General features: G+C 61.5%; 53 protein-coding genes, 1 tRNA gene and 2 riboswitches (1 of these 56 only partly in view). Of the genes, 24 read left to right on the top strand and 30 right to left on the bottom strand.

Annotation, left to right across the window (positions count from 1 at the left end):
- From AT959_RS01650 to AT959_RS01640, 3 genes are all read right to left on the bottom strand, one after another.
- The coding region (locus tag AT959_RS01650) for a response regulator (protein ID WP_157651188.1) at positions 1-598 on the bottom strand (598 nt) is incomplete at its 3' end.
- Complete coding sequence (locus AT959_RS01645; protein WP_066879937.1) at positions 585-3,971, bottom strand: hybrid sensor histidine kinase/response regulator; 3,387 nt, start codon at positions 3,969-3,971, stop codon at positions 585-587. The genes AT959_RS01645 and AT959_RS01650, both read right to left, overlap by 14 nt.
- Positions 3,972-4,022: 51 nt before the next feature.
- Positions 4,023-4,919, bottom strand: coding sequence for an NAD(+)--dinitrogen-reductase ADP-D-ribosyltransferase (locus tag AT959_RS01640; protein ID WP_083518142.1), 897 nt, complete (start codon positions 4,917-4,919; stop codon positions 4,023-4,025).
- Positions 4,920-5,035: 116 nt separating this feature from the next.
- Here AT959_RS01640 and nifH point away from each other — a divergent pair, with 116 nt between their 5' ends.
- The 9 genes from nifH (at position 5,036) to AT959_RS01595 (ending at position 12,461) form a co-directional block, all read left to right on the top strand.
- A complete protein-coding gene (gene nifH / locus AT959_RS01635; protein ID WP_066879936.1) occupies positions 5,036-5,917 on the top strand; it encodes a nitrogenase iron protein in 882 nt (293 codons plus the stop codon).
- A 93-nt stretch (positions 5,918-6,010) separates the two neighbouring features.
- Positions 6,011-7,483 (top strand): nitrogenase molybdenum-iron protein alpha chain, encoded by a 1,473-nt coding sequence (gene nifD, locus AT959_RS01630; RefSeq protein WP_066879934.1) that lies wholly within the window; start codon positions 6,011-6,013, stop codon positions 7,481-7,483.
- Positions 7,484-7,551: 68 nt separating this feature from the next.
- Entirely contained in the window at positions 7,552-9,120 is a 1,569-nt protein-coding gene (gene nifK / locus AT959_RS01625) for a nitrogenase molybdenum-iron protein subunit beta (RefSeq protein ID WP_066879933.1), read from the top strand.
- A gap of 53 nt (positions 9,121-9,173) precedes the next feature.
- The gene (gene nifT, locus AT959_RS01620; protein ID WP_066879932.1) at positions 9,174-9,401 is read left to right on the top strand and encodes a putative nitrogen fixation protein NifT; all 228 of its coding nucleotides are present in this window, start codon (positions 9,174-9,176) and stop codon (positions 9,399-9,401) included.
- 67 nt (positions 9,402-9,468) lie between these two features.
- Positions 9,469-9,660: a 4Fe-4S binding protein gene (locus AT959_RS01615; protein WP_066879924.1), complete on the top strand. Its 192-nt coding sequence runs from the start codon at positions 9,469-9,471 to the stop codon at positions 9,658-9,660.
- Positions 9,661-9,737: 77 nt separating this feature from the next.
- Entirely contained in the window at positions 9,738-10,469 is a 732-nt protein-coding gene (locus AT959_RS01610) for a dinitrogenase iron-molybdenum cofactor biosynthesis protein (RefSeq protein ID WP_066879921.1), read from the top strand.
- Positions 10,466-10,729 (top strand): DUF6129 family protein, encoded by a 264-nt coding sequence (locus AT959_RS01605; protein ID WP_066879914.1) that lies wholly within the window; start codon positions 10,466-10,468, stop codon positions 10,727-10,729. The genes AT959_RS01610 and AT959_RS01605 overlap by 4 nt, the downstream gene beginning before the upstream one ends.
- Positions 10,719-11,477, top strand: coding sequence for a 4Fe4S-binding leucine-rich repeat protein (locus AT959_RS01600; RefSeq protein WP_066879911.1), 759 nt, complete (start codon positions 10,719-10,721; stop codon positions 11,475-11,477). The genes AT959_RS01605 and AT959_RS01600 overlap by 11 nt, the downstream gene beginning before the upstream one ends.
- Positions 11,478-11,492: 15 nt before the next feature.
- A complete protein-coding gene (locus tag AT959_RS01595; RefSeq protein WP_066879902.1) occupies positions 11,493-12,461 on the top strand; it encodes a hypothetical protein in 969 nt (322 codons plus the stop codon).
- A 156-nt stretch (positions 12,462-12,617) separates the two neighbouring features.
- On the opposite strand, the gene AT959_RS01590 is transcribed toward AT959_RS01595, so the two are convergent.
- Positions 12,618-13,886 carry a putative Na+/H+ antiporter gene (locus AT959_RS01590; RefSeq protein ID WP_066879899.1) on the bottom strand — a complete coding sequence of 423 codons (1,269 nt, stop codon included), beginning with the start codon at positions 13,884-13,886 and terminating at the stop codon, positions 12,618-12,620.
- 87 nt (positions 13,887-13,973) lie between these two features.
- Positions 13,974-14,648 carry a thiopurine S-methyltransferase gene (locus AT959_RS01585; protein WP_066879896.1) on the bottom strand — a complete coding sequence of 225 codons (675 nt, stop codon included), beginning with the start codon at positions 14,646-14,648 and terminating at the stop codon, positions 13,974-13,976.
- A gap of 296 nt (positions 14,649-14,944) precedes the next feature.
- Here AT959_RS01585 and nifV point away from each other — a divergent pair, with 296 nt between their 5' ends.
- Genes nifV through nifM form a run of 6 tightly spaced genes read left to right on the top strand, consistent with a single transcriptional unit; the run spans position 14,945 to position 19,038 of the window.
- Positions 14,945-16,081, top strand: a complete 1,137-nt coding sequence (nifV, locus tag AT959_RS01580) for a homocitrate synthase (RefSeq protein ID WP_066879891.1) — start codon at positions 14,945-14,947, stop codon at positions 16,079-16,081.
- Entirely contained in the window at positions 16,074-16,850 is a 777-nt protein-coding gene (cysE, locus tag AT959_RS01575) for a serine O-acetyltransferase (RefSeq protein WP_205629806.1), read from the top strand. Before nifV ends, cysE begins: the two co-directional genes overlap by 8 nt.
- A 19-nt stretch (positions 16,851-16,869) precedes the next feature.
- Positions 16,870-17,412, top strand: a complete 543-nt coding sequence (locus AT959_RS01570) for a hypothetical protein (protein ID WP_066879889.1) — start codon at positions 16,870-16,872, stop codon at positions 17,410-17,412.
- 10 nt (positions 17,413-17,422) lie between these two features.
- Complete coding sequence (gene nifW / locus AT959_RS01565; RefSeq protein ID WP_066879887.1) at positions 17,423-17,764, top strand: nitrogenase-stabilizing/protective protein NifW; 342 nt, start codon at positions 17,423-17,425, stop codon at positions 17,762-17,764.
- Positions 17,761-18,219 (top strand): nitrogen fixation protein NifZ, encoded by a 459-nt coding sequence (locus AT959_RS01560; RefSeq protein WP_240481659.1) that lies wholly within the window; start codon positions 17,761-17,763, stop codon positions 18,217-18,219. Before nifW ends, AT959_RS01560 begins: the two co-directional genes overlap by 4 nt.
- 3 nt (positions 18,220-18,222) lie before the next feature.
- Positions 18,223-19,038 carry a nitrogen fixation protein NifM gene (gene nifM, locus AT959_RS01555; protein ID WP_066879883.1) on the top strand — a complete coding sequence of 272 codons (816 nt, stop codon included), beginning with the start codon at positions 18,223-18,225 and terminating at the stop codon, positions 19,036-19,038.
- Between the two features lie 168 nt (positions 19,039-19,206).
- Here the strand turns inward: nifM and AT959_RS01550 are convergent.
- Positions 19,207-19,283, bottom strand: a tRNA-Pro gene (locus tag AT959_RS01550).
- A gap of 138 nt (positions 19,284-19,421) precedes the next feature.
- Between AT959_RS01550 and dksA the strand changes: the two genes are divergently transcribed.
- Positions 19,422-19,847 (top strand): RNA polymerase-binding protein DksA, encoded by a 426-nt coding sequence (gene dksA / locus AT959_RS01545; RefSeq protein ID WP_066880248.1) that lies wholly within the window; start codon positions 19,422-19,424, stop codon positions 19,845-19,847.
- A gap of 126 nt (positions 19,848-19,973) precedes the next feature.
- On the opposite strand, the gene pnp is transcribed toward dksA, so the two are convergent.
- The 15 genes from pnp to AT959_RS01470 form a co-directional block, all read right to left on the bottom strand.
- A complete protein-coding gene (gene pnp / locus AT959_RS01540) occupies positions 19,974-22,124 on the bottom strand; it encodes a polyribonucleotide nucleotidyltransferase (protein WP_066879881.1) in 2,151 nt (716 codons plus the stop codon).
- Positions 22,125-22,257: 133 nt separating this feature from the next.
- Positions 22,258-22,527 carry a 30S ribosomal protein S15 gene (gene rpsO / locus AT959_RS01535; RefSeq protein WP_066879878.1) on the bottom strand — a complete coding sequence of 90 codons (270 nt, stop codon included), beginning with the start codon at positions 22,525-22,527 and terminating at the stop codon, positions 22,258-22,260.
- A gap of 102 nt (positions 22,528-22,629) precedes the next feature.
- Entirely contained in the window at positions 22,630-23,529 is a 900-nt protein-coding gene (gene truB / locus AT959_RS01530; RefSeq protein ID WP_066879875.1) for a tRNA pseudouridine(55) synthase TruB, read from the bottom strand.
- A gap of 8 nt (positions 23,530-23,537) precedes the next feature.
- A complete protein-coding gene (gene rbfA, locus AT959_RS01525) occupies positions 23,538-23,909 on the bottom strand; it encodes a 30S ribosome-binding factor RbfA (RefSeq protein ID WP_066879872.1) in 372 nt (123 codons plus the stop codon).
- Complete coding sequence (infB, locus tag AT959_RS01520; protein ID WP_066879870.1) at positions 23,909-26,638, bottom strand: translation initiation factor IF-2; 2,730 nt, start codon at positions 26,636-26,638, stop codon at positions 23,909-23,911. The genes rbfA and infB overlap by 1 nt, the downstream gene beginning before the upstream one ends.
- A gap of 16 nt (positions 26,639-26,654) precedes the next feature.
- Positions 26,655-28,127 (bottom strand): transcription termination factor NusA, encoded by a 1,473-nt coding sequence (nusA, locus tag AT959_RS01515; protein ID WP_066879868.1) that lies wholly within the window; start codon positions 28,125-28,127, stop codon positions 26,655-26,657.
- 21 nt (positions 28,128-28,148) lie between these two features.
- Positions 28,149-28,589 (bottom strand): ribosome maturation factor RimP, encoded by a 441-nt coding sequence (rimP, locus tag AT959_RS01510; RefSeq protein ID WP_066879866.1) that lies wholly within the window; start codon positions 28,587-28,589, stop codon positions 28,149-28,151.
- 127 nt (positions 28,590-28,716) lie between these two features.
- Positions 28,717-29,733, bottom strand: a complete 1,017-nt coding sequence (rluB, locus tag AT959_RS01505) for a 23S rRNA pseudouridine(2605) synthase RluB (RefSeq protein WP_066879864.1) — start codon at positions 29,731-29,733, stop codon at positions 28,717-28,719.
- Positions 29,723-30,205, bottom strand: a complete 483-nt coding sequence (gene scpB / locus AT959_RS01500) for an SMC-Scp complex subunit ScpB (protein WP_240481679.1) — start codon at positions 30,203-30,205, stop codon at positions 29,723-29,725. The genes rluB and scpB overlap by 11 nt, the downstream gene beginning before the upstream one ends.
- Before the next feature lie 28 nt (positions 30,206-30,233).
- Entirely contained in the window at positions 30,234-31,073 is an 840-nt protein-coding gene (locus AT959_RS01495) for a segregation and condensation protein A (protein WP_066879859.1), read from the bottom strand.
- A 1-nt stretch (position 31,074) separates the two neighbouring features.
- On the bottom strand, positions 31,075-31,365 hold the full coding sequence (locus AT959_RS01490; protein ID WP_066879857.1) for a lipid-A-disaccharide synthase N-terminal domain-containing protein: 291 nt from the start codon (positions 31,363-31,365) through the stop codon (positions 31,075-31,077).
- Positions 31,365-32,567, bottom strand: a complete 1,203-nt coding sequence (locus AT959_RS01485) for a tryptophan--tRNA ligase (RefSeq protein ID WP_066879855.1) — start codon at positions 32,565-32,567, stop codon at positions 31,365-31,367. Before AT959_RS01485 ends, AT959_RS01490 begins: the two co-directional genes overlap by 1 nt.
- A 6-nt stretch (positions 32,568-32,573) precedes the next feature.
- Positions 32,574-33,227 carry a site-2 protease family protein gene (locus tag AT959_RS01480; protein ID WP_066879853.1) on the bottom strand — a complete coding sequence of 218 codons (654 nt, stop codon included), beginning with the start codon at positions 33,225-33,227 and terminating at the stop codon, positions 32,574-32,576.
- A gap of 4 nt (positions 33,228-33,231) precedes the next feature.
- Complete coding sequence (locus tag AT959_RS01475) at positions 33,232-33,858, bottom strand: L-threonylcarbamoyladenylate synthase (RefSeq protein WP_066879850.1); 627 nt, start codon at positions 33,856-33,858, stop codon at positions 33,232-33,234.
- Between the two features lie 4 nt (positions 33,859-33,862).
- Positions 33,863-34,702: a 3',5'-nucleoside bisphosphate phosphatase gene (locus AT959_RS01470; protein ID WP_066879847.1), complete on the bottom strand. Its 840-nt coding sequence runs from the start codon at positions 34,700-34,702 to the stop codon at positions 33,863-33,865.
- Between the two features lie 109 nt (positions 34,703-34,811).
- Positions 34,812-34,901, top strand: a riboswitch (glycine riboswitch).
- A gap of 16 nt (positions 34,902-34,917) precedes the next feature.
- Positions 34,918-34,997: riboswitch (glycine riboswitch) on the top strand.
- Positions 34,998-35,073: 76 nt separating this feature from the next.
- Between AT959_RS01470 and gcvT the strand changes: the two genes are divergently transcribed.
- The 5 genes from gcvT (at position 35,074) to AT959_RS01445 (ending at position 40,603) form a co-directional block, all read left to right on the top strand.
- Positions 35,074-36,165: a glycine cleavage system aminomethyltransferase GcvT gene (gene gcvT, locus AT959_RS01465; protein WP_066879844.1), complete on the top strand. Its 1,092-nt coding sequence runs from the start codon at positions 35,074-35,076 to the stop codon at positions 36,163-36,165.
- Positions 36,166-36,188: 23 nt separating this feature from the next.
- Positions 36,189-36,575 carry a glycine cleavage system protein GcvH gene (gene gcvH, locus AT959_RS01460; RefSeq protein WP_066879841.1) on the top strand — a complete coding sequence of 129 codons (387 nt, stop codon included), beginning with the start codon at positions 36,189-36,191 and terminating at the stop codon, positions 36,573-36,575.
- A gap of 134 nt (positions 36,576-36,709) precedes the next feature.
- Positions 36,710-39,628, top strand: coding sequence for an aminomethyl-transferring glycine dehydrogenase (gene gcvP, locus AT959_RS01455; protein ID WP_066879838.1), 2,919 nt, complete (start codon positions 36,710-36,712; stop codon positions 39,626-39,628).
- Positions 39,628-40,170 carry a DUF2946 family protein gene (locus tag AT959_RS01450; RefSeq protein ID WP_066879835.1) on the top strand — a complete coding sequence of 181 codons (543 nt, stop codon included), beginning with the start codon at positions 39,628-39,630 and terminating at the stop codon, positions 40,168-40,170. Before gcvP ends, AT959_RS01450 begins: the two co-directional genes overlap by 1 nt.
- 61 nt (positions 40,171-40,231) lie before the next feature.
- Positions 40,232-40,603 carry a hypothetical protein gene (locus tag AT959_RS01445; RefSeq protein ID WP_066879833.1) on the top strand — a complete coding sequence of 124 codons (372 nt, stop codon included), beginning with the start codon at positions 40,232-40,234 and terminating at the stop codon, positions 40,601-40,603.
- A 29-nt stretch (positions 40,604-40,632) separates the two neighbouring features.
- On the opposite strand, the gene AT959_RS01440 is transcribed toward AT959_RS01445, so the two are convergent.
- From AT959_RS01440 to AT959_RS01425, 4 genes are all read right to left on the bottom strand, one after another.
- Positions 40,633-41,106 carry a GlcG/HbpS family heme-binding protein gene (locus AT959_RS01440; protein ID WP_083518141.1) on the bottom strand — a complete coding sequence of 158 codons (474 nt, stop codon included), beginning with the start codon at positions 41,104-41,106 and terminating at the stop codon, positions 40,633-40,635.
- 177 nt (positions 41,107-41,283) lie between these two features.
- Entirely contained in the window at positions 41,284-42,300 is a 1,017-nt protein-coding gene (locus AT959_RS01435) for a DnaJ C-terminal domain-containing protein (RefSeq protein WP_066879829.1), read from the bottom strand.
- An 89-nt stretch (positions 42,301-42,389) separates the two neighbouring features.
- Positions 42,390-43,025, bottom strand: a complete 636-nt coding sequence (locus tag AT959_RS01430; RefSeq protein ID WP_066879826.1) for a YceH family protein — start codon at positions 43,023-43,025, stop codon at positions 42,390-42,392.
- A gap of 44 nt (positions 43,026-43,069) precedes the next feature.
- Positions 43,070-43,765 carry a 3'-5' exonuclease gene (locus AT959_RS01425; RefSeq protein ID WP_240481658.1) on the bottom strand — a complete coding sequence of 232 codons (696 nt, stop codon included), beginning with the start codon at positions 43,763-43,765 and terminating at the stop codon, positions 43,070-43,072.
- A 32-nt stretch (positions 43,766-43,797) separates the two neighbouring features.
- Between AT959_RS01425 and AT959_RS01420 the strand changes: the two genes are divergently transcribed.
- Both AT959_RS01420 and AT959_RS01415 read left to right on the top strand, forming a co-directional pair.
- Positions 43,798-44,052 carry a hypothetical protein gene (locus tag AT959_RS01420; RefSeq protein WP_205629805.1) on the top strand — a complete coding sequence of 85 codons (255 nt, stop codon included), beginning with the start codon at positions 43,798-43,800 and terminating at the stop codon, positions 44,050-44,052.
- Complete coding sequence (locus tag AT959_RS01415) at positions 44,045-44,323, top strand: GIY-YIG nuclease family protein (RefSeq protein ID WP_066879824.1); 279 nt, start codon at positions 44,045-44,047, stop codon at positions 44,321-44,323. Before AT959_RS01420 ends, AT959_RS01415 begins: the two co-directional genes overlap by 8 nt.
- Before the next feature lie 93 nt (positions 44,324-44,416).
- Here the strand turns inward: AT959_RS01415 and AT959_RS20825 are convergent, their stop codons facing one another.
- Both AT959_RS20825 and AT959_RS01410 read right to left on the bottom strand, forming a co-directional pair.
- Positions 44,417-44,722, bottom strand: coding sequence for a hypothetical protein (locus AT959_RS20825; RefSeq protein WP_157651171.1), 306 nt, complete (start codon positions 44,720-44,722; stop codon positions 44,417-44,419).
- A 407-nt stretch (positions 44,723-45,129) separates the two neighbouring features.
- The gene (locus AT959_RS01410) at positions 45,130-45,399 is read right to left on the bottom strand and encodes a hypothetical protein (RefSeq protein ID WP_066879822.1); all 270 of its coding nucleotides are present in this window, start codon (positions 45,397-45,399) and stop codon (positions 45,130-45,132) included.
- A 139-nt stretch (positions 45,400-45,538) separates the two neighbouring features.
- On the opposite strand from AT959_RS01410, the gene AT959_RS01405 reads away from it, so the two are divergent.
- Positions 45,539-46,174: a GNAT family N-acetyltransferase gene (locus AT959_RS01405; RefSeq protein ID WP_157651170.1), complete on the top strand. Its 636-nt coding sequence runs from the start codon at positions 45,539-45,541 to the stop codon at positions 46,172-46,174.
- A gap of 49 nt (positions 46,175-46,223) precedes the next feature.
- Here AT959_RS01405 and AT959_RS01400 read toward each other — a convergent pair whose 3' ends face one another.
- From AT959_RS01400 to AT959_RS01390, 3 genes are all read right to left on the bottom strand, one after another.
- Complete coding sequence (locus AT959_RS01400; protein WP_066879819.1) at positions 46,224-47,165, bottom strand: phosphate acetyltransferase; 942 nt, start codon at positions 47,163-47,165, stop codon at positions 46,224-46,226.
- A 29-nt stretch (positions 47,166-47,194) separates the two neighbouring features.
- The gene (locus tag AT959_RS01395; RefSeq protein WP_066879816.1) at positions 47,195-49,372 is read right to left on the bottom strand and encodes a DUF3141 domain-containing protein; all 2,178 of its coding nucleotides are present in this window, start codon (positions 49,370-49,372) and stop codon (positions 47,195-47,197) included.
- Positions 49,373-49,548: 176 nt separating this feature from the next.
- Positions 49,549-49,823, bottom strand: partial view of a hypothetical protein gene (locus AT959_RS01390; protein ID WP_157651169.1) — the 3' portion only. It continues 406 nt past the right edge of the window; 275 of the gene's 681 nt are visible here — the last part of the coding sequence; its start codon lies off the right edge, out of view — the gene reads right to left on this strand; the stop codon is at positions 49,549-49,551.

The following is a 49,823-nucleotide window of genomic DNA, read 5'->3' as shown; positions in this document are numbered from 1 at the left end:
TGGCGCCGGCAATCCATTGCAGCAGTTCTTCCGGCGCCACTTCCTCCGGGTTGGCGAAGTAAGCCTTGAGCAGCTTCCTGGCCAGCGGTGTCTGCCAGACCAGCTTGCCGTCGGCGGCCCGTACCGCCACCGTGGCCTGGCCGAAGGCATCGAGCGCCGAGCGGGCCTGCTTCATCTGGCGGGCGTTCTGCATGTGGGCGGCGATGCGGGCCAGCACTTCCGGCGGGCGGATCGGCTTGGTGACGTAATCGGCGCCGCCGGCCGCGAAGGCGGCGACGACGTGCTCGGTTTCGGTCAGCCCGGTCATGAAGACGATGGGAATGTGCTGGGTCGCGAAATCGGCCTTCAGCCGGCGCGCCACCTCGAAGCCATCCATGCCCGGCATCAGCGCGTCGAGCAGGATGACGTCGGGCAGGCTCTGCCGGGCGCGCTGCAGCGCCGATTCGCCGTTGGTGGCGACGAGCACGGTATGGCCGGCTTCATCGAGCGCATCGTGCAGCAGCGAGAGGTTTTCCGGAATGTCATCGACGATCAGGACGATGTCCGAAATGCTGTGGCCGAGCGGCATCGGCGGTTGGCTGCGGTCAACGGGGGGCATGGCTCATTTTCCTGAGAATTTCCTTCATGGCATCGAACTGGAATTGTCGCGCCAGATCGCGCAGGACGCGGACAAATTCGCCATGTTTCGGATCGAGGCGCTCGATTTCGGCCAGCTTGGTCAGCATGCCGCGCAAATAGCCGAGGCCGATCAGCTCGTCGAGCGCGGCCAGGTGTTCGCTGCCCGGCGCCACCAGCGGCGGCGGCTCGGCCGGGGCCAGCGGCGGCACCGGTGCATCGGCCGCCACCCATTGCAGGCCGAGCTTGCGGCCGATCCAGTCGAGCAGTTCATGGACGCGCAGCGGCTTGACGATGAAATCCTCGGCGGCGACGCCGGCGTCGTTCTCCAGCCCCTTGTCGAAGGCATTGGCCGAAAGCACGGCGATGTGGGCTGCGCTCAACTGCTGCCGGCGAATGCGGCGGATCGTTTCCCAGCCGTCGATGCCGGGCATGCCGAGATCCATGAAGACCAGGTGCGGCGCGAAGCGCGGGATGACCTGCAGCGCCTCGTAACCGCTGGCCGCCTGTTCGACGATGAAGCCGAGCGGCTCGAGCACGCTTTGCAGCATGTCGCGGTCGACCTTTTCGTTATCGACGACCAGGATGCGCTGGCGCACGCCGACGTAGCCGACCCGGTTGAGTTTCGGCAGTTCGCGCGCCGCCTGCGCCGAATGGACCTGCGGCAGGAAAAGCCGGATGCGGAACAGCGTGCCCTCGCCCGGCGTGCTGGTGACCTGCATTTCGCCGCCCATCAGGTCGGTCAGCATGCGGGCAATGGTCAGGCCGACGCCGCTGCCGCCCGCTTGAACCGTGCTGCCGCGGACAAAGGGCTCGAAGATGCGCTCAAGGTCGGCGGCCGGGATGCCGGGGCCGCTGTCGCGGATTTCGAAGACCGCCATTTCCCGCCGGCACTCGACCTTGAAGCCGACACCGCCGCGCACGGTGAATTTGACGGCGTTACCCAGCACGTTGATCAGGATCTGGCGCAGCCGTTTTTCGTCGGCCCGCACCACGGCCGGCAGTTCGCCGGCCGGCTGGTAGTCGAAGGACAGCCCCTTGTTGCGCGCCTGCAGTTCGAACATGCCGACGATCTGCTGCATGAAATCGGGGAAATCGAGCGCCTTGACGTCCAGCGTCAGCTTGCCGCCCTCGATGCGGGCGATGTCGAGGGTGCCTTCGATGACCGACAGCAGGTGGTCGCCCGATTTGCGGATGACGCTGACCGCCTGCTTGCGATGCGGCGGCACATTTTCGTCGGCATCTAGAATCTGCGCGTAGCCGAGGATGCTGTTCAGTGGCGTCCGCAGCTCGTGGCTGATCGCCGTGATGTAGCGGCTCTTCGCCTGGTTGGCCTGCTCGGCGACCAGCTTGGCCTTTTGCAGCGCTTCGTCGGTGCGCTGGTGTGATTCGATTTCCTGCATCAGCAACTGCGTCTGGCGGTTTGACTCTTCCTGCGCCACCTGCCGGCTCTGCTGAGTCAGCACCATCCACCAGGCGGCGACGCCGGACAACAGCAGCAAGGCGGCAAAAGCCTTGATGAAGCTGTCCTGCAGCGCAGTGATCAGCAGCGTCTGTTCGGCGCCGAGAGCGAGCAGTTCGTGCGTGTACAGCACGCCGAGGACCAGGGCGAGCACCGGCACGATACCGGTCATCAGCATCAGATAGTGGCCGAGCCCGGTTTCCAGATAGGGCAGCACCGGCGCCGGCAGCAGGCGACGGAGGACGGCATTCCATTGCGCCGTCAGGTTGGCTTCCGGCTTGCATAGATCGTGGCAGCGCGCATCGAGCGAACAGCACAGCGAACAGATGGCGCCCTGGTAGGCCGGGCAATGTGCCATGTCCTCGCCTTCGTAGTCACGTTCGCAAATCACGCATTTTTGGGCGTTGACCGCCGGAGTCGCCGCCGGCCGGGCCAGGTAATAACGGCCGCCGGTCGCCCAGGCGATCAGCGGCGAAATCAGCAAGGCCGAGAAGAGCGCGACGAAGGAAGCGTAAGGCTGGATGCCGGCGCCGAACAGGCCGACGAAAGCGCCGATCGACAGTAGCGAGGCGATGCCCATGGCGCCGACGCCGACCGGGTTGATGTCATAGAGGTTGCTGCGCTTGAACTCGATGCCCGGCGGCGACAGGCCGAGCGGCTTGTTGATGACGAGATCGGCGACCACCGCCGCCATCCACGAAATGGCGATATTGGAATAGAGACCGAGGACCTGGCCGAGCGCCTTGAAGACGTCGAGCTCCATCAGCAGCAAGGCGATCAGCGTATTGAAGACGACCCAGACGACGCGCCCCGGGTGGCTGTGCGTCAGCCGGGCGAAGAAGTTGGACCAGGCCAGCGAGCCGGCGTAGGCGTTGGTGACATTGATCTTCAGCTGCGAAACGATGACGAAGAGCACGGTGGCGGCGATGGCCAGCGTCGTGTTGTCGAAGACGTGCGAAAAGCCGATCAGGTACATCTGGTTCGGATCGACCGCCTTGTCGGCCGGCACCGCGTTGCGCAGCGCCAGCCAGGCGAGCAGCGCGCCGCCGAGCATTTTCAGGATGCCGGGCACGATCCAGCCCGGCCCGCCGACGACAACGCCGAACCACCAGCGGCGACGGTTGGCGGCGGTCTTTTCCGGCATGAAGCGCAGGTAATCGACCTGCTCGCCCATTTGCGTGACCAGCGCGATGCCGACGGTCAGTGCCGCACCAAACAGGTGCGGATTGAAGCGGCCGCCCTCCCCGTTCTGGCCGGCGTATTGCCACAGGCCGGCCAGCGCCTGCGGCTCCTCGACGAAGACAAAGGCGTAGGGCAGCACCAGCAGGCCGAGCCAGAGCGGCTGCGTCCACGCCTGCAGGCGACTGATCGCGGTGACGCCGTGGGTGACGAGCGGAATGACGACCAGGGCGCAGATCAGGTAACCCCAGGCCGGCGGAATGCGGAAGGCGAGTTCGAGCGCGTAGGCCATGATGGCCGCTTCGAGCGCGAAGAAGATGAAGGTGAAACTGGCGTAGATCAGCGAGGTGATGGTCGAACCGATGTAGCCGAAACCGGCGCCGCGCGTCAGCAGATCCATGTCCAGCCCGTGTTTGGCGGCAGTCTGGCTGATCGGCAGGCCGATCAGGAAGATGATCAGGCCGGTCGCCAGAATGGCCCAGAAAGCATTGATGAAACCGGCGTTGACCAGCATGGTGGCGCCGACCGCTTCCAGCACCAGAAAGGAGGCGGCGCCGAAGGCGGTATTGGCGACGCGCATTTCCGACCACTTGCGGAAGCTGCGTGGGGTGAAGCGCAGGGCGTAATCCTCCAGCGTTTCGCTGGCGACCCAGGTGTTGTAGTCGCGCCGGATCTTGACGACGCGCTGGACGGGATTGCTGATTTCAGAAGGCATGCCGGAAATTATGCATGATTCGCACCAGTCGGCGCCCGACCCCGGCCGTCGTCAGATTGTCGACAATGTGACATCGACGACGCCGCCGATGACCAGGAACTCGTCCTCCCCCTGCAGCACGCCGGGCAGCAGGCCGCAGTAGAAGAAAATCTTGCTCAGCGGCACGTTGACCGCAAGGATGTAGTCGCCGAACTCGCAGGCCCGCTCGCGGCTGCAGGTAAAGGAGCTGAGGTTGTTGAGCAGGATGACGTAACGGCCGCCCTCGCCTTTCTCCAATACCTCGTGATCGGCCATCCGGTTGACGCCGCGATACAGCGTGACGTGCCGGGCACCCGGATGGCGCAGCGCCAGGTCGAGCTGGCAGTAGGCGTAGACCAGGTCGAACTGCGCTTCCAGCGCATTGGTGCCATACAGCCCCTGCGAGCGCATTTCGAGATAGCGCCGGTAGGCATCGCCCGATGGATCGCGCAGCGACTGGCCGTGGTAGCGCGGCATCAGGCCGAAGCGCGACTCGACCCAGCCCTTGAGCACCGCCCCCTCGCGGCTGTCGGAATCGAAGCTCCAGCCGCGGATCATCCGTACATAGTTGGCCTTGGCCCGGCTCTGCCGCTGCCCGCGCCGTTCGCCGCTCAGCCCCATTTCCTCCGGCCGCTCCAGCCGGAAATGCACGGTCAGGTAATCGCGGAAGACCTCGGCCCTGGCCTCGGCCGGTACCGCGTTCAGGCGGCGGAAAAGATCGGCGTGCAGTTCGGCGACGCCGTCGATCAGCAAGGGGCTGGGGTGTTGCTGGTAAGTCAGGCCGCCGAGGACGACGGCCGGCAGATTGCAGCGATTGATCGGCAGGCGGGCGTCGCGCGGCAGCGTCGCATTGTCGTTAGCCCTACAAAGCAGAGGGGAATTGTCGGATGTCCGCACGCTGGCCAGCGCCGCTACATTTTCATTTTTCATCTAATAATCAATCGATTACGGTCTGCCAGTCGACCTGGCACGCAACATGCAGAAGGTGAGGTGCGACTCTCAATGATTCCTTCGCAAATCGACTGACAGACTAAGGAGATTACACCATGGCAAAACTGCGTCAATGCGCCATCTACGGCAAAGGCGGGATCGGCAAGTCCACCACCACCCAGAATCTGGTGGCGGCACTCGCTGAATCCGGCAAGAAAGTTATGATTGTTGGCTGCGATCCGAAAGCCGACTCCACCCGCCTGATCCTGCATAGCAAGGCTCAGACCACCGTGATGCACCTGGCTGCAGAAGCCGGCTCCGTGGAAGATCTCGAACTGGAAGACGTCCTCTCCGTCGGTTTCGGCGGCATCAAGTGCGTTGAATCCGGTGGCCCGGAACCCGGCGTCGGCTGTGCCGGTCGTGGTGTGATCACCGCCATCAACTTCCTGGAAGAAGAAGGCGCCTACGACGAAGACCTCGACTTCGTGTTCTACGACGTGCTGGGTGACGTGGTCTGCGGTGGCTTCGCCATGCCGATCCGCGAAAACAAGGCGCAGGAAATCTACATCGTCTGCTCCGGCGAAATGATGGCCATGTACGCTGCCAACAACATCTCCAAGGGGATCGTGAAGTACGCGAACTCCGGCGGTGTCCGTCTGGCCGGCCTGATCTGCAACTCCCGCAACACCGACCGCGAAGACGAACTGATCATGGCCCTGGCTTCCCGCCTCGGCACCACGATGATCCACTTCGTGCCGCGTGACAACGCCGTGCAGCACGCCGAGATCCGCCGCATGACGATGGTCGAATACGATCCGAAGCACAAGCAGGCCGACGAATATCGCCAGCTCGCCAACAAGATCGTCAATAACACCAACTTTGTCATCCCGACCCCGATCGAGATGGAAGAGCTGGAAGACCTGCTGATGGAATTCGGGATCATGGAAGCGGAAGACGAGTCCATCGTCGGCAAGACCGCCGCCGACCTGGCTGCCTAAGCACCACCCCGCAAGCTCCGGCGGGGGCGTTGCTCCCCGCCACTTTCAACCAGTACGTCGGCCACAGATTGGTGGCGACGTCAGGAGGAAAAAATGACGACTCTGTCTCGCGAAGAAACCGAAGCCCTCATTGCCGAGGTGCTTGAGGTTTATCCGGAAAAAGCCAAGAAGGACCGCGCCAAGCATCTCGCGGCCAACGATGTTTCCGTTGAACAATCCAAGAAGTGCATCACTTCCAACCGCAAGTCCCTGCCCGGCGTGATGACCATTCGTGGTTGCGCCTACGCCGGCTCGAAGGGCGTGGTCTGGGGTCCGATCAAGGACATGATCCACATCTCGCACGGCCCGGTCGGCTGCGGTCAGTATTCCCGCGCCGGTCGCCGCAACTACTACGTCGGCACCACCGGCGTCGATACCTTCGGCACGATGAACTTCACCTCCGATTTCCAGGAGAAGGACATTGTGTTCGGCGGCGACAAGAAGCTGGCCAAGCTGATCGACGAAGTCGAACAGCTCTTCCCGCTGCACAAGGGGATCTCGGTTCAGTCCGAGTGCCCGATCGGCCTGATCGGCGACGACATCGAGTCGGTCTCCAAGAAGGGCTCCGCCAGCATCGGCAAGCCGGTCGTCCCGGTGCGCTGCGAAGGCTTCCGCGGCGTTTCGCAGTCGCTCGGCCACCACATCGCAAACGACGCGATCCGCGACTGGGTCCTCGACAAGCGTGACGGCCAGCCCTACGAATCCACCCCGTACGACGTTGCCATCATCGGCGACTACAACATCGGTGGCGATGCCTGGGCAACCCGCATTCTTCTCGAAGAGATGGGTCTGCGGGTCGTGGCTCAGTGGTCCGGCGACGGCACCATTGCCGAAATGATGAACACGCCGAAAGTGAAGCTGAACCTGCTGCACTGCTATCGTTCGATGAACTACATCAGCCGCCACATGGAAGAGAAGTACGGCATTCCTTACCTGGAATACAACTTCTTCGGCCCGACCAAGATCATCGAATCGCTGCGCCGCATCGCTGCCTTCTTCGACGATTCCATCAAGGAAAAGACCGAAGCCGTCATCGCCCGCTACAAGCCGATGATGGACGAGATCATCGCCAAGTACAAACCGCGTCTCGAAGGCAAGAAGGTCATGCTCTACGTCGGCGGTCTGCGCCCGCGTCACGTCATCGGCGCCTACGAAGATCTCGGCATGGAAGTGATCGGCACCGGCTACGAATTCGGCCACAACGACGACTATGACCGCACGATCAAGGAAATGGGTGATGCCACCCTGCTCTACGACGACGTCACCGGTTTCGAGCTGGAAGAGTTCGTCAAGAAGCTGAAGCCCGACCTCGTCGGCTCCGGCATCAAGGAAAAGTACATCTTCCAGAAGATGGGGATTCCGCTCCGCCAGATGCACTCCTGGGATTACTCCGGCCCGTACCACGGTTACGACGGCTTCGCCATCTTCGCCCGCGACATGGACATCGCTCTGGCCAGCCCGGTCTGGGGCAACCTCGTGCCGCCCTGGAAGAAGGCTGTGGCTGAAGAAGTCAAGAAGGCCGCCTGAGTTAGTTCAGCACATCCTTAACCTTGCGCCCGTACCCGCAGATGAGCGGTGCGGGCAAGGAGATAGCAATGCAAACCGCAGAAAAGATCAAGCCCTGTTATCCGCTGTTCCGTGACGATGACTACAAGAAGAACCTGGCTGAAAAGCGCCAGCTCTTCGAAGAAGGTCATGGCCCGGACAAAGTTTGGGAAACCTTCGTCTGGACCACGACGCAGGAATACCAGGATCTCAACTTCAAGCGCGAAGCCCTGACCGTCGATCCGGCCAAGGCCTGCCAGCCGCTCGGCGCCGTCCTCTGCGCCTCCGGCTTCCACAAGACCCTGCCCTACGTGCATGGTTCGCAAGGCTGTGTCGCCTACTTCCGCACCTACTTCAACCGTCACTTCAAGGAACCGTGCTCCTGCGTCTCCGACTCGATGACGGAAGACGCAGCCGTGTTCGGCGGCCAGAAGAACATGTTCGACGGCCTGGCCAACGCCAAGGCCATCTACAAGCCGGACATGATCGCTGTCTCCACCACCTGCATGGCGGAAGTTATTGGTGACGACTTGAACGCCTTCATCAACAACACCAAGAAGGAAGGCCACATTCCCCAGGAATACCCGGTCCCCTTCGCCCACACGCCGTCCTTCGTCGGTTCGCACACGACCGGTTGGGACAACATGCTGGAAGGCATCATCCGTTCCTTCACGCTGAACTTCATGGAAGGCAAGAAGGTCGGTTCGAACGGCAAGCTCAACATCGTGGCCGGCTTCGAGACCTACCTCGGCAACTACCGCGTCATCAAGCGCATGCTGGGTGAAATGGATGTCGATTACACCTACCTGTCCGATGCCAGCGAAGTGTTCGACACCCCGGCCGATGGCGAATTCCGCATGTACGCCGGCGGCACGACCATCGACGAAGTCAAGGATGCGCCGAACGCCATCACCACCCTGCTGCTGCAGCCGGCCCAGCTGGAAAAGTCGAAAAAGTTCATCGAAAACACCTGGACCCATGACATTCCCAAGCTGAACATCCCGATGGGCGTGGAATGGACCGACGAGTTGCTGATGAAGGTCTCCGAGCTGACCGGCAAGGCGATTCCCGAATCGCTGGCCAAGGAACGCGGCCGCTGTATGGACCTGATCGCCGACAGCCACGCCTGGCTGCACGGCAAGAAGTTCGCCCTCTACGGTGACCCGGACTTCGTCATGGGCATGGTCAAGATCCTGCTCGAGTGCGGTGCCGAGCCGACCCACATCCTGTCCCACAACGCCAACAAGCGCTGGGGCAAGGCCATGGAAAAGCTGCTCGCCTCCAGCCCGTTCGGCGTCAATGGCAAGGTCTATGTCGGCAACGACCTGTGGCACATGCGCAGCCTGTGCTTCACGGACAAGCCGGACTTCCTGATCGGCAACTCCTACGGCAAGTACATCCAGCGCGACACCCGCTACAAGGGTGAAGAGTTCGAAGTACCGCTGATCCGCCTCGGCTTCCCGCTGTTCGACCGTCATCACCTGCATCGTCAGACCACCATGGGCTACGAAGGCATGATGTCCATCGTCACCCAGCTGACCAACGCGGTCCTTGAGCAGCTCGACAAGGAAACGATCGGCATGGGTACGACCGACTACAACTTCGACCTGGTTCGCTAATCAGGACCACCGGCGGGGCTTCGTGCTCCGCCGGTCCTGCAGGAGAGTGTCAAATGGCCAATATCATGATCCAGCAAGGCGCAAGCGGTGGGCTGGTTTTTTACCTTCCGAAGCGCGATCTGGAAGCTTCCATCGAGTCCATCGAATTCGATTCCCCGGAAAAATGGGGCGGCGAGCTGAAACTGGACAACGGTGGAACCTACTACATTGATCCGATCGCCAAGCCGCCCCGCCTGCCCGTTTCCCTGCGTGCCAAGCGCCTCGGCGCGGCCGAAGACTAAGTCCGTTGAAACCAGCCCGCCCCAGCCAGCCGATTAGCCAGCGAGGGCGGATTGAAAGGAGAGCATCATGGCAATGAAAATCGATCCCGACATGTGCACCGCCTGCGGCGACTGCAAACCGGTCTGCCCGACCAAGTCGATCAGTTCCGGCAAGATCTTTTTCAAGATCGACGGTGCAACCTGCACGGAATGCGACGGCCACAACGATTCCCCGTTGTGTGTCGATGTCTGCCCGTCCGGTTGCATCAGCCCGGCCTGAGCAAAGCCTTGAGCCGAACGCCAGCCGCAACGCAAGTTCGCCTGGCGTTCCACTGAAGACTTTCCCTGGAGCCCATCATGTCCGATACCCCCATCGCCTCCCGCGAAGCCGCGTTGCGCATCGCACTGGCCGCCCGTGCCCTGAATGGTCTTGATGTCCGTGCCCTGGTCGGGGCGCTGATCGAAAAGCTCGAGGCCCCCCTGACCGAAGCCAAGCTCGGTACGCTGACCGTCGAAGACCTCCGCGTCATCCTGGCCGGCGACTTTGCCGAACAGGGCTGCCATGTCGGCGTCGAAAGCGAAGCGCTCAAGGAAGCCGTCCGCCTGCTCTGGGGCCAGGGCGTCGAAAACAGCGACTTTCCGGCGGTCGACACCTACACAGAGGGCGAAATGCCCGGCTCGATCCGCGTCGCCATCGCTGCCAACCGCGGCGAGAACCTCGATGGCCACTTCGGCTCCTGCGAACGCTTCCTGATCTATCAGGTCGGCCCGCAGGCGATCAAGCTGATCGGCATCCGCAGCACGGTCGAAGCCGATGCCGCCGAGGACAAGAACGCCGCCCGCTCGGCGCTGATCAACGACTGCCAGATCGTCTATGTCCAGTCGATCGGTGGCCCGGCCGCCGCCAAGGTGGTGCGTGCCGGCGTCCATCCGGTCAAGAAGCCGGAAGGCGGCAAGGCCCGCGAAGTATTGGTCGAATTGCAGGGTCGCCTGTCCAGCCCGCCGCCCTGGCTGGCCCAGATCATGGGCGTGCCGTCGGCCTCGCTGGCCCGCTTCGAGGAAGAAATCGCCGCGGAGGAATCGGCATGATCACCCCCAGCCAACTCGTCCAGGTCGGTGAAGCAACTCATCTCGACGCCCGTGCCGCCTCGCTGCGCCAGCGCTTTCCCGACCTCCACTTCAGCGAATGTAGCGAAGACGATATCTCGCCGCGCTACGCCCCGGCCCTGACCCTCGACAGCTACGATCTTTACCTGATCAGCGGCGCCTCCGGCCATTGTCTCGAACTGACCAACGACTCCGCCTCCGCAACCGGCATTCTCGTAGCCGCCAAGGTCGATGAAGAATGAGAGCCGCCCCGCCGAGGCCGGTTTCGGCCGGCTCGGCCTGTGTTCCGGCTGCAGCTATTACCCGGACTACCTGAACAGCCACCGCTGCACGCCCGGCGACGCCTGCATCCGCGCCCACAGCGGCCGGCAGATCGATCGTTTCCTGCGCACCAATCCGGAACTGGCCCAGAACTACCTGAACGATATTTTCTGGGAGCGGCGGGCGATTGCCGCCCGCTATGCTGCGGTCGACCATATTTTTTCGCTGAAATCGGATGCCGACGAGGTGGTGCGCCGCGTCGTCGCTACCCGCCTGCCGGTCGACGAACTGATCGGCATGGTGCGCGACCCGGACCGCGAGGTACGGCTTTCGGTCGCCGCCCGCCTGCCCGAGCCGCTGCTTGTCCAGCTGATCAACGACCCGGATTACCTGATCCGCGCCACCGTCGCCCGCCGTCTGCCGCACGGCCAGCTCTCCAAGCTGGCGAAAGACCCGGAGCGCGAGGTACGCAAGGTGGTCGCCTCACGCCTGCCGCCCTTCGCGCTGCACATGCTGGCCGCCGACCCGGAACCGGAAGTCCGCGCCATCGTCGCCGAACGCGCCCTGCCCGGCCTCGCCGTCGCCCTGTTGCAGGACGAAGAGTGGTGGGTGCGGCTGGCCGCGGTCAGCAACGCGCCGCTCGAATTTCTGCCGCCGCTGGTCAACGATCCGGAAGTCGAGGTCCGCGAAGCGGCCCAGGCCCGGCTGGCCGAACCCAACATGCTTTGATAACGAGGAAGCCTCATGAAACAAACCCTGGCCTGGACGGAATACTGCAAGTCGCTCGCCCCTGCCATTGTCGAAACCTGTGCCAAGGTCTCGGTCAGCAGCGGCCCCGTCGCCCTGGTCAAGGCGCTCGGCGCCGCCTTGCCGGAATGGAAATTCCGCCATGCCCTGAGCCGCGGCGGCTGGTACCGCCTGGGCGGCATCCTCGACCATCAGGGCGAGCGCGTTTCCGACAACCTCGAAAGCTGGGTTGAAAATGCCCTCGATGAACGCGACGGCGACTTCGCCGCGCTTTGCGACGACTTTATCGACAAGAAACTCTACGCCACCCGGCTGGTCGGCCAGACTCACTATCTGGTGGCCTCGGCCGGCGACAGCACCGACGGCTTCCTGCAACTGGAGATTGAAGACCTGCAGGAAATGCGCGTACATCAGCTGTTCGCCAACGAACCAAGCACGCTGGAAGAACTGGTCGATCCGCGCGGCGGGGCCGACCAGCCGGTCCCGGTCGGCCTGCCTTTCTACACCTTCCGGCGCATCCAGCACATCGGCGCCTTCCTCGGCCGCATGCTGGCCCAGAAGCCGGAACCGGCCCCCATCCACCGGATGATCGATGACTGGTCGAAAAGCAGCGCCAGCAACACCAGCGCCTATTTCAACCACTGGGTGATCGCCACCCGCGAGCACCTCGACCGCTACCACCAGCCGGTTTTCCGCGCCCAGCCAATCGCCACGCTGGCCGGCGAGGCACCCGAGTTCGCTGCAGCCAGCGGCACCACCGGGCTCAAGCTGAACGAAGCGCTCAGCCATTTCGACCGCGAGAGCGGTTACCCGATGGCCTGGTATTTCCACATGCTGACCAGCAAGGCGGTGCCCTACTGGGTCGCCCAGGCGGTGGTCGAGGACTCGCTGGGCGGCTTCGCCTACCTGCCGCAACGCGACGTCGATGTCGTCCGCCACTGGCTGCACCAGCCCTACGCCCTCTGATTCAGTTAAGTGTCATTCCCGCGAAGGCGGGAATCCAGAAGCCGCGCGTTGACTGGGTTCCCGCCTTCGCGGGAACGACAAATTCAAAAATCATTGCCTTAACTGAACTGCATTGCGCCGATTGCGGGCCCTTGCTGCTGCTGGCACATGCGCCGGCTACAGCATCAGGAAAGCCAGCATCGCCACCCCGGTCGGCCCCAGCGCATAGAGGAAGAGGCCGAGCGGGCTGATCGATCCTTCGTCGAAGCTCGACTTCAGGATCGCCAGGCCGGCCGGGTTCGGCGCATTGGCGATGATCGTCAGGCCGCCGCCGGTCACCGCGCCGGCAATGATGGCGTATTTGAACTCGTTGGAAACGCCTTCGACCAACGAGGCCAGATAGGCCAGCGCCGCGTTGTCGGTCAGCGCGGTCAGGCCGGTGGCGAGGAAATAGAGCAGCGTCGGCTCGACGCCGGTCAGCGTACTCTGCAACCACCATTGCTGCAGGCCGCCGATGACCACCAGCCCGGCCAGGAAGAAGGCGACCAACAGCCCCTCGCGCAAAATCAGGCGATCCTGATAGCGTTCGTAGGCCTCGACATAGCCGAGGAAGAACAGGAAGAGGCCCATGAAGATCACTGGATGATGGGCGAAGAGCACGACGCCGAACAGGAAGGCGAGATGGATGCCGGCCACCCCGAGCGGCACCGGCGCGGCATCGCCAGCCTCCGTCTCCTGCCCCTTGCCGGCCAGTTCCTTGCGGAACAGCCAGGTCACCACGGAGGCATTGACCAAAACGGCAAGCGCCGCTTTCCAGCCGAAGGTGGCGAACATGAAGGGTGTATCCCACTGCCAGGTGGCCGCCACCATCAGCACCGGCGGCGCGGCGAAATGGGTCAGCGTGCCACCGATCGAGACATTGACGAAGAGAACGCCGATCGTCGCGTACTTCAGGCGATGCGACAGTTGATGCTGGAAATAGCGGTCGCGCAGCATCAGTGCAGCCAGCGTCATCGCCGCCGGCTCGGTAATCAGCGAACCGAACAGCGGCACCAGGCAGAGACAGAGAAAATAGCCGGCCACCGCCCGCTGCATGGGCATCACGGCGGCTACCAGCCGCACGATATTGATCACCGTGCTGACAATCGGCCGGCTGGCGGCAATCACCATCACGACAAAGACGAACATCGGCTCGGTGAAATTCCGGCTTTCGACATAGTCGACCGCAGCACTCTTCCCGGCGACCGAAATCATCACGATGACCAGCACGAAAGCCCAGAAACCAAAGACCACCTCGACTTCGGCCAGCAAGTGCCAGAGCCCGGCATGGCGCGGCTGGGCATGCGCCAGGTGGGCAAAGAACTTGGTCATGAAGGTGTGCAGCACGGCCAGCGCAAAGATACCGGCGGCAATCAGCTCGGGGGCGGAGACAGCTTGAAGATCCATGTTTTTCTTGAGTGATTCGTCGTTGCCCCACCATAGCCAACTTGCCTGCCCTTGGCAAATCGGCGAATCCCGGGCGGCCGGTCCTGACTAGGCTTGGCTTTTCGGCGTCAGCAGATAAACCTTCTGCTCGACGCGCACCGACTCGGCAATCGCCGGATCGGGATCGGCTTCGAAGACACTTTCGACGTGACTGAGCTGAATGTCGAAGTTGGCGGCATAGAGGCCGGCGATTTCATCGGCCACGGCAAAGGGCTGGCCGGCCGTTTCCCAGTCCTCCGGCTCTTCGGTGGTGAGCAGCAGCACCTTGCAGGCCGCCGGCACGATGCTGACGAGATGGGCCAGATAGGCGGCGCGGATGTCGTCCGGCAATGCGGTCAGCGAGGCGCGGTCGAAAACGGCGGCAATGTCGCCCAGATCGGCGGCGGTCAACTGGAAAAAGTCACCGCACAGGATGCCGATCCGGCCGTTCTCCCAGAGGGTCAGTTTGCCGACCTGGCGCCGGCTGGCCTGCAGCCGGTTTTCGCGAAAAAAGGCGCGGACGGCGAGCGGGCTCAGCTCGACCCCGATCACGCTATGCCCCTGCCCGGCCAGCCAGAGCAGATCCAGGCTCTTGCCGCAGAGCGGCACGAAAACCCGGTCGGAGGCCTGCAGACCGAGGCTGGACCAGAACCTGACCAGATGCGGATTGACCGTTTTTTGGTGGAACGCCGTATTGCGGTCACGCCAGGATTGTTGCCAGAGCTCGTTGTCGCGGCCTGTCATATCGATTCTTTCCCATCAGTCGCTGCATTGTTGAATCAGGAAATGTTCTGATCGAAAGACACAAGGCTTCGGCAGAAGCACCATGCAGCCCGAAAAGGCACTCGCGGCGAACGGCTCCAAAAACGGGCCGGACGCGTCGACAGTACCACCGAAAGTTGGCCGGCAAGCGCCGTCGGATGATTGTCGCATTCTCGACATTGAGCCCACATTCCGCCGGTCGACAATAAAAAACACCAACTTTTCAACACCTTAATGCTTGGCACCATCCTTGCTGCGAATGAGCCGAGGAGATTCCCATGACCCAGCCTTTCATCACCATCAACGACACCACCCTGCGCGACGGCGAACAGTCGGCCGGCGTGGCGTTCTCGCTCGATGAAAAACTGGAAATCGCCCGCCAGCTCGCCGCCATCGGCGTTCCCGAGCTGGAAGTCGGCATCCCGGCGATGGGCGACGAGGAACGCGCTTCGGTCCGTGCGGTCGCCGACCTCAAGTTGCCGCCCCGGCTGATGGTGTGGAGCCGCATGCACCTGGCCGACATCGCCGCCTGCGCCGACCTCGGCGCCCACCTGATCGACATTTCGGTGCCGGCCTCCGACCAGCACCTGGCCTACAAACTGAAGCAGGACCGCGCCTGGCTGCTGCGCGAACTGCCCAAATTCATCGGCGCCGCGCTCAGCCTCGGCCTCGAAGTCGGCCTCGGCTGCGAGGATGCATCGCGCGCCGACCTGAACTTCCTCTGCGCCCTGGCCGAAACCGCCGAACGGGCCGGCGCCCGCCGCCTGCGCTTCGCCGACACGCTGGGCATTCTCGAACCCTTCGGCACCTTCGAGCGGATCAGCACGCTGCGCCGCAACAGCGGCCTGGAAATCGAGATGCACGCCCACGACGATCTCGGCCTGGCCACCGCCAACACCCTGGCCGCCTGCAAGGCCGGCGCGACGCATGTCAATACGACGGTCAACGGCCTCGGCGAACGGGCCGGCAACGCGCCGCTCGAAGAAGTCGTGCTCGGCCTGAAGAAGCTGCACGGTATCGAAACCGGGGTCAATCTGCGCGGTTTCCCGGCGCTCTCCAGCCAGGTCGCCACCGCTTCCGGGCGGGCCGTACCGTGGCAGAAAAGCGTCGTCGGCGCCGGCGCCTTCACGCACGAGGCCGGCATCCACGTCGATGGCCTGTTGAAGCACCCGGACAACTACCAGGGTTTCGACCCGCAGGAAGTCGGCCAGTCGCACCGCATCGTCCTCGGCAAGCATTCCGGCTCGCGCGCCGTGCAAGTCGTCTATGCCGGCCTCGGCCTGACCGTCGATGACAGCGAAGCCCATGCCCTGCTGCCGCGCGTCCGCAATTTCGTCGCCGAACACAAACACCCGCCGGAAACGCCCGATCTTCGGGCGCTGCTGGCCTCCGTCCGGAGCCAACTCCATGTCTGAAGCGATCACCATGACAGCAAGCCTCACCGCCACGCCGGGCCTCTGGGCAATCCTCAAGGAAGACCTGGCCTGCGTTTTCCAGCGCGACCCGGCGGCCCGCTCGACACTGGAGGTGCTGACCACCTACCCCGGCGTCCATGCCGTGCTCACCCATCGCCTGTCGCACCGACTGTGGCAGACCGGCTGGCGCTTTCCGGCCCGCTTCCTGTCCTTTCTCGGCCGGACGCTGACCAATGTCGACATCCACCCCGGCGCCACCATCGGCCGCCGCTTCTTTATCGACCATGGCGCCTGCGTCGTGATCGGCGAAACCGCCGAAGTCGGTAACGATGTCACGCTTTACCACGGCGTCACCCTCGGCGGCACCTCATGGAACAAGGGCAAGCGCCACCCGACGCTGGCCGACGGCGTCGTCGTCGGGGCCGGCGCCAAGATCCTCGGCCCGATCTGCATCGGTGAACGCGTCCGTGTCGGCGCCAACTCGGTGGTGGTCAAGGATGTACCGGCCGACCGCACCGTGGTCGGCGTCCCCGGCCGCATCGTCGATACCCGGGCCGGCAGCGCCCGCCCGGAAAACGGCATCAGCCTCGACCACAATCTGCTGCCCGACCCGGTTGCCAAGTCGATCGCCTGCCTGATCGAACGCATCGAAATCCTCGAAAAGGAATTGGCCGAAGTCCGCCACCAACCGCCGCCGGCCGATCACAGCGGCCAATGTCAAACCTGTTCGGCCGGTGACTTGTGCTGCGAGCACGAGTCCATGCACTGAGAACGGATACCAATACGCCATGGACCTGCTCGATTTCTCCGACTGCAAACTCTATTTCGAGGAGCCGCTACCGGCCGAGGCCGAGCGCCTGATCGCCCAGGCAGCCAGCGAGTACGGCGAGGCGACGGCCGAAATGGCCCTGCTGCGCGCCCACCTGCTCGCCCCGGAGAACCTGACGGTGCTGGTCGGCCTCTATCGTTACTACTTCTACCAGCATCGCCTCGAAGACGCGCTGATCGTCGCCGAGCGCGCCATGCAACTGTCCGGCCGCCACCTTGGCCTGCCGACCGACTGGAACCTGCTTGACGAAACCCGGCTCGGCTCGGCCGCCGCCAACTCCTTCGGCCTGCTTCGCTTTTACCTGCTGGCCCTGAAGGCCGCCAGCGTCGTGCTGCTCCGCCTTGGCAAAATCGCCGCCTCGCGCGCCCGCCTGATCAAGCTGGCCGGCCTCGACAGCCGCGACCAACTCGGCGCCGGCAAGCTGCTCGAAGTGGTCGACGAATTCCAGGGCAGCTGCGACGACACTGCCCCCCATCCCGAACTTCAACTTGTAGCCGCCTGAGGAAATCATCATGGAAGATACCCTGACCCTTGCCGAAGCCATGGAAGACCTGGTTTCCGCCGAAGACTTTCTCGATTACTTCGAGGTTCCCTACGAAGCCAGCATCGTGCATGTGAACCGCCTGCACATCCTGCAGCGCTTCCACGACTACCTGGCCAAGCAGGCGCCCAACCTGCCGCCGGAAGAGGAGCTGCAGCGCGGCATCTACCGCCTGTGGCTGGAACGCGCCTACAAGGATTTCGTGACTTCCGACTCGCTGACCGAAAAGGTCTTCGCCGTCTTCCAGCACGTCGCCAAGCCGGATGGCGGGATGAGCTCCTTCGTCTCGCTCGACAAGGTGTTCCGGCAATGATGGACGCCCGCTGGGACTACGGTGAGCCGGTGCGCCTCACCCGCAACGTCCGCAACGACGGCACCTACCCCGGCCTCGACCCCGGCGAACCCCTGGTCCGCCGCGGCAGCATCGGCTACGTCGTCGATGTCGGGACCTTTTTGCAGGACCAGATCATCTACTCGGTGAATTTTCTCGACGAAGGCAAGATCGTCGGTTGCCGGGAAGAGGAACTGATCGGCGCCGACGATCCGTGGACCCCGTCGCGCTTCGAGTTCCGCGAGAAGGTGCGCTCGGCCAAGGGCCTCGCCGTCGGCGGCGAGGTGCTGGTCGCCCTTGGCGCCATCGGCGAGGTCATCAAGGTGATTCGCGATGCGCCGGGCGGCGTCGCCTACCACATCCACTTCGACAGCCTGCCGGGCCGCGTCCTGCAAATCCCGGAAGACGCCCTGGAAGCCACCGAAACAAAGGACTGAACGATGCAGCACGGCTACCTTGAACTGAAACTTTCCTGGGAGCTCTTCAAGAAAGCTCCGGAAACGCTCTCCGAACCCGAGCGCAACCGGCTGGGCGAGGTTGCCGCCAAGCAGAACGGCATCGAGCAGCGCATCCTGGCCAGTCCGCAGGCGGCCAATGTCATCGTCCCCGAGGCGACGCTGGCCACCCGCCTGGGCGAGGTTCGCCAGCGCTACGCCAGCGAGGACGACTACCTGCAGGATCTCGAGCGTAACGGCCTCAACGCGGCCACTCTGGGCGACGCCGTCGAGCGCGACCTGCGGGTCGAGGCGGTGCTCGAAAAAGTCGCCGCCGGCGCCGCCACGGTCAGCGCGGTCGATGCCGAAATCTACTACCGGCTCCACCCGGAAGCCTTCGACCGCCCCGAGGCCCGGCGCCTGAGCCATATCCTGATCACCTTCGACAATCCGCAACAGAAGGTCAAGGTCCTCAAGCAACTCGAAGCCCTGCGGTCGACCGTCGAAAACACCCATAAATTCGCCGAGGCCGCGCTGCGCCATTCGCAATGCCCGACCGCGATGGAAAAGGGCCTGCTCGGCGTCGTCAAGCGCGGCCAGCTCTACAAGGAACTGGAACCGGCCGCCTTTGCGCTGGACGCCGGCGAAGTCAGTGCCGTACTCGAATCGCCGATCGGCCTGCACATCCTGCGCTGTGACGAAATACTGCCGAGCGGCCTGCTGCCGTTTGCCGAAGTGCGGGAAAAAATCATCGAACGCCTGACCGAGAAGCGCCGCCGCGAGGCCCAGCGCGAATGGATCCGGCAGCTCCTTGCCCGCTAGGCCGATGAGCGAAACGCAGTATGGGGCAGCCCTCGGCCAAGCAGCCGGAAAGACAGCAGAATGTTCGACCGGAAACGATACGGGACGGGGCCTGGGCCGCTGTTCCTGTCGACATCCGGGAACAGACTACGGCAGAAAACAAAAAACGGCCGAAAGGCCGTTTAATGTTGGTCGGGGCGGTGGGATTCGAACTCACGACCCTCTGCTCCCAAAGCAGATGCGCTACCAGACTGCGCTACGCCCCGACACGAGAGCCGGCATTCTAACACCTCGCGGAAATCCGCACCAGATCAATGGCCTATATTCTGCAAAGAAAGATTCCTTGCAGGAACGCCGCCTTTCTGATATTTAATCGCTTTTTTGGTCTCTGGGACGCACAACAAATGGCAGAAGAACTGCTTCACAAACATTTCGCACCGTACGAACCCAAAGCGGGCGAAGACTATATGAGCACCAAGCAACTGGCGCACTTCCGCAAGATTCTCGAGACCCTCAAAAAAGAATTGAGCGAAGACATCGACCGCACCGTGCATACGATGCAGGACGAAGCGACAGTGTTTGCCGACCCGAATGACCGGGCCAGCCAGGAAACCGACATCGCCATCGAACTGCGCAATCGCGACCGCGAACGCAAGCTGATCAAGAAGATCGACGAAACCCTGGTCACCATCGAAAGCGGCGACTACGGCTTCTGCAACAAGTGCGGCGTCGAGATCGGCATCAAGCGCCTGGAAGCGCGCCCGACCGCCACCCTGTGCATCGACTGCAAGACGCTCGACGAAATGAAGGAAAGACAGATGGCGAAGTAATCCGCCACCGGCAGTGCTGCGGTCGACCTCGGGGAAAACCGCAAAAAGCAAAGGGCACCTTCCGGTGCCCTTTTGTTTTGCCGCTAATGCCGGCCCCCACCGCAGCAGGGGCCGGCAAACAGGCAATTACATCTGCGGTTGCTGAACTTCAGCTTGCGGTGCAGCAGCCGGCTGGGCAGCAGCGCCTTCTTCGGCGGCAACAGCCTTCATCGACAGCTTGACGCGGCCGCGGTCGTCGGTCTCGAGAACCTTGACGCGAACGATCTGGCCTTCCTTGACGTAGTCTTCGACCTTGTTGACGCGTTCCTGGGCGATCTGGGAGATGTGCAGCAGACCATCCTTGCCCGGCAGCACGGAAACGATCGCACCGAAGTCGAGGATCTTCAGCACGGTACCTTCGTAGATCTTGCCGATCTCGACTTCCGCCGTAATCGCATCGATCCGGGCGCGGGCCGCAGCAGCGGCTTCGGCACTGCTCGAAGCGATGGTGATCGTACCGTCGTCCTGGATATCGATCGTCGTGCCGGTTTCTTCGGTCAGGGCACGGATAACCGCACCACCCTTACCGATGACGTCACGGATCTTTTCCGGGTTGATCTTGAAGGTGTACAGACGCGGCGCGTAAGCCGACATCTCTTCACGCGGACCGGCGGCCGATTCCTGCATCAGGCCGAGGATGTGCAGACGGGCTTCCTGGGCTTGAGCCAGTGCCACCTGCATGATTTCCTTGGTGATGCCCTGGATCTTGATGTCCATCTGCAGGGCGGTGATACCACCGGTCGTGCCGGCCACCTTGAAGTCCATGTCGCCGAGGTGATCTTCGTCACCCAGGATGTCGGTCAGCACGGCGAAACGGTTGCCGTCCTTGATCAAGCCCATGGCGATACCGGCAACGTGCGACTTGAGGGGCACGCCGGCATCCATCAGCGCCAGACAGCCGCTACAGACGGAAGCCATCGACGAAGAACCGTTGGACTCGGTGATTTCGGAAACGACACGCATCGAGTACGAGAAATCTTCCGGCTTCGGCAGCACGGCGAGCAGCGCGCGCTTGGCCAGACGACCGTGACCGATTTCGCGACGCTTCGGCGTACCGACGCGGCCACATTCGCCCGTGGCGTACGGGGGCATGTTGTAGTGCAGCATGAAGCGGTCGCGGTACTCACCAGCCAGTGCGTCGATGATCTGCTCGTCGCGGTTGGTACCAAGGGTGGCGACAGCCAGGGCCTGGGTTTCGCCACGGGTGAACAGAGCCGAACCGTGGGTGCGCGGCAGGACGCCGGAACGCATGACGATCGGACGCACGGTGCGGGTATCGCGACCGTCGATACGCGGGGCACCCGACAAGATGCGACCACGGACGATGCCGGCTTCGATTTCGAAGAACAGGTTGCCGACGGTGTTTTCGTCCGGTGCACCTTCTTCACCGGTGCACAGGGCGGCAACGGCTTCAGCACGGATGACCTTGACGGCCTGGCTGCGCGTCTGCTTGACGGTGATGTTGTAGGCTTCTTCCAGCTTGGCGGCGACCAGCTCACCCAGACGGGCGACCAGCGCTTCGTCCTTGGCCGGGGCTTGCCATTCCCATTCCGGTTTGCCAGCTTCTTCAACCAGTTCGTTGATGGCGTTGATCGCCTTCTGCATTTCGGTGTGACCGAAAACGACAGCGCCGAGCATGACTTCTTCGGACAACTGGTCGGCCTCGGATTCAACCATCAACACGGCGGCTTCGGTACCGGCGACCACCAGGTCGAGCTGGCTGGTCTTCAGTTGGCTGAGGGTCGGGCACAGCACGTACTGGCCGTCGATATAGCCAACGCGGGCCGCACCGATCGGGCCGTTGAACGGCACGCCGGAGATGGCCAGGGCGGCAGAGGCACCGAGCAGGGCCGGGATATCGGAATCAACTTCCGGATTCAGCGACATCACCGTGGCGATGACCTGGACTTCGTTGTAGAAGCCTTCCGGGAACAGCGGGCGGATCGGGCGGTCGATCAGGCGGCAGGTCAGCGTTTCCTTTTCGGAAGGACGGCCTTCGCGCTTGAAGAAGCCACCGGGGATACGGCCGGCAGCGTAAACTTTTTCCTGGTAATCAACGGTCAGCGGGAAGAAATCCTGACCCGGCTTGGCGCTCTTGGCAGCGACGACGGTAACCAGAACGACGGTTTCTTCCATGGAAACGAGAACGGCACCGCCAGCCTGGCGGGCGATTTCGCCGGTTTCAATGGTGACCTGATGGTCGCCATAGGCGAAGGTTTTTTTCACGACATTAAACATAATTTCCTTTCACTCTCATCACAATAAACAACGATTTATCAACAACTTACAATCAACAACAAAACACTACGACAAAAAACAAAAAAAGCGGCCGGGAAACTTCCGGGCCGCTCTTGCGTGGCTTCGTTCTGCCTTACTTGCGCAGACCGAGGCGGGTAATCAGGGCACGGTAAGAATCGACGTTCTTGCCCTTCAGGTAATCCAACAGCTTGCGACGCTGGGAAACCAGGCGCAGCAGACCACGACGCGAGTGGTGATCCTTGGTGTGTTCCTTGAAGTGCGGCGTCAGATCGTTAATGCGGGCGGTCAGCAGAGCGATCTGCACTTCCGGCGAACCGGTGTCGCCTTGGGCGCGCTGGAATTCGGCAACGATGCCGGCTTTGACTTCAGTGGTGAATGCCATTTCAAACTCTCTTTCATGGTTACGACGCCGCCCCGGTTTGATAGAGCCAGCGCCAGTTTAAAAAACCTCCTGTTGGCGACAGGAAGCCGTGGAGTATATCAGTTAATCGGCCAATTGAACCAGGCGTTTCGGCCACAGACGTCCGCTCTGCCCCGGTTCGCCGATGCCGATCAGGCGGCTGCCTTCATAAACCCGGATCTTCCCGTCCAGGCCGGGCGGCAGATCGATCGGGTTGCCATGGCGAAAACGCATCGCTGCCTCGCCTTCGACGGTCAGTACCGGCAGTGTATGCAGCAAGGCATCGACCGGCTGCAGATAAGCCAGCCGCTCGCTCTCATCGAGCGCCGCCAGTTCGTCCAGCGTCACCGAGCCCTGCAGGCTCAGATCGCCGACCACCGTCCGCCGCAAGGCAGCCAGATGCGCACCGCAACCGAGCACGGCACCGAGATCGGCCGCCAGCACGCGAATATAGGTTCCCTTGCTGCAGGCCACACGCAGCGTCAGGCTGTCGCCGACAAATGCAAGCACTTCAAGGGCGTGAATGGTGACCGCTCGCGGCTCGCGCTCGACCTCGATTCCCTGCCGCGCCAGTTCGTAAAGCGGCCGGCCGTCGCGCTTGAGCGCCGAATGCATCGGCGGGATCTGCTGGATGTCGCCGGTGAACTGCGGCAGCGCCTTGAAAACAGCCTCGGCCGAGACGTTGACCGCAGCTGTCGCTGTGATGGCGCCTTCGGCATCGCCGGAATCGGTGGTTACGCCGAGCTTGAGGACCGCTTCGTAAGTCTTGTCGGCATCGAGCAGGTCGGCCGAGAACTTGGTCGCCTCACCGAAGCACAAGGGCAGCAAGCCGGTTGCCAGCGGATCGAGGGTTCCGGTATGACCGCCCTTGGCCGCCGAAAACAGGCGACGCGCCTTTTGTAGCGCATCGTTGGAAGAAAGGCCGATGGGTTTGTCGAGCAAAAGAACGCCATCGACCCGTTTCCAGGTCTTTTTGACTTGCATGCGGGGAATTACTCTTCCGGCGTCTGATCGCTCAGCGCATTGGCCTGATCGATCAGCAGCGACAAGCTGGCGCCGCGCTCGATGGAGTTGTCGTAAACGAAATGCAGCTCGGGCAAGGTATGGATATGAATCCGCCGCCCCAACTCACGCCGCAGGAAACCGGAAGCGCGCTTCAGGCCACGCTCGATCTCCTCCAGATGCTCGGCATTGAGCGTCGCGTAAAACACCTTGGCGTGGGCGTAATCCGGTGTCAGCTCGACAGCCGTCAGGCTGATCATGCCAACACGCGGATCCTTCAACTCCGTACGAATCAGATCGGCAAGGTCGCGGCGCACCTGCTCCGCGACCCGATCACTACGCTGAAAACCTTTTTTCTTCATTACAGCGAGCGAGCCACTTCCTGAATTTCGTAGACCTCGAGGTGGTCACCAACTTGAATGTCGTTGTTGTTCTTGAGCGACAGACCACATTCGAAATTGCTACGAACTTCCTTGACGTCATCCTTGAAGCGCTTGAGCGAGTCGAGCTCGCCATCCCACTGGACAACATTGTTGCGCAACAGACGGATACGCGAATTGCGCTTGACGAGACCTTCCAGCACATAACAGCCCGCAATCGCGCCAACCTTGGATACGTTGAAGACCTGGCGAATCTCGACCATACCGGTGATCTGCTCGCGCTTTTCAGGCGACAGCATGCCGGACAGCGCAGACTTGACTTCATCAACGGCGTCATAAATCACGTTGTAGTAACGGATATCGACCCCGAAGGTTTCGGCCAGCTTGCGGGCGCCGGCATCGGCACGGGTATTGAAGCCGATGATGACCGCACCGGAAGCCTGCGCCAGATTGACGTCGGATTCGGTAATGGCACCGACGGCACCGTGAATGACATTGACTCGAACTTCTTCGTTGGCCAGCTTGGCCAGGGTCTGCACCAGCGCTTCCTGCGAACCTTGCACGTCGGCCTTGACGATCAGGGCCAGCGTCTTGATCTCGCCCTCTTCCATCTGCTGGAACATGTTTTCGAGCTTGGCAGCCTGCTGCTTGGCCAGCTTGACGTCGCGGAACTTGCCTTGGCGGAACAAGGCGATTTCACGCGCTTTCTTTTCGTCAGCCAGCACGATCGCTTCTTCACCAGCGGCCGGCACATCGGACAGGCCGAGGATTTCGACCGGGATGGACGGGCCAGCTTCGTTGATCGGCTTGCCGTTCTCGTCGAGCATGGCACGCACGCGACCGAAGACCTGACCAGCCAGCACGACATCGCCGCGCTTCAAGGTACCGGAAGTGACCAGCATCGTCGCCACCGCACCGCGCCCCTTGTCGAGACGGGCTTCGATGATCAGGCCCTTGGCCGGCGCATCCTTCTGCGCGGTCAATTCGAGAATTTCGGCTTGCAGCAGCACCTGCTCGAGCAGTTCGTCGATACCAGTACCCTTCTTGGCGGAAACCGGCACGAACGGCGAATCGCCGCCGTACTCTTCCGGAATGACGCCCTCGGTCACCAGTTCCTGCTTAACGCGATCCGGGTTGGCATCCGGCTTGTCCATCTTGTTGATCGCAACGACCAGCGGCACACCGGCCGCCTTGGCGTGGTGGATGGCTTCCTTGGTCTGCGGCATCACGCCGTCATCGGCCGCAACGACCAGGATGACGATGTCAGTGGCCTTGGCACCGCGGGCTCGCATCGCCGTGAAGGCTTCGTGACCCGGAGTATCGAGGAAGGTCACCATACCGCGCTCGGTTTCGACGTGATAGGCACCGATGTGCTGGGTAATGCCGCCGGCTTCGCCGGAGGCAACCTTGGCGCGACGGATGTAGTCGAGCAGCGAGGTCTTGCCATGGTCAACGTGACCCATGACAGTGACGACCGGAGCACGATGCTCAAGCGGCACATCCTTGTGTTCAACACCTTGAGTAACCTCGAGGAAAGCGTCCGGATCGTCCAGTTTGGCGGCAACGCCCTTGTGACCCATCTCCTCGACGACAATGATTGCGGTTTCCTGGTCCAACACCTGATTGATGGTGACCATGGAGCCCATCTTCATCATGGCCTTGATCACTTCGGTGGCCTTGACCGCCATCTTGTGGGCCAGATCGGCGACGGAAATCGTTTCCGGGATATGCACTTCCCGGACGACCGGCTCGGTCGGCGCCTGGAAGCTGCCCTGACCGTCGTCGCCGCCCTTGCTGGCGTGCTTCTTGTGACCGTGGCGACCATCTTTCCACGAGGTACCGACATCGGAACCACGGGTCTTGATGCCCGGCTTTTTCTTGCCGTCATCGGCCCGGCCGTTGCCGGCCTTCTTGCCCGGGGCATCCGGTTTCTTGTGCAGCGTCCCTTTCTCGGTCGGCACTTCCTGAGTCTTCGCTTGGGCAGCAGCCTGCTGCTTGGCCTGCTCGGCTTCCTTGGCGGCGATGGCAGCGGCTTCGGCCTGCTGGCGCATGCGCACCAGTTCGGCTTCACGCGCCTGCTTCTGCTTCAGTTCGCGTTCCTGAATTTCACGCAGCTGGCTGTAGCGACGCGCTTCCTGCTCGCGTGCCTTGAGCTCCTTCTCGCCAATGATCGCGGCACGATCAAGAACGACCGGTGCAGGCTTTTCGACGACTGCCTCGGCCGGCGCTTCGACAACTGGCTCGATGACTTCTTCGACAACCGGCTCGGGAACGATCTCGACAACCGGCTCAACGATCGGCTCCGGCTCGGGAATGACTTCCGGCTCGGGCACGATCTCGACGACCGGCTCGACCACTGGTTCGGCCAGCGCCGACAGATCAGCAGCATCGGTCACAGCTTCCGGGTGCTCACCCAGTTCGCGCTTGACGAGGACGCGTTTCTTGCGGACTTCAACCTGAACGGTACGGGCCCGACCATGCGCATCGGTCGCCTTGATTTCCGAGGTCTGCTTGCGGGTCAGCGTGATTTTGGTCTGCGACTCGTCACCATGCGCCCGGCGCAGGTAATCGAGCAGACGTGCCTTGTCCTGATCGGTCAGGGAATCGTTGCTACCAGCCTTGCCGACACCGGCCTTGCCCAATTGCTCGAGCAGGGCCGCGACCGGCATTTTGAGTTCAACAGCAAATTGCGAAACAGTTGTTGCGGACATACTTCCTACCTCCCGCTCACTCAAACCAGTGAGCACGTGCCTTCAGAATAATTTCCTTGGCACGCTCTTCGTCGATGCCGGTCATTTCCGTCAGTTCATCTACCGCCAGTTCAGCGAGATCATCCCGCGTCTTGACGTCGTGACTGGCCAATTTCGCGGCCAGCTCCTTGTTCATGCCTTCCAGACCCATCAGGTCGTCGGACACGTTTTCCAGCTGCTCTTCCGTGGCAATTGCCTCGGTCAACAGCACGTTACGGGCACGGTTACGCAGCTCGTTAACGATTTCCTCATCCAGCCCCTCGATTTCGAGCATTTCGGCCAGCGGCACATAGGCCACTTCCTCCAGCGTCGAGAAGCCCTCTTCGATCAGCAGATCGGCCAGTTCTTCGTCGATATCCAGCTTTTCCATGAAGGTGACGCGGGTCACCGCGTATTCCGCCTCGGAACGCTTGGCCGACTCGTCCTGCGTCATCAGGTTGATGGTCCAGCCGGTCAGCTCTGAAGCCAGGCGGACATTCTGACCGCTCCGACCAATGGCGATGGCCAGATTGTCTTCATCGACGACAACGTCCATGACATGCTTTTCCTCATCAACGACGATGGAGGAAACTTCGGCCGGCGACAGGGCACCAATCACGAACTGGGCCGGGTCAGCCGACCACAGCACGATATCGATGTTCTCGCCACCGATTTCGTTACGCACGGCAGTGACACGGGAGCCACGCAGACCGACACAAGTACCGATCGGATCAACGCGTGGGTCGTTCGACTTGACGGCAATCTTGGCCCGCATACCGGGGTCGCGGGCACAGGCCTTCAACTCCATCAGGCCATCGGCGATTTCCGGCACTTCCATATCGAACAGGCGGATGACAAATTCCGGCGCCGTCCGCGACAAGATGATCTGTGGACCACGGGCATTACGGTCGATACGCAGCAGGTAGGCACGAATGCGGTCACCGACGCGCAGATTTTCCTTGGGGATCATCTGATCGCGCGGCAGCAGGGCTTCGATCTTGCCGGCTTCGACAATGGCGTTGCCACGCTCCATGCGCTTGATGGTGCCGGATACGACATGCTCCTTGCGATCCAGGAAATCGGCCAAAATCTGCTCGCGCTCGGCATCGCGGATTTTTTGCAGGATGACCTGCTTGGCCGCCTGCGCACCAATCCGACCAAAATCGATTGGCTCCAACGCTTCTTCAAGCGTATCGCCGGCTTCGATTTCCGGATCCTCCTTCAGGGCATCGGAGAGCGGCACCTGCAGGTACTCATTGACGTATTCGTTGTCGGCTACGACCTGCCAGCGACGGAAGGACTCGAAGTTCCCGGTATTGCGGTCAATGGAGACACGAACATCGGCCTCGTCATGGATACGCTTCTTGGTCGCCGAAGCGAGCGCCAGTTCGAGGGCGCCAAAGACGATTTCCTTGCCGACGTTCTTTTCGCGGGCCAGTGCATCGACCAGCAGCAACATTTCACGGCTCATGGGCTAAAACCTCCTAGTCCTTCAGTCGAATCGCGGCACGAGACGTGCCTTTTCGATGTTATTAAATTCGAGTTCCACTTCATCTTTTTCCAGACGCAGGCCGACCTTGCCATCCTTGCAGCCAAGCAACTCGCCCTGAAAATTGCGGCGGCCACCATGCGGAATGCGCAACTTGATCTGGATATCCTGCCCGGCGAAGCGCTCGAAATCTTCCGCCTTCTTGACGACGCGATCCAGGCCCGGCGAAGAAATCTCCAGCCGATCAAAATCGATGTTCTCGACTTCGAAGACGCGCGACAACTGGTTGGAAACCTTGGCGCAATCCTCGACATCAATCCCGCTCTCCTTTTCGGGGAGATCGATGAAGACGCGGATCGTCCGACCGCGCGGCGACATCTCGACATCGACGAGTTCATAACCCAGACCAACTACGGTCGTTTCAAGCAGCGTGTTTAAATCCATAGCCACAAATAAAAAATGGGCGAAACGCCCACCTCAAGAAAGAAGATGCCTCGCCAGAAACGACGAGAGGAACAAACCCGTGAATTATAACGAGTTTACTCCTCCCCGTAAATGAACCCGGCCGACTTTATGCGTTCTCGGGAAGCTCGGCTGCCGGTTTGAGCGATTTCTCAAGTTCGCGCATAAAAACCTTGACTTCCGCCTCCTCCAGTTCGCGTACACGACCGCGTTTCAGTTGCGGCGGCAGGCCGAACGGGCCGTAACGGACGCGAATCAGGCGACTGACCGTGCAATTGACTGCCTCGAACATCCGGCGCACTTCGCGATTGCGACCTTCAAACAGCGTCACGTGGTACCAGTGATTGGCCCCCTCGCCGCCACGGTCTTCCAAAGAGGCAAAACTGGCTGGACCGTCTTCCAGCTCAACGCCGCTCAATAGCAACCGCTTCGACTCATCGCTCAACACCCCCAGAACACGGACGGCGTACTCGCGGACCAGCTCCGAACTCGGATGCATCAGCTTGTTGGCCAGTTCGCCCGAGGTCGTAAACAGCAGCAGACCCGAGGTATTGAAGTCGAGACGCCCGACGGCAATCCATCGCCCACCACGAATGCGCGGCAGCGCGCTGAAGACCGATGGCCGACCATCCGGATCGTCGCGCGAAACGATTTCGCCTTCCGGCTTGTGATACATGACGACGCGCGGTGTCCTGGTCGTCGTGAAGCGCAAATTGACCAGGCGGCCGCCGATCTTGACCTTGTCGGTCGGGATCACGCTTTGCCCGAGTTGCGCCGTCACGCCATTGACGCTGATCCGGCCGGCGGCGATCCACTCCTCCATTTCGCGTCGCGAACCGATGCCGGCCTGGGCCAGCACCTTTTGCAAGCGTTCCGGCTTGGATTCGAGCAAGGCTTTGCCGTTGCGGCCAACGGTGCCGCGGTTGGCCCGCCCGGACTGCGGCCCCAGACGCTGGCGCTTCGGCTTGGCGACCGGCTCGCCGGCCGGCGCCTCGTCGGTGCCGTGCTGCGGAGCTTTGCCGCGCACGGCGCCCCGGCTGCGGTCGACGCCGTTTTCCGGGCGATTTTCGGGGCCGCCCTCGCCCTTGGCGGGCGATTGACGGAAAGGCGTACGTTTATTTTTCATGGTTCAGCTCCAGTGTCTGGCTGATTTGTTCGAGCGGCGGCAGTTCGCTGACGCTACGCAAGCCCAGATCATCAAGAAATTGTTTGGTCGTGGCAAACAGTGCCGGCCGACCGGGCGTCTCGCGATGTCCGACAACGTCGATCCAGCCGCGTTCTTCCAGTGTTTTGACGACATTGCTATTGACCGCCACACCGCGGATTTCCTCAATGTCGCCACGGGTGACCGGTTGCCGGTAAGCAATGATGGCCAGCGTTTCCAGCATCGCCCGCGAGTACTTCGGTGGCTTTTCCGGATTCAGCCGCTCCAGGTAAGGCAGGTATTCGGCCCGCGTCCGGAAACGCCAGCCGGAAGCAAGCTGGATCAGTTCGACCGGGCGTTTGGCATACTCGGCACGCAACTGGTCGAGCAGTTTGCGCAAGGTATCGGTCGACAATTCGTCATCGAACATCTTGCGCAACTCGAGCGGTGTCATCGGCTCGCGAGCGGCGAGCAACGCCGCTTCAAGCACTTTCTTGACTAGGCTCGGTTCCACCTTGATGCACTCTCACGTAAATGGGCTGAAACGCCTCGGTTTGGGTAAATTCGACCAGTTTTTCGCGGGCCAGCTCGAGCATGGCAAGAAAATGCACGACCAGGCCGGGCGCTCCCATCGCCGGATCGAACATGGTTTCAAACTGGACAAAACCGCCGCGTTCCTGCAAAAGGCGCAGGATAATGCCCATATGTTCGCGAACCGACAACTCTTCGCGACTGATCTTGTGATTCTTGGTCAGCCTGGCCTGGCGCACGATGCTCATCCAGGCCTCTTTCAGATCCTCGACCGAAACCTCCGGCAGACGGACATAAAGCGATTTTTCGACCAGGGTTTCGACCCAGAAGAACTCGCGCTCGGCCTGCGGCATTTCGTTCAGATTCTGGCCGGCGAGCTTCATCTGCTCGTATTCCATCAAGCGACGAACCAGTTCGGCGCGCGGATCTTCACCATCGTCGCCCTCGCCCAGCTTCGGGCGCGGCAGCAGCATGCGCGACTTGATCTCGATCAGCATCGCCGCCATCACCAGATATTCTGCAGCCAGCTCCAGATTGCTGGCCTGCATGCCGTCGATATAGTCGAGATATTGCCGGGTCAGCGGCGCCATCGGAATATCGAGGATATCGACGTTGGCCTTGCGAATCAGGTAAAGCAGCAGGTCGAGCGGCCCCTCGAAGGCATCGAGCATGACTTCGAGAGCGTCCGGCGGGATGTACAAATCCTGCGGCAGAGTCTGCATTGCCTCGCCGTAGATGCGGGCGACAGGCACGAAAAGCTCTGCCTGAGGGACGTCGACCGCAAGATTCATGTCACGAGGCGGCCGAACGGCCTTGGCCCTTGTAATGCAGATGCAGGTTGCGCAGATAAATCACGACCGGCAGCGCCTGGCCAAAAATGAAGACCGGATCCTTGCGATGAATGGCATAGATCACCAACACCAGACTGCCGGCCAGGCTGAAATACCAGAAGGCGACCGGAATGACGACCTTCTTGGCCTTCTCGCTGCTCCACCACTGGATGACGAAGCGCATCATGAACAGCGCCTGGCCGCCAAAGCCGATGCCGATCCAGATCAGGGATTCCCAGTCGTAGCCGAACATCAATGGTATTCCAGCCCCATCGACTCACGGACATCGCGCATCGTTTCGCGCGCCAGCTCACGGGCCTTCTCGCAACCGTCGGCGATGATGTTCTTGACCAGCGTCGGATCGTCCAGATAGACCTGAGCCCGCTCGCGCATCGGCGCCTGCTCCTTCAGGATACCCTCGATGACCGGCTGCTTGCATTCGATGCAACCGATGCCGGCCGTCTTGCACCCTTGCTGCACCCATTCCTTGGTGCTGTCGTCGGAATAGACCTGATGCAGTTGCCAAACCGGGCAGCGCGCCGGATCGCCCGGGTCGGTGCGGCGGACACGATTGGTGTCGGTCGGCATGCTGCGCACCTTCTTGGTCACCGACTCTTCCGATTCGCGCATGGTGATCGTGTTGTGATACGACTTGGACATCTTCTGCCCATCCAGCCCCGGCATCTTCGATTCCTCGGTCAGCAGGTAGCCCGGCTCGACCAGGATCATCTTGCCGGTCCCCTCCAGGAAACCGAACAGGCGCTCGCGGTCGATGGCCGACATGTGCTGGATTTCGTTGAGCATGGCCTTGGCCTGCTCGACGGCTTCCTTGTCGCCGTTCTGCTGGAAACGGGTGCGCAACTCTTCGTAGAGACGCGCCTTCTTGCTGCCCAGCTTCTTGACCGCCTCGCGCGCCTTGTCTTCGAAACCGGGTTCGCGGCCGTACATGTGATTGAAGCGGCGCGCCAGTTCGCGGGTAAATTCGACGTGCGGAATCTGGTCTTCGCCGACCGGCACCTTGTCGGCACGGTAGATCAGGATGTCGGCGCTCATCAGCAGCGGATAGCCAAGGAAACCGTAGGTCGTCAGATCCTTGCCGGCCAGTTTTTCCTGCTGATCCTTGTAGGTCGGCACGCGCTCCAGCCAGCCGAGCGGCGTCATCATCGACATCAGCAGATGCAGTTCGGCATGCTCCGGCACCTTGGACTGGATGAACAGCGTCGCCTGATTCGGATCGACGCCGGCCGCCAGCCAGTCGATGACCATGTCCCAGGTCGCCTGCTCGATGCCCAGCGGATTGTCGTAATGCGTCGTCAGGGCATGCCAGTCGGCAACGAAGAACAGGCAGGGATATTCATGCTGGAGTTTGACCCAGTTCTTGAGAACCCCGTGGTAGTGGCCAAGGTGGAGAGCGCCGGTCGGGCGCATGCCGGAAAGAACACGTTCTGCGTACATAGTCGATCAGTAAAGTCCAAAAATGGATTCGATAGTCCGCGCGGCGAAAATCACCAGCGGATTCATAACGGTGCCGAGGATACCGGTGAACAACAACACCAGCAAAATGGGGAAGCCCCAAGGTTCAAGCTGGGCGAATTTCCAGGCCAGCTTGTGCGGCAGCAGGCTGACGGCAATCCGTCCGCCGTCGAGCGGGGGCAGCGGCATCAGATTGAGCACCATCAGCACACAATTGACCATGATGCCGATCTTGCTCATCTCGGATAGCGGCAAGGTGAAATCGTTGCCGGGCATCAGCCAGGCAAGCTTGAGCATGCCAGCCCAGCACAACGCCATGAACAGGTTGGCGCCCGGCCCGGCCGCCGCGACCCAGAGCATGTCGCGCTTCGGGTTGCGCAGGCGACCGAAATCGACCGGCACCGGCTTGGCATACCCGAACAGAAAGGAACCGCCAGAAAAAAGCAAAATGGCGACTGGAATAACAATGGTGCCCCACAGGTCGATATGGCGCAGTGGATTAAGGCTGATGCGCCCCAGTTGCCAGGCAGTCGGGTCGCCAAAATGGCGGGCCGCGTAGCCATGCGCCGCCTCATGCAAGGTGATTGCAAATATCACCGGCAAGGCGGCGACCGCCAGCGTCTGGATCAGGCTTTCGAGCATCGCTTCAATCGAGTCCGAACGGGGTCAGCGAACCGCGTCCCGCCCGGATCAGCTCAGGCGTCGAACCGGTCAGGTCGATGATCGTGGTCGGCTCGGTGCCGCAGTGGCCGGCATCGAGAATCAGCTCAAGCTGGTCTTCCAGACGATCCTGAATCTCCCAGCCTTCGGTCAGCGGCAACTCGTCGCCCGGCAGTTGCAGCGTCGTTGTCAGCAGCGGTTCGTTGAGTTCCTCAAGCAGGGCCAGTGCCACCGGATGACTGGGCACACGCAGGCCGATCGTCTTGCGTTTCGGATGCAACACGCGGCGCGGCAATTCCTTGGTGCCTTCGAGAATGAAGGTATAACTGCCCGGCGTTGCCGACTTGAGTAGCCGGTACTGGGCATTATCGACACGGGCGAAATGGGCGATTTCCGAGAGGTCGCGCACCATCAGCGTCAGATGGTGACGCTCGTCCATCTGGCGAATCAGGCGAATGCGATCCATCGCCTCCTTGTCGCCGAGATGGCAACCCAAGGCATAGCAGGAGTCGGTCGGCAGGGCGACGACACCGCCGTCACGAATGAACTCGGCCGCCTGGGCGAGCAGGCGCTGCTGCGGCGAATCGGGATGAATATTTACAACACGGGCCATAGAATCAACAAATCAGACGCCAGACCGGTTTCAGGTCTTCCGGCAGTTGCGGCAGCTTGCCGAGGTCGACGTAGCTCTCGGCCGGCCCGTGAAAATCGGAACCGCGCGAGGCATGGAAGGCGTAATGCCGAACCAGTCGGGCGAAATGCATGACATGGTCGGGCGAATGGCTACCGCAGGTCACTTCGATCCCCTGCCCACCCAATTCCTTGAAAGCATCGAGAAACTTGCGCATGTCACCGCCGGACATCTTGTAACGTCCAGGATGGGCCACCACCGCCACGCCGCCGGCCGCATTGATCCAGCCGATGGCATCGGCCAGCGTCGCCCAGCGGTGGTCGACGTAACCCGGCTTGCCCGGCGTCAGGTAATGCTGAAAAACTCCGGGCACATCGCGGGCGATGCCGATCGACACCATGTAGCGAGCGAAATGGGCGCGGGAAATCAGGCTGGGGTTGGTCGCGTAACAGAGCGCCCCTTCGTAAACACCCGGGATATTGATTGCCGCCAGCGCCTCGCCCATCCGTTTGGCGCGCTCGATGCGGCCGACGCGCAATTCTTCAAGGCCGTTCTTCAGCCCCGGATGCGCGGCATCGAAACCAAGGCCGACGATGTGGATCGGCACCCCCTGCCATTCGATGGAAATCTCAACGCCGTTGACGAAGGCCATGCCGCATTCCTCGGCCACCGTCCTGGCTTCGGCGAGACCGCCCAGATCGTCATGGTCGGTCAGCGCCCAAAGGTCGACACCATTGGCCGCGGCTCTTTTTGCCACCTCGTGGGGTGGCAGGAGCCCGTCGGAGACGGTGGAATGACAGTGGAAATCGAAGTTGACTGGCGTCACGGTACTGAATGCAAGGTAAATGTGGAGTTTATCATGAAGGCCCTGGGCGCCCGGCTTCCATTGTGCGGCGCAGCAGGTTGATTAGATGCCGGCATCCCGTTATAGTGCCTTCCGTTCCATGGGAGAGCGCAGATCAAGTCTGCCGCCGAAGGCGCAATTTCACCCGAAAACGCTCAGGTAAAAGGACCATGAAACCGGACGGATTGCATAAATTCAGCCGAAACTCTGGAGAGCGGCGTCAACAGCGCCCACCGATGGGGCAAATCTCTCAGGTATCGAGGACAGAGGGGTGAAACGCAAGATTCGTTCTTTCGTTTCACCCCTTTTCCGTTTCTAGAACCGACGTCATAAAACGTCAGTAAAGGATTGATATGCTGAAGCAAACGGTTTTGAACGCAGCCCACCGCGCAATGGGCGCCCGGATGGTCGATTTTGGCGGCTGGGACATGCCGGTCAATTACGGTTCGCAGATCGAGGAGCACCACGCGGTGCGTACCAACTGCGGCATGTTCGATGTCTCGCACATGTGCCCGGTCGATGTCGTCGGCGCCGATTGCCGTGCTTTCCTGTCCCGCCTCGTCGCCAACGATGTCGCCAAGCTCAAGGTCTCCGGCAAGGCGCTCTACGCCGCCATGCTCAACGAGGCCGGCGGCGTCATCGACGACCTGATCATCTATTTCCTGACCGAAACCCGCTTCCGCATCGTCGTCAATGCCGGCACCGCCGAGAAGGACCTGGCCTGGATGCAGGCCAAGATCGCCGAATGGAAGCTCGACGTGACCATCACCCAGCGCCGCGATGGTGCAAACGCCCTCGGCATCATCGCCGTGCAGGGCCCGAATGCCCGCACCAAGGTCTGGGAAGTCCTCCCCCAGGCCAAGGCCGCAATTGCCGACCTGAAGCCTTTCTTTGCTGCAGAAGTCGACCAGTACTTCATCGCCAGCACCGGCTACACCGGTGAAGATGGCTACGAAATCATGCTGCCGGCCGGCGAAGCCGAAGCCATGTGGAACAAGCTGAATGCCGCCGGCGTTGCCCCCTGTGGCCTCGGTGCCCGCGACACGCTGCGCCTGGAAGCCGGCATGAACCTCTACGGCCAGGACATGGACGAGACGGTTTCGCCGCTCGACGCCGGTCTGGCGTGGACCGTTTCGCTCAATACCGAGCGCGATTTTGTCGGTAAAGCTGCGTTGACCGCAGCCGGCCAGAAAAAGCAGTTCCTTGGCCTGGTCCTGCTCGACAAGGGCGTGCTGCGCGGCCACCAGAAAGTCATCACCGCGCAGGGTGAAGGTGAAATCACTTCCGGCAGCTTCTCGCCGACCCTGCAGCAATCCATCGCCCTCGCCCGTCTGCCGCTCGGCGTGCAGGTCGGTGACGAGGTCGAAGTCGACATCCGCGGCAAGCTGCTCAAGGCCAAGGTCGTCAAACCCGTATTCGCCCGCAACGGCAAGGCAGTCATTTAATTACCCCCATTCAGGAGAAAAGCATGTCCAACGTTCCCGCCAACCTCAAGTACGCCACCTCCCACGAATGGATGCTGCTCAACGCTGATGGCAGCGTTACCGTCGGCATCACCGACCACGCCCAGGAAGCCCTCGGCGACCTCGTATTCGTCGAGCTGCCGGAAGTCGGCGCCCATTTCGATGCCGAAAAGGAAATCGCCGTCGTCGAATCGGTCAAGGCCGCCGCCGACGTTTACGCGCCGATCGCCGGCACCGTCACCGAAGTGAACCAGGCTGCCGCCGATGCGCCGGAGTCGGTCAATCAGGACGCCTACAGCGCCTGGCTGTTCAAGATGACGCCGGACAACGTCGCCGACCTCGACAAGATGCTCGACGCTGCTGCCTACCAGGCTGTCGCCGACGCCGCCTAAGCGCTGCATGTCGCTCCCGCGCCCCGCAGGAAGTACGCTTGGGTGGCACCAGCGGGAGCCCAGAACGATCTAGCCACTGCATCCCCGCCGCTGCGGGGATGACGTCTTCACGTATTTCTCATGCAAGGATTTCCATGCCGTTGAATCTTCCTCTTTCAGCCCTGGAGCAGCACGACGAGTTCATCGACCGCCACATCGGCCCCTGCGCCACTGAGATGGCCGCCATGCTAGCCGCCATCGGCGCCGACAGCCTCGAACAACTGATCGACCAGACCGTGCCCGCCGCCATCCGCCTGCCGGCCGACCTGGCGCTGCCCGCCCCGCAGCGCGAGCACGAAGCACTGGCAGCGCTGAAGGCCATTGCCAGCAAGAACGTCGTCAACAAGTCCTGCATCGGCATGGGCTATTACGACACGCTGACGCCCAAGGTCATCCTGCGCAACGTCATGGAAAACCCGGGCTGGTACACCGCCTACACGCCCTACCAAGCCGAAATCGCCCAGGGTCGCCTGGAAGCGCTGATGAACTTCCAGCAGATGGTGGTCGACCTGACCGGGCTGGAAATTGCCAACGCCTCGCTGCTCGACGAAGCGACTGCCGCCGCCGAAGCGATGACCATGGCGCGCCGCGTTTCCAAGTCGAAGTCCAACCGCTTCCTGGTCGATGCCGCCTGCTTCCCGCAGACCATCGACGTCGTCAAGACCCGGGCCGGCTATTTTGGCTTCGAATTGGTGATTGCTGCGACCACAGAAACAACGGCTGGCCCTGGGGTCGACACGGTAAAAGACGAAGAATTCTTCGGCGCCCTGCTCCAGTACCCGAACGACAACGGCGAAGTGCGCGACCTGAGCGCCCTCATCGCCAGCCTCAAGGCCAAGGGCGCCACGGTAGCCGTCGCCAGCGACCTGATGGCGCTGCTCCTGCTCAAGTCGCCCGGCACCATGGGCGCCGACATCGCGCTCGGCTCCAGCCAGCGCTTCGGCATCCCGATGGGCTTCGGCGGCCCGCACGCCGCCTTCTTCGCCACCCGCGAAGCCTTCGTCCGCTCGATGCCGGGCCGCATCATCGGCGTCTCGAAGGATGCCCGCGGCAACACCGCCTACCGCATGACGCTGCAGACCCGCGAGCAGCACATTCGCCGCGAGAAGGCCAACTCCAACATCTGTACCTCGCAGGTTTTGCTCGCCAATATGGCCGGCATGTACGCCGTCTATCACGGCGCCGAAGGCCTGCGCACCATTGCCGGCCGTATCCACCGCCTGACCGCCATTCTGGCCGAAGGCCTGAAGCGGGCCGGCGTCACCTTGCTGACCAAGCAATTCTACGACACCGTGCATTTCGACCTCGGCGCCCGTGCCGAAACGGTTTATCACGATGCGCTGGCCGCCGGCTACAACCTGCGCCGCGTCTCGGCCGGCGTGCTCGGTGTTTCCTTCGACGAAACGACCAGCCGCCACGACGTCGCGACGCTGTTCAAGCTGATCAGCCAGGTCACGCTCGACCTGGACCTGATCGACGCCCAGGTGGCTGCGGCTGATCCGACCCTGCCGGCCGAACTGATCCGCAGCGACGCCGTGCTGCAGCACCCGGTGTTCAACACGCATCACACCGAACACGAGATGCTGCGCTACCTGAAGTCGCTGCAGAACAAGGACCTGGCCCTCGACCACTCGATGATCTCGCTTGGCTCCTGTACCATGAAGCTGAATGCGACCAGCGAGATGATCCCGGTCACCTGGCCGGAATTCGGCGGCCTGCACCCCTTCGCGCCGCGTGACCAGGCGGTCGGCTATCTGGAAATGATCGCCGGCCTGACCGAATGGCTGAAGACCGTCACCGGTTTTGACGCCATCTGCATGCAGCCGAACTCCGGCGCCCAAGGCGAGTACGCCGGCCTGGTCGCCATCGACCGCTACCACGCCAGTCGCGGCGAAGAACACCGCAACGTCTGCCTGATCCCGAAATCGGCGCACGGCACCAACCCGGCGACCGCCCAGATGGCCAACATGAAGGTCGTCGTCGTCGATTGCGACGAAAACGGCAACGTGGACGTCAGCGACCTCAAGGCCAAGGCCGAAGAGCACAAGGACGACCTCGCCTGCCTGATGATCACCTACCCGTCCACGCACGGCGTGTTCGAGGAAGCGGTCAAGGACATCTGCGCCATCGTCCATGCCAATGGTGGCCAAGTGTATATGGACGGCGCCAACCTCAACGCCCAGGTTGGCCTGACCTCGCCCGGCTTCATCGGTGCCGACGTCAGCCACATGAACCTGCACAAGACCTTCGCCATCCCGCACGGCGGCGGCGGACCGGGCATGGGTCCGATCGGCCTGAAGGCGCATCTGGCACCGTTCATGGCCGACCACGCTGTCCAGCCGACCGGCGACGCCAACCGCGTCAATGCCGGCCAGGGCGCGGTGTCCGCCGCCCCCTTCGGTTCGGCCTCGATCCTGACCATTTCCTGGATGTACATGGCGATGCTCGGCGGCGCCGGCGTCAAGAAGGCGACGCAAGTGGCCATCCTCAACGCCAACTACGTCGCGCAACAGCTGAACGCCCATTACCCGGTGCTCTATACCGGTAAGAATGGCCGCGTCGCCCACGAGTGCATCCTCGACATTCGCCCGATCAAGGCGGCGACCGGCATCGCCGAGATCGACATCGCCAAGCGCCTGATGGACTACGGTTTCCATGCGCCGACGGTGTCCTTCCCGGTCGCCGGCACGATCATGGTCGAGCCGACGGAATCCGAATCGAAAGCCGAACTGGACCGCTTCATTGCGGCCCTGATCAGCATTCGCGAGGAAATCCGCCAGATCGAAAATGGCGTCTGGACGGCCGACAACAATCCGCTGAAGAATGCCCCGCATTCCCAGGCGGACGTCATCGATGCCGACTGGAAGCATCCGTACAGCCGCCAGCAAGCCGTCTTCCCGCTCGCCTGGGTGGCGGCCAACAAGTTCTGGCCGAGCGTCAATCGCATTGACGATGTCTATGGCGACCGCAACCTGAACTGCGCCTGCCCGCCGATGGAAGCGTACGCCGACTGATGACCGTCGATCTCTCTGCCATCGCCAAGTGGCCCAACGTCCCCGCCTGTTACGACTGGTTGTCGCTCGACCGGCGGGGCGACTGGCGCCTGCAGGGAGAGCGCGTCACGCACAGCGGCCTGATTCAATTCATCAACCGACAGTACGGTTGTGACGAATCAGGCTGCTGGTTTGTGCAGAATGGCCCGCAACGGGTTTTCGTTGCGCTGGCCTACACCCCCTGGGTTTTTCGCCGCGAAGCCGACTGCTTCCTCAGCCACACCGGCCAGGCGACCGGCACCGTCAAGGCCATTTACCTCGACGAGGACGGCAACCTGCTGCTGGAGACGGAACTCGGCATCGGCCTGCTCGACGACCGCGATCTGCCCCGGGTTCTGACCGAATGCCGAACACCGGATGGCCAAGCAGTGGACGACCCGGCCTTCATCGCCTTGCTGGAAAGCGGCCAGGGCGACATCGCCTGGCAAGGACTGCCCGTACAGACCATTGCTGCGGTCGACCTGCCAAAACGCTATAAATTCAACCCCGCACCCAAGGCCTGACTGGCTTTCTTATTGCTTGACCGGAAGCTCGGTCAGCCAATTGTGGGAAAACAGACAGAGCATGAACTACAGCATTGAGCACGCTGCCCGCTGGGCCGGGCAACACCTCGTCGATCCCGTGCACATCGACTGCACGACCACCGTCATGCTCAAGATTCTCGACGGCAAGTGCAAGATGAACGAGCACGACAAGGTAGTCATCGGCTGCCTCTACGACGTCGTGAAAAACCGCCCGGGTAAGCTGATCGGCGAGGAATACCACGCCCTGATCGAGCAGGCACGGACGGCAATGGATGAGGCGCTGGCCATGTTCATCTACGAAAAGCGCTTGCTCGCCGAAACGATGATTTCGCGGCCGGTGATGAAAGCCTACAAGGCCTGGCTGCGCGACAACGGCATCCTGTGCCGCCCGCAGGATGCCGAAGAGGCCTAGACCGGCCAGACGCAGCCGACCATCGTCGCTTAGCGGCTGACCGCCTTGGCCCCGGCCATGGCGACCTGTTCGTCCTGGTCGGCCCGGACACCGGAAACGCCGACCGCGCCGATCACGTCGCCATTGACGATGATCGGCACCCCGCCCTGCAGGAAAACCTGGCCGTCGACCGAAAGCAGCGCCGGCCGGCCCTTGTTGATGGCTTCTTCCAGCGCCCCGCTCGGACGGCGGAAGAGTGCCGCAGTCCTTGCCTTGCCGATCGAAATATCAACGCTGGGCCGCTGAGCATTATCGAGACGGTCGATGGTCAGCGGATAACCGGCATCGTCGGCGACGACAATCACCACATTCCAGCCATTGTTCTTGGCCTCGGCGGTGGCCGCGGCCATCGCCTTGCGCGCTTCAGCCAGGGTCAGCGCCTTCTTGTCGACCAACTGGGCCTGGGCGGCCAGCGAGGTGGCCAGCAGCAGGCCGGCGGCGAACAGCTTCTTTTTTGTATTCATTGAGATCTCCTTTGGTGGGCAAGCGAACAGACCGGCACGGCCGGTCGACACCAGGGAGATCGGCAATTTATGGTCAGCGGATATACCCTGGCGCTAAGGCACTATATCGGTAAATCGCATGACAGCGACTTCGGGAATACCCGCCCCCCGTTGCCGTCCAAATGCCGCAAATCTTGGTTAGGCAAGCCCGTTGGCCTGCCGCCAAGCCAGAATATCCGGCAGTGCCGCCTCGATATCGTCGAGCAGGGCGGCATTGGCCTGCAACAGCAGTTTGCGCTGGCGAACACTGAGCCGGGCGGGAAACACCGGGGTCAGCTCGACCAGCAGATCACCGACCGGATTCCTGCCTCGCCCGGGATACCCCTTGCCGGCCAGGCACAGGCTTCGCGTTTCGGCACTACCGGCATCCAGCGCCTGAATGAACGGCCCGGCCAGCGACGGCAATTCGACGTCGCCACCGGCAATCAAGGCCAGCGCACTGACCGGCATCCGGAAATGCAGATCGCGCCCGCGCAACTGATAGAGCGGGTGCGAACGGAGAATCAGCGTCAGGTAGAGATCGCCCGGCAGCAGTTCGCCATCGCCCGGCTCGCCCTGCCCGGCCAGGCGCAGCTCGTCGCCGGCCAGCATGCCGGGCGGCACGGTGATTTCCAGGCTGACCTCGGCCAGTTCGCGGCCGCTGCCCGAACAGCCGGGGCAAATGCGCTCGCTGAAGAATCCGCGCCCGGCACAGGCCTCGCACGGCAACAGGACACGCTGGGCATCGCGTACCCGGCCGCTGCCGTGGCAGGCTTCGCAAAAGCGGGTACGGGCAAACCCGGACTCGCCGCTCCCCTCGCAGGTCGGACAGGCCTTGCCGCGGGTATAGCGAATGGTCTTGCGGCAACCGCTGGCCGCTTCCTCCAGATCCAGTTCCAGATTGAGGCGGATGTCGGCGGCACGGGCGACCGTTTCTTCGGGCTCCGGACTGCTGGCCTCGGTTTCCTCAGCCTCGGTTTTTGCCTCTTCCGGCAGGTCGACCGCAGCAAGCTGGTCGTAGGCGGCGCGAATCTCCTTGAAACGCTCGGTCGCCTCCGGATGATCGCTGCGGTCCGGATGCCAGCGCATGGCCAGCCGGCGATAGGCTCGCTTCCATTCGGCCGGACCGGCTTCAGGCGAAACGCCGAGAATGGCGTAGGGATCGATTGCGCTCACTTATTTGTCACCATGGCGACGGGCCGGCAAGCTGCCTTCGCCTTGCGGAGCGAAAGGCGTTTTGCCCCAGTCCAAACTCGGCTTTGCCATCAGCCAGCCAGCACGCGCTCAAGCGCTGCCCGCAATTCGCCCACTTCGTTTTCCAGTGCCGCGACGCGCGTGCGCAGTTCTTCGATTTCCGAACGCGAACCGGAAACGCTGGCCGGCGCTTGCTCGATGGCCGGCTGGCCGCTCAGCAAGTGCGTCCAGCGGTTCTCGCGGGCGCCGGGCAGGCGTGGCAGTTCAAGGACTAGGCCGCCCTCGGGGCGGCTCGCCAGTTCCTCGAGAAAGGCTTCGACCGACGAGATGTCGGCGAATTTGTGCAGGCGCTCGCAATTCAGCCGCAATTCACCGGCCGTTTGCGGCCCGCGCAGCATCAACACCGTGATCAGGGCCGAAGCCTGGGTCGGCACGCCGAGCACGCGCTCGAACTGATGGGCAAAACGCGGCACCCGGCTACCGCTGACTTCGCTAACCAGCCGGGCCTCTTTCAGGCTATCGATCGCTTGCAGGATGTCGGATTCCCCGAGTTCCAGCACCGGGTTGCGGCTCGTCTTCTGGTTGCAGCCTGCGGCCAGCGCATTCAGCGACATCGGATAGGTATCCGGCACTGTCCGCTGCTTCTCGACCAGCGTGGCGAGAACACGGGTTTCAACAACAGAGAGGGTCGGAAAACTGTCAGGCATGTTGAGTTCTTTTGCTATTTGCATCGAAGGTTGAAAAGGCCGGCTCAAAGCGCTGCTTGCTTGTCGCGCTCACGCCGCCAGACATGATAAATCTGCAGCGCGACATGGGCATCATTGGCCGCATAGAGCAATTGCCGTTCACTCAATTGGCGGCTGGCCCAATTGCTCGTCCCGGTTTTTTTGGACTTCTGCAATTTCTGGCCAAAGTAATGCGCCACCGCCACCTTGGCGCCAACGGTACCTTTATGCCCGGGGCCGCGCAGTACTTCGCCGAGATCGAGGACATTGCGCAGATCGATGCCAAAGCGGGATTTCAGCGCACTGCGGTCGTTGCCCAGGCCAAAGCCGACCTTCAGGAGTTGCGTCGCCTCCAGCACGATCTTCAAGGCCGCGCCGTCGGAGGAGCGGGAGAGCGGAAACAGGTAGGTCCGGCGATCGGTCGCCAGTTGCACCAGATGCGGCCCGGTCGACACCTCGCCCTTGAGGAAGGTCGGCTTGGATTCGGTATCGAAGCCAATCACCTCGGCCGCCATCAAGGCCACCAGCGCGTCTGCCGCCTGTGCCTCGGAGGCGACCAGGGTCACATTCTCCAGGGCGATCCCCGGGTAAGGCGGCAAATCGGCTTCGGCCAGCGTCGCCCGACTCATCACCAACTCGCTCAAAGGCGCCCCCGGGCGGCTTTTTGCCGGCGTGAAGGCAAGGGATTTTTGCTTGCCGGAATCCTTGGCTGGCCCATCCATGTATCCTTGTCGCTTTCAAAAGAAGCAAGTGTATGGGATCGCAGCGGCACAAAGGCATTTTTGTCTGGATCAAAGGGCTTTTTTCACCCAAGGAGGCACCGCTCTCTGAAATCGCCCGGGCAAAATCGCTGATTTCAGCCGTCGACCGCGGCGGTATTCCGCTCAATGCCGCCAAGGTCAATGCCATCGCCCGTGATCTCGGGCTGGAGGTTTCCCGCCAAGCACCGGTCGAAGAAACCATACAACGCATCCGCGCTGCCCTCGGCCGCATCAACCATCATGACTGAGCCCAAGTCCTGGTTCCTGTACCTGATCGAATGTCGCGACGGCAGCATCTACACCGGCATCACCGTCGACGTCGCCGCCCGCTACGCCGCCCACTGCGCCGGCAAGGGGGCCCGCTATACCCGCTCGCATACGCCCTCACGGCTGCTCGGGGTCGAGTGCCACCCGGATCGCTCAACCGCCTCGAAAGCCGAATACCGGATCAAACAGCTATCCGCCGCGGAAAAACGCTGCTACGCCGCCAGCCTCAGCGGCAGCATGCCCCCAATCTGAGCGGGCAACAAAAAAGCACTCCGCAAAGTGCTTGTTTGAGAACAATTCGAAAAGCCCTGATAACCGGCAGATCGCCAACCCGGAGGCATTCGCTCAGCGCAGATAAACGCCAGGCGGCTGGATCACGACCGAGGGCGGTTGCAGGTAAATTGCCGGAGCCGGTACCGGCACCATCACCCTGCTCTCGCCGCAGACGCTCCGCTCCCGATAATGACCATGGCGGTCGTACCAGCCATCGACCCGGCACGGCCCACGACGATAGTCATCCCGGTAATGATCATGGCCGTAGTGCCGATGATGCTTGTGGTGATGCCGATGCCCATCGCCATCGGCAAAAGTCGGCACTGACAGCGCCATCAGCAGGGATGCAAGAACAACTTTGACGGGGTGACGTGTCATACAAAAAAACCTCAAATTCGGAAACCGGGATTTATCCTGAAACAGAGCTTGGCAAGGTTGCACAGGAAGCAAACAAGGCATAGCAAATTCCATGCCAAACAGCATTCCGATGATTTTTCGGCACAATTTTGAAACAGCGCCCTTGCAATTGTCGTTAAACGGCGACAGCTGCAGGGGCCACGCAGCTAAATGCCTGTTTTTCCGAATATTTAACTGTCGCCAACGAACGACAGATCGCTATTGCAACATATCGCTAATCAAGGGGCACTGAGCCCGGCCGGAGCAACCAAGCCGTCTTGCGCGTCAAGAGGCCTTGAGCTCGTTGCTTAGCGGATGCCCCTCGGCGAGTTAGTTGACGCTGTTGATGGTTATTTCACCAACCCGGCAATTCGCCCCCCATCGCCTTGTCAACCGACGATTGAAGCTCCGTAAATGGTATGGGAAGGAAGTTTCAACTGCTCCTCAAGTGCCCCGGGAACAGAGATTTGAAAATAGCGGATGTTACTCATCGGGAAAATCAAAAAATCCCCATCGACTTCGACCACCAGCCGATCGCTCTCCCAAAGACTTTTCAGCATCAACTGTCGAGCGGCGTTAATTTCAACCTGCTCCGGAAACTCAAAGGACATTTTTTTGCCATCGATAAAATTCAATGTCAGCGAGCGAACTGTCTTCATAACTTTTCTCCAGCACCGCCAATGATGATTTGGCCGAAACTTATTATGCAAAGGTTCTATCGGTTCATGATAGGCAGCACAAAGCAGATCCTCAATACCCGACAACCTTCATTTTCCGGAGATGCTTTCTTGGATATGATTGGGAAATATCACCTCGATCTCAGATCACGGCAACAAGCAGCATTCGGAAGATCTATTATTCAGCACGGCAATTCCCGATAGACCAAAAGTTGGCAAGGAGATGTGCATCATGAGCGACATCCGTCAGTACGCCGAAACAGAATCCCTCAGAAACGGCCTCGACATATGTATCCGGGCATCACGCCCGGATGACAGCGAAAGGATTGTCGAAGCGTTTCATCAGCTCAATCCGGAATCAGTCTATCTGCGCTTTTTCGGCCCCAAGAAAGAAATATCGCCGGCGGAACTCCAGCGTTTTCGCGAAACCGACTTTGATCGCCGGGTCATATTGCTCTGTACCGTAATGCAGGAAGGTCGGGAAATCGTGATTGCCTCGGCAAGCTATGTCCGGGCTGGCGAGGATAGCGCCGAAGTGGCATTTCTCGTTGAGGAAGACTTTCATCGACTAGGCATTGCCGGCCGCCTGCTCAAGCATCTCGGCCGGATTGCGATCGGCGCCGGCATCAAGACCTTCATCGCTGAAGTTCTGCCGCACAACACCGCAATGCTTGGCGTCTTCAAGCGTAGCGGTTGGCCAATGACTTCCGAGGTTTCCGATGGCACGGTGCACCTTTCTTTGGCACTACAAAGCTAAGGTACAAGGCAGGCGCGCCAGCGCATGCTTGAAGGTCGAGTGGCATGGATCAGGCCACCACCTTGCTGGCATTCTCCCGCCTGTTCCGGGCAACCAGCGCGGCAACGGCACAGGAAGCAAGTCGCGTCAGCACCGAATCGGCGCGGCTGGTCAGAATGATCGGCACGCGAGCGCCGAGTACGATGCCGGCAGCGTCGGCATCCGCCATGAAACTCAGGCTCTTGGCCAGCATGTTGCCGGCCTCGAGATCCGGCACGACCAGGATATCGGCCTTGCCGGCAACCGGTGATTCGATCTTCTTGATCTTGGCTGCATTGAGATCGACTGCATTGTCGAGCGCCAGCGGGCCATCGAGAATACCGCCGGTAATCTGGCCGCGATCCGCCATTTTGCAAAGCGCACCTGCTTCGATGGTCGATTGGAGTTTCGGATTGATCGTTTCCATGGCTGAGAGTATCGCCACCTTGGGTTGCTCGATCCCCAGCGAGAGCGCCAGATCGATGGCGTTTTGAATGATGTGCATCTTGTCTTCCATGCTTGGAAAGATGTTGATTGCCGCATCGGTCACGATAATCGCCCGGTCGAGGCTCGGCACATCCATGATGAAGCAGTGACTGATCCGCCGCGCCGTTCGCAAGCCGGTGCCGCTGCGCACCACGGCAGCCATCAGTTCATCGGTATGCAGGCTGCCCTTCATCAGCAACTCAGCCCGCCCTTCGCGGGCCAGCTGTACAGCAGCCTCGGCAGCGGCAACGCTATGCGGCACATCCACCAGTTCGAACTTCGAGATATCGAGCCCGAACTGTGCCGCCACTGCTTCGATCTTGCTACGGGGGCCGACCAGAATCGGCTGCAGGATTCCCATTTCTGCAGCCTCTACCGCCCCCTTGAGCGAATTCTCGTCACAGGGATGGGCAACAGCGGTCGGAGTTGGTGACAGGGTTTTACAGCGAGCAATCAGGCGTTCATACTTCTCGTGTTTGCGTTCCATCTCACTTCCTTCCCATCGATGAATATTGCTTAGCTGGCCTTGCGGGAAATCCGTTTGGTCGCCACTTTTTGCTCGGTGCCGGCAAATAGTTTTTCGATCTGCGCCAGGCGGTCGGCCCGTTCGCCGCTAACCTTTCCGGTCGCCTCGACAGTGCGCCGGATGGCCTCCAGCGACTTCTCGCGGACGACGGGCTCGGTCGGCAACATCGTCGGAATGGCAGCCAGCGCAGCCTCCTGGTCGAGCAATAGGCCGAAAAACTGCTCGCGCACAAGCTGCTTGAACGCCTCCAGTGAAAGGCCCTTGTTTTCAGCACGAATTTGCCGCAATTCGTTGAACGCGCGTTCATCCACTCCAGGCCCGGCCATCCCGATATGGACCAGGCTACGAATGACAGCTTCGTGCAGCCCGCCGTCGGCGATACGCGACTTCAACTCGGCAATACGCCGCTCGATGAAAGCAATACGTTCCGGATCCATACCGGGCCGCTGGCGCGGCGGCGCATCCGAGGCCTTCAGGCCGAGCAATGCCTGCAACACCGGCGAACTGTAGGTGGCCAGGAAGATCTGTTCCAGGCTGCTATCGCGCAGATCGCGATAGCCGTCGAGGGCTGTGACAATCCCCTCTGAAATCGCCGATTGCCAGGCCAGGAAAGGATTGTCTGCCGATACCTGCTGGCGTTGCCGGCGTACCTCCTCGGCAAGCTGGGCAATTTGCTGCATAAACGGGTTGCGATCGGAAAATATCTCGAACTGGAGTTCGGATGGATTGAGCTTTTTCATCCATTCCGCCGTCTGTTCGTTGATGCCGGCCCGAACAAGGGGTTGAAGAAGGGTGCGATAGAGGCCGAGATTGATCTCAGACACTCGTTGCACGGCGGCAAAGCGACGCTCGTTCTCGGCACTGGGCTGGACGATTGCACGGATGTCGTTCAAGGTGCGCGGCTCGAAACGCACAATCCAGTCGCCGACCACCAGGTCGGGATTGGCTGCTGCGCTGGATTTCGGAGTCATTACCGCCTCATACAGGCCGGGCGGCAAGACATCGACCAGGTCGATGTTGGAAGCGAATTCCTGATGTTCCTTCTTGGCGATGCCCCCCGAGACAAAGATGCCAAGGTGACCGACGCTTTCGTGAATGGCATAGATGATGGTCTGGCCGCAGACGCGAATGTCGTCATCCTTGGCGTACAAATCGGCAATCCAACCCAGGGCCTGTTGCGGCGGGGTGATGTTGTCGCCCTTGGAGCAGAAACAGATGATCGGCGAGCGAATATTGCGGAGATCGATTCGCTTGCCATCGCTGGTCACGATCTCACCCGTTGCAAGACGATTGCCGACGAACAACTGGTCGACGATCCACTGTATTTCCTCGCCGTTGAGATTGACGTGACCGCCCCACCACTTCTCGAATTCGAGGAAACGCTGTGCCCCGCTATCGATTGTGGACCAGATATCGTAATTCTTGCTCCACAGCGTGTTGGACGGGTTGAGATTTTCGAAATTCTTGACCAGATGGGCACCGTCGAACTTGCCGTTACCGAGGTCACTGGTCAGTGCGGTGATCCAGCTACCACCAGCCAGCCCGCCGGTATAACGCATCGGGTTCTCGCCTTCGACACCAGCCCAATAGGAAAGCGGCGAGCCTGGAACGATGACCGGGCCGCACAGTTCAGGCCGCGTCGCAGCCAGCATCATGACCGCCCAACCGGCCTGACAGTTGCCAATAATGCAGGGCTTGCCCTCGGCCTCCGGATGCAGCTCAATGACTTTTTCAAGGAAGACCGCCTCGGCGTGCATGATGTCTTCGATGGTTTGCCCCGGCATCGGTTCAGGGGTAAAGCCGACGAAATAACAGGGATGCCCGGCGCGCATGGCGACGCCAAGTTCGCTGTCGGCCTTGAAACCTCCAATCCCCGGCCCGTGCCCGGCTCGCGGATCAACAACGACAAACGGACGTTTCAGGGGATCGATCGTTACGCCAGCCGGCGGCTTGACACTGACCAGTATGTAATTGACCGGCTGCTCGAAACCACGGGCATCCAGCACCAGTTCTGCATCGAAGTTGAGCACATGGGGAACTTTCTTCGCCTTCTGTTCATAGTATTGATCGCTGCGCTGGCGTAGCAGATCCCAGAACAGAATAGTGCGCTGGGTGGCATCGATCATATATTCACCCGCCGGCCCCCAGGCCTGCAGGATGGCATTCATGCCTCCGACCAATCCCGGAAGCAATTCCTGCGTCGTGTTAGCCGTTGAATCGGTCGGTTTTTTACTGGACGTATTGGACATCTTGCGAATCCTCGATAACGGTATTCATCTACTGCATGGCCTTTGCGGCCAAAGCTGATGGCAGAGTTGATGGGCTTTAGGCAACAAATCTCCGGCTATTTGACCGTGTAGCCCCGCCCCTCAAGGCAGGCCGCCCGTGCCTTCGCAAAGGCGCCCTGTTGCTGCTGGGAACTGGCCTGCTGTTGCTGCTGGGCTTGCTGCTGGGTCGCGGTATTTTGCCGGCGGCTTTGTCCGCGCGCGGCAACAGCCCCGACCGCTGCGCCAGTTCCGGCATCGCCGCCGACCACCTCGCCGACGACCGCCCCTCTCATGGCGCCACGCGCACCAGCCCCGGGGGCTGTCCCTGTGGCAGTCGTCGGCGGCTTTGCTG

It is taken from the genome of Dechloromonas denitrificans (genome assembly GCF_001551835.1).
GTDB lineage: Bacteria > Pseudomonadota > Gammaproteobacteria > Burkholderiales > Rhodocyclaceae > Azonexus > Azonexus denitrificans.
Note: the sequence above shows the minus strand (reverse complement) of the source record. Positions and strands in the feature narration are given on the sequence as shown.

What these genes read in the sequence shown, in the direction of transcription:
- nifM (WP_066879883.1), top strand. Translation starts at nt 18,223, where the DNA reads ATGCAGCACGGCTACCTTGAACTGAAACTTTCCTGGGAGCTCTTCAAG.
- AT959_RS01450 (WP_066879835.1), top strand. Translation starts at nt 39,628, where the DNA reads ATGACCGTCGATCTCTCTGCCATCGCCAAGTGGCCCAACGTCCCCGCC.
- nifV (WP_066879891.1), top strand. Translation starts at nt 14,945, where the DNA reads ATGACCCAGCCTTTCATCACCATCAACGACACCACCCTGCGCGACGGC.
- rpsO (WP_066879878.1), bottom strand. Translation starts at nt 22,527, where the DNA reads ATGGCATTCACCACTGAAGTCAAAGCCGGCATCGTTGCCGAATTCCAG.
- AT959_RS01645 (WP_066879937.1), bottom strand. Translation starts at nt 3,971, where the DNA reads ATGCCTTCTGAAATCAGCAATCCCGTCCAGCGCGTCGTCAAGATCCGG.
- AT959_RS01420 (WP_205629805.1), top strand. Translation starts at nt 43,798, where the DNA reads ATGGGATCGCAGCGGCACAAAGGCATTTTTGTCTGGATCAAAGGGCTT.
- AT959_RS01400 (WP_066879819.1), bottom strand. Translation starts at nt 47,165, where the DNA reads ATGGAACGCAAACACGAGAAGTATGAACGCCTGATTGCTCGCTGTAAA.
- AT959_RS01600 (WP_066879911.1), top strand. Translation starts at nt 10,719, where the DNA reads ATGAAGAATGAGAGCCGCCCCGCCGAGGCCGGTTTCGGCCGGCTCGGC.
- AT959_RS01475 (WP_066879850.1), bottom strand. Translation starts at nt 33,858, where the DNA reads ATGGCCCGTGTTGTAAATATTCATCCCGATTCGCCGCAGCAGCGCCTG.
- AT959_RS01640 (WP_083518142.1), bottom strand. Translation starts at nt 4,919, where the DNA reads ATGAAAAATGAAAATGTAGCGGCGCTGGCCAGCGTGCGGACATCCGAC.
- AT959_RS20825 (WP_157651171.1), bottom strand. Translation starts at nt 44,722, where the DNA reads ATGACACGTCACCCCGTCAAAGTTGTTCTTGCATCCCTGCTGATGGCG.
- nifD (WP_066879934.1), top strand. Translation starts at nt 6,011, where the DNA reads ATGACGACTCTGTCTCGCGAAGAAACCGAAGCCCTCATTGCCGAGGTG.
- AT959_RS01610 (WP_066879921.1), top strand. Translation starts at nt 9,738, where the DNA reads ATGTCCGATACCCCCATCGCCTCCCGCGAAGCCGCGTTGCGCATCGCA.
- gcvP (WP_066879838.1), top strand. Translation starts at nt 36,710, where the DNA reads ATGCCGTTGAATCTTCCTCTTTCAGCCCTGGAGCAGCACGACGAGTTC.
- nusA (WP_066879868.1), bottom strand. Translation starts at nt 28,127, where the DNA reads ATGAGCCGTGAAATGTTGCTGCTGGTCGATGCACTGGCCCGCGAAAAG.
- AT959_RS01485 (WP_066879855.1), bottom strand. Translation starts at nt 32,567, where the DNA reads ATGTACGCAGAACGTGTTCTTTCCGGCATGCGCCCGACCGGCGCTCTC.
- AT959_RS01440 (WP_083518141.1), bottom strand. Translation starts at nt 41,106, where the DNA reads ATGAATACAAAAAAGAAGCTGTTCGCCGCCGGCCTGCTGCTGGCCACC.
- nifK (WP_066879933.1), top strand. Translation starts at nt 7,552, where the DNA reads ATGCAAACCGCAGAAAAGATCAAGCCCTGTTATCCGCTGTTCCGTGAC.
- AT959_RS01430 (WP_066879826.1), bottom strand. Translation starts at nt 43,025, where the DNA reads ATGCCTGACAGTTTTCCGACCCTCTCTGTTGTTGAAACCCGTGTTCTC.
- cysE (WP_205629806.1), top strand. Translation starts at nt 16,074, where the DNA reads ATGTCTGAAGCGATCACCATGACAGCAAGCCTCACCGCCACGCCGGGC.
- AT959_RS01595 (WP_066879902.1), top strand. Translation starts at nt 11,493, where the DNA reads ATGAAACAAACCCTGGCCTGGACGGAATACTGCAAGTCGCTCGCCCCT.
- pnp (WP_066879881.1), bottom strand. Translation starts at nt 22,124, where the DNA reads ATGTTTAATGTCGTGAAAAAAACCTTCGCCTATGGCGACCATCAGGTC.
- nifH (WP_066879936.1), top strand. Translation starts at nt 5,036, where the DNA reads ATGGCAAAACTGCGTCAATGCGCCATCTACGGCAAAGGCGGGATCGGC.
- nifW (WP_066879887.1), top strand. Translation starts at nt 17,423, where the DNA reads ATGGAAGATACCCTGACCCTTGCCGAAGCCATGGAAGACCTGGTTTCC.
- AT959_RS01480 (WP_066879853.1), bottom strand. Translation starts at nt 33,227, where the DNA reads ATGCTCGAAAGCCTGATCCAGACGCTGGCGGTCGCCGCCTTGCCGGTG.
- AT959_RS01590 (WP_066879899.1), bottom strand. Translation starts at nt 13,886, where the DNA reads ATGGATCTTCAAGCTGTCTCCGCCCCCGAGCTGATTGCCGCCGGTATC.
- dksA (WP_066880248.1), top strand. Translation starts at nt 19,422, where the DNA reads ATGGCAGAAGAACTGCTTCACAAACATTTCGCACCGTACGAACCCAAA.
- AT959_RS01570 (WP_066879889.1), top strand. Translation starts at nt 16,870, where the DNA reads ATGGACCTGCTCGATTTCTCCGACTGCAAACTCTATTTCGAGGAGCCG.
- AT959_RS01560 (WP_240481659.1), top strand. Translation starts at nt 17,761, where the DNA reads ATGATGGACGCCCGCTGGGACTACGGTGAGCCGGTGCGCCTCACCCGC.
- truB (WP_066879875.1), bottom strand. Translation starts at nt 23,529, where the DNA reads ATGCAAGTCAAAAAGACCTGGAAACGGGTCGATGGCGTTCTTTTGCTC.
- AT959_RS01445 (WP_066879833.1), top strand. Translation starts at nt 40,232, where the DNA reads ATGAACTACAGCATTGAGCACGCTGCCCGCTGGGCCGGGCAACACCTC.
- nifT (WP_066879932.1), top strand. Translation starts at nt 9,174, where the DNA reads ATGGCCAATATCATGATCCAGCAAGGCGCAAGCGGTGGGCTGGTTTTT.
- AT959_RS01395 (WP_066879816.1), bottom strand. Translation starts at nt 49,372, where the DNA reads ATGAATGCCATCCTGCAGGCCTGGGGGCCGGCGGGTGAATATATGATC.
- rluB (WP_066879864.1), bottom strand. Translation starts at nt 29,733, where the DNA reads ATGAAAAATAAACGTACGCCTTTCCGTCAATCGCCCGCCAAGGGCGAG.
- AT959_RS01425 (WP_240481658.1), bottom strand. Translation starts at nt 43,765, where the DNA reads ATGGATGGGCCAGCCAAGGATTCCGGCAAGCAAAAATCCCTTGCCTTC.
- rbfA (WP_066879872.1), bottom strand. Translation starts at nt 23,909, where the DNA reads ATGAAGAAAAAAGGTTTTCAGCGTAGTGATCGGGTCGCGGAGCAGGTG.
- gcvT (WP_066879844.1), top strand. Translation starts at nt 35,074, where the DNA reads ATGCTGAAGCAAACGGTTTTGAACGCAGCCCACCGCGCAATGGGCGCC.
- AT959_RS01410 (WP_066879822.1), bottom strand. Translation starts at nt 45,399, where the DNA reads ATGAAGACAGTTCGCTCGCTGACATTGAATTTTATCGATGGCAAAAAA.
- gcvH (WP_066879841.1), top strand. Translation starts at nt 36,189, where the DNA reads ATGTCCAACGTTCCCGCCAACCTCAAGTACGCCACCTCCCACGAATGG.
- infB (WP_066879870.1), bottom strand. Translation starts at nt 26,638, where the DNA reads ATGTCCGCAACAACTGTTTCGCAATTTGCTGTTGAACTCAAAATGCCG.
- rimP (WP_066879866.1), bottom strand. Translation starts at nt 28,589, where the DNA reads ATGGATTTAAACACGCTGCTTGAAACGACCGTAGTTGGTCTGGGTTAT.
- AT959_RS01415 (WP_066879824.1), top strand. Translation starts at nt 44,045, where the DNA reads ATGACTGAGCCCAAGTCCTGGTTCCTGTACCTGATCGAATGTCGCGAC.
- AT959_RS01495 (WP_066879859.1), bottom strand. Translation starts at nt 31,073, where the DNA reads ATGAATCTTGCGGTCGACGTCCCTCAGGCAGAGCTTTTCGTGCCTGTC.
- AT959_RS01605 (WP_066879914.1), top strand. Translation starts at nt 10,466, where the DNA reads ATGATCACCCCCAGCCAACTCGTCCAGGTCGGTGAAGCAACTCATCTC.
- scpB (WP_240481679.1), bottom strand. Translation starts at nt 30,205, where the DNA reads ATGACACCGCTCGAGTTGCGCAAGATGTTCGATGACGAATTGTCGACC.
- AT959_RS01615 (WP_066879924.1), top strand. Translation starts at nt 9,469, where the DNA reads ATGGCAATGAAAATCGATCCCGACATGTGCACCGCCTGCGGCGACTGC.
- AT959_RS01585 (WP_066879896.1), bottom strand. Translation starts at nt 14,648, where the DNA reads ATGACAGGCCGCGACAACGAGCTCTGGCAACAATCCTGGCGTGACCGC.
- AT959_RS01490 (WP_066879857.1), bottom strand. Translation starts at nt 31,365, where the DNA reads ATGTTCGGCTACGACTGGGAATCCCTGATCTGGATCGGCATCGGCTTT.